The sequence below is a fragment of the uncultured Succinivibrio sp. genome, from assembly GCF_902756765.1.
Classification (GTDB): Bacteria; Pseudomonadota; Gammaproteobacteria; order Enterobacterales; family Succinivibrionaceae; genus Succinivibrio.
In genome coordinates this window covers 1-57,671 of the sequence record NZ_CACVSS010000003.1, presented here as the reverse complement: position 1 = coordinate 57,671, position 57,671 = coordinate 1, and the positions used below count along the sequence as shown (strand labels likewise).

The window sequence follows — 57,671 nt, the reverse complement described above, 5'->3', positions numbered from 1 at the left end:
AACAAAGCCAAAATGAGCTGTCATTAAAATTCCTTCAAGAAATTATTTCTTGTTTTTTTCAAGTATTTCCAAAACCAGACCTGCAGCTTGCTGTTCTGCTCTTCTGCGTGATGATCCTTTTCCAATCTGAGGAGGAACCCCCTCAACAGTAGCAGATACAACAAAAATCTGATCATTGTCTGTACCTAAAATTTCATCAACCTTGTAAACAGGTAATGACTTATGCTGTGACTGAAGTAATTCCTGTAGAGTAGATTTATGATCTTTCTGGTTTACATCAGGCTTGATTGTTTCAAGACGACTCTTGAACCAGGATAAGACAACCTGTCTTACTCTTGGAAAATTCTCATTGTCGTCAATAAACATTGCGCCAATAATAGATTCAACGGCATCTGCTATCAGTGAATCGCGTCTGAAGCCCCCCGTTTTCAGTTCTCCTGGGCCTAATCTCAAACAGTTTCCTATTCCGAACTCACGTGCAAGTTCAGCCAGAGTTGTTTCTCTAACCAAGGTTGATCTCATTCTGGTTAAGTCACCTTCAGGGCACTTTGGAAACTTATCATACAGTGCCTTGGCAATAACCATTCCCAGAATAGAATCTCCAAGATATTCAAGTCGTTCGTTATGCACAGCACCGTAACTTCTATGGGTTAAAGCCTGATCAAGAAGTTTAATATTTTGAAATGAATAACCTAACTTTAATTCTAGGTTCTGTAATTCAATAATATTCAGTTTGTCTGCCATTTTCTTTATTTCAAACCACCAATTCTGTCAAAACGAACTGCAGATGGGAGCCACTCAGGCATTGAGCTTGAGGAATCGTGTTTAAAATCAAAGGATAACCAGATTCCTAGGGTCTTTCCCTTTATATTCTCCATTGGGACAAATCCCCAGAAACGGCTGTCTTTGCTGTTATCACGGTTGTCTCCCATAACAAAGTAACAGTTGTCAGGAACTCTCCACATTCCAACAGGGGTATTTTCTTGTTTATAAAAATACTGAGACATCATTGGAGCATTGGTATTTACTCTCATTCTGTGGGAAATATCCCCTAACTGCTCCTCATATACCTCATATTTATCAGCAAGACCAATTCCGGAGATTTCCTCTTCAAGAGTCTCTATAAGCTTTGTTGAAACCTGTTCAGGGATAGCATCCTTGTCTGAGCCTGCCTTTAAAATATAGATATTCTTGTTCTGATAAATAACTATATCTCCAGGAAGACCAACTACGCGCTTGATAAAGTCTACATTTTTGTCTTCAGGATACTTGAAGACGATTACATCTCCTCTCTGCGGAGTTGATGTGTTAATCAGAATTGAATTTGTTAGAGGGTTTCTGATTCCGTAGCTCCACTTGCTTACAGCGATAAAATCACCGTCCTGAAGAGTAGGTAGCATTGAGCCAGAAGGGATTCTGAAAGGCTCAATAATGAACGATCTGAAAACAAATACAAACAGGATCACAAAGAAAAGAGAACCAGTCTGACCAATAATATCCTTTGGCTCTAGCATCTCCTTCTCGAGCTTTGAATTCAGATTACCGGCAGTCTCTTTTCTTGCCTTGTCCACACTTGCCAAACGCTTTGGTCTGGTAAACTTATAATCATAAAAATATGCAATACCAGTCACAATGGTTAAAACAAATAAAATCCATGAAAATAGATTTTCAAAAATAACGTTCATTAAAAATTCTCACCAGAGCAAAAAAAAGTGAGACCTCCAATTACATCAAGATAATAATTCAGTTGTAGACTTTTTATTCTTTACCAACCTTTAGAATTGCCAGGAAAGCATCCTGTGGAACTTCAACTCTACCAAGCTGTTTCATTCGCTTCTTTCCTGCTTTCTGTTTTTCAAGAAGCTTACGCTTACGGGTAATATCACCACCATAGCACTTTGCAAGAACATCCTTTCTGAGAGCCTTTACAGTACAGCGAGCAATAATCTGAGAGCCGATAGCAGCCTGAATTGCAATATCAAACATCTGACGAGGAATTACTTCCTTCATTTTCTCTACCACAGCTCTGCCTCGTGACTGAGCAACAGAACGGTGCAGGATAATAGCCAGAGCATCAACTCTTTCGCCTGCAATAAGAATATCCATTCTAACCAGATCATCACAATTGAAACGCTTGAATCCATAGTCCAAGGAAGCGTAACCTCTTGAGGCTGATTTTAAGCGGTCAAAGAAATCAAGGACTACTTCCGACATAGGAATCTCGTAGGTTAGAGCCACCTGATCTCCATGGTAAACTAGCCCCGTCTGAATACCTCTCTTTTCCTGACAGATCTTCATGATTGAACCGACATACTCTGATGGCATCAGCATTCTGCACTCGGCAATAGGCTCTCTGATTTCTGCAATATTGGAAATAGGAGGCAGAGATGCAGGAGAATCAATGTGAATAATCTCACCGTCAGTCTGCAGGATTTCATACACTACAGTTGGAGCTGTTGTAATCAGGTTCAGATTGTATTCACGCTCTAAACGCTCCTGAATGATCTCCATATGCAGCATACCGAGAAAACCACAGCGGAAACCAAAGCCTAGAGCTTTTGAATTTTCAGGTTCAAAAAACAGTGAAGCATCATTTAGAGACAGTTTATCCAGAGCATCTCTGAAAGCGTCATAATCCTCAGTATCAACAGGGAACATTCCTGCATATACCTGAGGCTTAACCTTCATAAATCCAGGTAAAGGTTCAACAGCACTATTCTTTACGTGGGTAATGGTATCACCTACAGGAGCGGCATGAACGGATTTAATATCACAAACAACCCAGCCAACTTCACCGCAGTTAAGGACATCAACCTTTACTCGCTTTGGAGTTGAAATACCAAGTCCTTCAACTTCCCAGGCGACGCCTTGAGACATCACCTTGATCTTATCGCCTCTGCGCAGTGTTCCGTTTTTAACACGGACCAGTGCAATCACACCTAGGTAGTCATCAAAATAAGAGTCAATAATCAGAGCCTGAAGAGGAGCATCTGGATCTCCGGCAGGAGCAGGGATCTGAGTTACAATTCTTTCTAATACGTCCTGAACACCGACACCGGTCTTTGCAGAACAGGTACATGCATCCTGAGCTTCAATACCAATCAGATCTTCAATCTCATCGATTGCTCTCTGAGGATCAGCCGATGGAAGGTCAATCTTATTTAAAACAGGAATAACTTCAAGATCGAGATTTACAGCCTGATAACAGTTGGCAAGAGTCTGAGCCTCAACGCCCTGACTGGCATCCACAACTAAAAGCGCACCTTCACAGGCAAACAGTGAACGTGAAACCTCGTATGAAAAGTCTACGTGGCCAGGTGTATCAATAAAGTTAAGCTCATAGTTTTTTCCATCTCTGGCCTTGTACTTCAGAGTAACAGCCTGAGCCTTAATGGTAATACCACGTTCGCGCTCAATGTCCATATTATCAAGGACCTGAGAGGTCATTTCTCTGTCAGTCAGACCACCGCACATCTGAATAAATCTGTCAGATAAGGTTGATTTACCATGATCAATGTGGGCAATAACTGAAAAATTTCTTACAAGGCTACGATCAAAAACTTCTGCCATACTCTTTCCATTTGAATTTTTTTTTCGGGCGCAAACTGAAGCAGTTAATCTATATATTAGTTAATAAAGAATACGCCCAAACATCATGTGCACAATTTATGAATCGCTCATTTTATCATTTTTGCACGGAATCACAAAATTGTTGGTTTTATCTGGATTCGGAGATTTTTGAAAGAATCAGAGAGCACAGATCTAAAGGAATTTCTCCAACTACAGCATACTCATTATGTTTACTGTTTTTTCTCATAACAGAAAGAGTTCCGTCTGTTGCAGAAACAATATTCAGAGAAGATTTACCGTTTTTATAGACCTTGAATTCTACAATTCCGTCAGAGAAAATCTGATAGGAAATCTTATCTCCTTCGGAAGAATCATCTTCCCCCTGCCTTTTTATGGAGAAATTAGCTGGAATTACAAGTTCAGGCCAAACAACTGGAGTAGAGCTTTCCTCAGCGGAGGACATTTTCTCAATTCTATCAAAGGTTTCATCAGGGAAAGACAGATTGAGAGCTGCGGTTGAATGAACAGCAGTAACAGTAAATTTTGCAACAATAGACTGATTAGGAGATATCACGGCAAGTTCGACCGGAAGGTTGGTATCAGCATCCTTTGAAACTATAAAGCCATATCGAATTTCATCCACAGGAGACAGTCTTAATACAGTAACTTTTCTTCCTGCTAAACGGGTTCTGCCAAGAATACTGCAGTCATACCCTCTAAGATTGGATTCATTAGAAAAAATCTTATCCCAGATCAGAGTCTGATGCCAAATCAAAGGTCCGACAAAACCGCGGTTCTGATTATAATCAAATCCCTTATTTTTTCTTATTGAATAACCAGAAACCTCATTATTCAAAGATTTCCAGGTAGTATAAGGAATACCGTTTTTGTTTAGATGAATAAGAGACAGAGGTTCCATTTCAGTCTGAGCTGACTGAATTACAGTTGCCTCTATGTTTGAGTTTACATAGGTATCCTTTAGGGAATTAAAATCGAGCTCACACTGCTCTCCCTCTGTAGCAGAGGCGGTATTCACAAATAAAAAAACCGCAGTACACAAAGCTCCTGCGGTTATTTGAATAAATCTTTTCATAAAAAACTAATTATTTGAAGCTGTATCCAGTACATATCCTTTAATGTAATTATTTATACGTTCAACTTCAAGTTTTTGTTGTTTCTTAAGCTCAATATTATTAGCTGTGGCACTTTCCTTCTCAGACTTCTCCTGATTAAGCTTTATCTCATTTGAGGCTTTACGGTTGGTCTGATAGCTTGCCAGATTTGCTGTTCCTATAGCACCGATAGTTGATGCTGCAGATACTTCATTTGAAACTGTGCCCTCTGCATTATAGGTCTGATATCCAATAATGGTAACAGCTGCAACTGAAGCTGCAATTGCCATCTGAGCAATACCGAAGGAAACCTTCTTAAATACATTCTTGAAGGAATGATAGGAAACACTTTCTACTTCGGTCTGATCAACAAGGTCAGGAGTAATCTTCTCATCCTTGATTCTATCCATTACAGATGAGGCAAAATCTGACTTCAGTGTATTGTCAGTCATCTCATTTCTGAGGGTTGCACCTATCAGAGACCAGTTCTGAAGATGCTCAACATCGTTCTCAGAAAGTTCTAGTTTTCCTTCTGGTAAATTCTCTCCGTCATACAAAGCAGACTTTAACTCTTCTTTGTCAACATTCTGAAAATTCATCATAGTTACTCCTAAAGTAAATCGTTACTTTCCAGCAAATTTAGACATCTTTTCCTCGATGAACTGTCTGGCTCTGAAGATTCTGGATCTTACAGTTCCTATCGGGATCTGCAGCAAATCTGCCATATCCTCATAGGACATGCCATCAACTTCCCTTAGCATAATTGCCTGCCTAAGCTCCTCAGGAAGTTCATTCATCGCACTTAATATCACCTGCTGTAATTCTTGCGATTCTATTATTTTATCTGGCGACTCTCTGCTTGTAAGAACACCTTGAGAATCAATTGACTGAAATTCTTCTGAATCAACATCTATATGATTCTTTCGTTTGCTGTTGGACTCCAGATAAGTCTTAGCAGCGTTCACTACAATTCTGTATAGCCAGGTGTAAAACGAACTTTCGCCACGGAAATTGTTAATTGCCTTATACGCCTTAATAAAGGCTTCCTGTGCAACATCACTCACATCAGCCGAATTTCCTACAAACTTGGAAATAATCTGGGCAACCTTGTGCTGGTATTTTATTACCAGAATGTTGTAGGCACTAACATCTCCTTGCTGCACCCGCTTAACAATAGCCTCATCGCTTGAGGCTTTTTGCAGATTTTCATCGGATGCCATGTTTTACCTTTACCTTTTTTGACCGAGAGTTTTTTTTAAAGTTCAAAAATTTTTTTACGGATTATCAAACTATGATTTTTATCACAAAAAAAATTAAATTCTTTTCATCTAACAAAGTTAATTTTGACATTGTAAGACAGCTAAAGCAAGTAAACACCTTTAAAACTAGAACATTATGACACATATCTATGTATTTCTATGGTGCATAGAGTTCTATCGGTACATGTAGAGTACAAAAACAACATCACACGTTGTAGAATCTTTAAGCTAGATCAAACATTCATTCATCATCGACGCTTACGCGCCTTAGGATAATTAACATGAACTATACAACAGACTGCCTTATTATCGGCAGTGGTGCAGCAGGACTTACCCTTGCATTAGGACTTGCTGAAAAGACCAAGGTGATTGTTCTTTCAAAGGAAACAGCTTGTGCTGGATCAACAAATTATGCTCAGGGTGGAATTGCCGGAGTCTATAACATAAAGGATGATGACGACAGTATTGCTGCTCATATAAAGGATACATGCATTGCCGGAGCATATCTCTGCGACGAGAAAACTGTTGAATTCGTAGCCAAGAATGCCCATGACGCAATTCAGTGGCTGATTGATTCAGGAGTTCCATTTGATCTGAAGGAAGAAAAGGCCGGTGACGACCAGTCTCCATACCACCTGCACAGAGAAGGCGGACATTCACACAGAAGAATATTCCACGCAGAGGATCATACCGGCAAATCCATTCAGGAAACTCTGACTGCTCTTGCAAGAAAACACCCTAATATCACTCTTCTGGAAAATCATAACGCTATTGATCTTGTAACCACCAGAAAACTGGGCCTTGCAGGAAATAGAGTTATCGGAGCATATGTTTTAAATAATGAAACCTCACATGTTGAGACCATCTGTGCAAAATTCATCGCACTGTGTACAGGAGGCGCTTCAAAAGTCTACCAATACACCTGTAATCCAGAAGTATCCTCTGGAGATGGAATCGCCATGGCCTACAGAGCAGGGTGCCGTGTAGCAAATATGGAATTCAACCAGTTCCATCCAACCACCCTATACTGTGATGCTGACAGAAACTTCCTCCTGACAGAAGCATTACGTGGAGAGGGGGCTCAGCTGAAAAGACCAGACGGAACCAGATTTATGCAGGATTATGACGAGAGATTAGAGCTAGCTCCAAGAGATATTGTGGCCAGAGCAATCGATCACGAAATGAAAAAACTTGGCGCTGACTGCATGTACCTGGATATCTCATTTAAGGAACCAGAGTTTGTTAAAAAGCATTTTCCAACAATCTATGAGCGTTGCTTAAAGGTTGGTATTGATATTACCAAGCAACCAATTCCAATTGTGCCAGCAGCTCACTTTACCTGTGGTGGAATCATGGTTGATAACAATGCACGAACTGATATTGAAAATCTGTATGCAGTCGGAGAATGTGCATACACAGGATTACATGGAGCAAACAGACTTGCCTCTAATTCTCTTCTAGAATGTGTAGTATACGGAAAAGCCGCCGCCACACATATTCTGAAACATCTGTCTGATGCTGAGTTAGCTCCAATCCCTGACTGGGATGAAAGTCAGGTAACAAACTCTGATGAGGAAGTTATCATCACCCACAACTGGCATGAACTAAGACTTACCATGTGGGATTATGTCGGCATTGTCAGAACAAACAAACGCCTGGAAAGAGCAATGCATAGAATTGAACTTTTGAAAAAGGAAGTTCATGAGTATTACTCAAACTTCAGAGTAACCAGAAATCTGCTGGAACTAAGAAATCTTCTGGATGTTGCCGAGATCATCGTAAAGTCAGCCATGATGAGAAGGGAATCTCGAGGTTTACATTACAATGTAGACTATCCAAATCAGGAAGAGCATTCGGGTCCTACTATTCTGAATCCTTAATATATATTTGTCGACCGGGAGCTTTACCGGTCGACTGTTTTCTCGTGATTACTCACAGAATTTCTCTCATATAATTTCCAATCTTTAATTACAACCAAACACAGACTCCCAGAACAAATACTACGAAAACAGGTAATTTCTATGTTTAAGCAATGTGATGAATGATATAATTTGCAGGAATATAAATATATACAGAAAACAAATTCAGCGACTCAAAATAAAGCTGATTTGTGCATAAACCAGAACTCGGATCTGTCTTCGTATGAATAAAATTCTAGCGCTACTCATCATTGTCTTATTCAGTATTTCAACGGCAATCGCTCAACCTCAGACTACATCTCAAACAAATTCTGTTTCAACAAGATTTGGTCAGATAAAACTTCCAACAACAAAGGAACTTACCGCTGCGATTACCAGTACAAAGGACAATTCAACACTTTCAGAAAAAGACAAAGAAAAACTTATCGCGACCTACACTAAGGCTATAGAAAAAAACGAAGAAATACCAGGCACAAAGGAAAAACTTGCCGGTCTAAACAAGTTGTTTTCTACTGCAAAAAAAAGAATCGTGGACTACTCAAGAAAGATTCACGAAGAAAAAAAGAAAACAGTAATAACTGACGAAGAACTTGAAAAACTGACCTATCAGGATATTACAGACAAACTGAAAACAGATACCGAGGCCTTAATCCAGGAAAACATATTACTAGAAAGGGCAACTCAATATCATAATGATGTACAGACTCTTCCCGAGAAATCTCAGAGTACCGTTACCTTCAATAATGAACAGACTAAAAATCTAATAGCTGAAATTGATAATAATCCAGATACAGATAATATGCTTAACCGAGCATATGCAATTATTATTTACGAAACCAATCTCGAAAATAATCTGTATAAAACCCAGTTGGCAAACATTTCTGTTCTACAGGACATCTCTACACTTGAACTGGAATATTCAACCTTAAAATACAACCGACTGAATGCCGAGATCAAAAAATTATCCAACAGATTAAAGGTTCTTGATTCCAATTCAGATAATAACGAATCCAAATTGGATAATGAAACCGTTAATAATAACCCTCTATTAAAAAAGGTTATCAAGGAAACAAATGAAGTAAAAAACTATCTGTCTCAGGCTAAAGAGTTGTTCTCCGAATACAAAGAAACCAACAAGGAGGTTCGAGAGGCAAACCTGAAAGTTACTCAGATAGAAAAAAATCTTGATAGCCAGATAAAGGAATTAAACAAGAGTCTCATTCTTTCAAGACTGTTAAACAAACAGCTGACATCTCTACCAAAAGTTAATATCAAATATGATGTTGACGAGAAAATTGCAAATATCAATATTTATCTGTATGAAATCAGAGAAAGACTGACTCAGATCAGCAGTGTCTTTGAAGATGTTGAAGAGGCTATCAAGAAATATCCAGAACTAGAGCCATATCGAGAAGATGTTATTACTATTTTCGGACAGAGAAAAACAGCTGTAAGTGATATTTACCAAGTCATTGCAGATTCTCTGAACGAAAATATCGAAATCAAGGTAAATTACGCAAGCTATAAGAAAATTTACGACAAAATCAGTGCCGATATTGGAGAACAGCTTTTCTGGGTTAAATCCAATCAGCCTCTTGGAAGTGAATTTTTAAAGCTGTTCGTGCCTACTGCATCCTACGAATGGGAATCATTAAAGCAGAAACTTACATCAAAAGAATTCCTTTCTGATACGACTAAGACCGCAACAACTCTTCTTCTGCCTTATTTTCTGTTATGCGGAATTATTCTGATATTCATAAAGAAGATAAAGGATAACAACAACAGGCTCGCAAGAAGGTTGGACAGTGCTACAGATTCGGTTTTTCTTACTCCGCTTGCTCTTTTGAATAACATGATTCTTATGGTCCCAGGCATGGGATGGATGATATGTCTTGGAGCAATCATCATCTGTATAGCACTAGGCGAGACTCACGCTCAGAGAGGAGTTATTACTGCAATGCTCATGCACATTTTTGTGTTTGTGTTTTTTATGCAGATCCTAAAACCAAATGCTCTGGTACAGAGACATTTCAGTGTTGAGCCCTACAAACTGACTCATTACAGAAACATTCTGAGCGGAGTATGGACCTTTGCTCTGCCACTTCTGATCTTTGCAAATGTCGCAGAAACCGACGCAGTAACAATTTATTCTGATTTAACCTCGTTTTCTGTAGTTCTTCTCTCCTGCATTGGTCTGTTTATAATTTCGTTCAGACTGCTGATAAACAATCTTAGAGATCTGAATTACACCTCTGCGGGTTACATTACATCATGTTTAATCGGTATCCTGATTACTTCTATTGCAGCTGTATCTGTTTCATCAGGATATCTGTATACAGTTGTAAAACTGACCAACAGAATCGCGTTTACTTTCTACATTGTGTTGTCATATTTTCTAGTAAGTCAGACTGTACATCGAATGATATATGTTCTAACAGTTAAGATCTACGAGAAAATCTATGAAAGAAAACAGGACCAGGATTCAGGTGGTACAGAACAGAAAGGCAACATGCTGATAAGTCTTGTTTCAGTAATGAATCTGAATGCTCCTGCTCTATGCGCCCGCATATATAAAATAGCAAGAATAATTCTGCTAGTTATAACAGCAATTCTGCTGTATATACAATGGAGTGACCTGTCTTCTGTACTTCGTTATCTGGATACAGTTCATATCTGGAGCAAGACAGCAATTGTAAACGGAGCTCCGGTAGTAACAGATTATCTATCAATTGCAAACATTCTGTTTGCTATCTTCCTGATTTTAATAACAAGTTTCCTCAACAGAACTCTGCCTGTTCTGTTTGAGAAAATTATTCTTATAAGAAAGGATGAAAGATTCAAGAGTACTAGTTATTCAGTAAAGGTTATTTCATCATACATTATTATTGGACTCGGACTTATATCTGCGGCAGGTGCGCTTGGAATCAAATGGGAGAACCTGCAGTGGCTTGTAGCTGCCTTGTCTGTTGGTCTTGGTTTTGGTCTGCAGGAAATATTCGCTAACTTCGTCTCCGGTATAATTCTTTTGTTTGAAAGACAGCTTCGTGTTGGCGATATAATCACCCTAAACGGACTTTCAGGAACAGTAAGCAAGATTCGTATACGTTCAACAACAGTAATGTCCTTTGAAAACAAGGAAGTAATGATACCAAACAGAGAATTCATCACATCTGCCCTTACAAACTGGTCACTGACAAGTTCTATAACAAAAATGGAGTTTAATGTAGGCGTAGCCTATGGGACAAATATTGAAAAGGCAAAAGGAATTCTGAGAAACATCATTAACAGATGCCGTTACATAGCCAAGGATCAGGCCTCTCTCATCTATGTAAAGGCCCTGGCTTCAAGTGAAGTAACCCTTGCATGTGATATCTATGTAACTAAGATTGGTGACAGAAAACTAGCTATAGATTACCTGTCTCAGGAGACATTAAATTCATTTGCCAACGCAGGTATTGAGATTCCATTCAATCAGATGGATGTGCATGTTAAGACACTTGAACAGCAGGAATTTATTGATCAGCTTAAACAGGGGTTATTTAACAGAAATGCAGAACAGCTTAATAGCAGCAGTTCAGATTTAAAAACAAAATAAAAATTGAACAAAACATAAAATTTTGCTGCAAAAAATAAAAAAAACATCATTTTTGCAGCAAAAATCGTAAAAAAGTAAAAAAACTAATAAATAGAATAATCGTCTGCACCAAGCCTTCCATAATTGCCTAACGATCTGGACTTTCTGTAGGCAAGAGGAGTCTGTCCAAATTTAATTTTGAACAGTTTAAAGAAATATCCGATATTATCAAAGCCGTGATCAAGAGCTATATCTGTTATAGATTTAGATGTAAGTACGATCTCCTGACAGGCTCTTCTCAATCTTAAATCGTTAATAAAATCCACAAAGCTCATGCCTGTACTCTTTTTAAAATAACGACAAAAATACTGTCTTGAGACTTTTAAATAATTTGCAGCATCATTCATTGATATTTTTTCTGAATAATGATCGTTGATAAAAGTTAGTAGGTCTTTAATTTTTTGCTGTTTATGCTCAAAATCTTCTGTTTTTGACAGAGAATCCGTTAAAAACAGTCCATTTTCATACATAATTGCTAGTAATTCCACCAGATGAGCTTTGATTCTCAAACGCATTGATCCACTCTGAGAAGAGGCATTATCAATAATAAAACGAAGCAGACTGTCAGCGCGCTCAAAGCATTCCATTTCCTTAGTTATCAGTGGAGGCATCTGTTTACCTCCTTCAGTTAGGAACTTAAGCAGCTGAGCTTCCACCTCGTCAAAATAGTTAAATTCAATAATTGAAGGATTAAATACCAGGGAAGACTGATCTGAGCCTCTTTTTATCACAAGATTATGAAGAACATTACCAGGAGAGATTGCAATACAGGGACCTTCAATCTTGTACTCTTTCATAGCGTAATTAAAGATGAAAGTTCCCTTCTCAAAACGGTTTATTTCTACCTCAGGATGCCAGTGCATGCCAATATTTATATTGAATTTCTTTCCTCTACAGAAATAACTTGCCAGAGGAAAGACATTTGATCCATGCTTGGTATTTTCTTTTAATTCTTTCTTCAGTGGAGGCATTTGCTCTTCTCGTTATCTTCCAGATATTTTATATCTAGAGAATATTAACCTTATTATTATATTTTGTATTTGATTGAAGACAGGAGAAATAATTCCTGTCAAAGCTGAATTGTACCTAAAAATAGCATATAAAAAATTCAATTATAATTACACAATATTAAACCATTTTTAATGATCCGAGTGCAGTTTTATCTAAGCAATACAGTTTCACTCAAAAAAAAGACCGAACAAAAACGCATATGTTTATAAAAAGCCCAACATTTCACTATGATTTAAAATGATAAAAATTTTTCACTAAGAAAAAACTGCACTTTCAGTGTATAATTTTGCGTTTAATGGAAAATACAAGTAGAAGAATCAAAGGAAAATTATGGTGTTTTCGCAAATAATATGTAATCGCGCTCAGGAAAATATGCGATTTTTTCTTTCCAGAATATTCGGCGGCATGCTTATATGTCTTACAGTCTTACTGACCGCCAGATTTATTTTAGTATTCAGTTTCGTAAAAGAGCAGTATTTTCAGCTTTCCTTAGCAGAGCAGTTTAATTTCTGGGTATTATCATTAAGATTCGACCTGAAAGTAACAACTATTGCATATGCTCTTCCTTTACTGATTGCATTTACAACCTTTGTTAACAAATCATTTGTTTTTTTCAAAGGCTTTATAAAATACTACAACACATTAATTTTCTATGTTGCTCTTGTATTCAGTATTATTAACTACTTTTATTTCAAGACCTATGACAAATCTATAGATACCTTTATTTTTGCCATCTCCAAAGAAGATCCTATGGCTGTAATCAAAACCGTAATCAATGATTACCCTGTAGGTTTTGGAGCAGTAGGACTTCTGATTTCATTTTTTATATACAAATATGTTGCAACCGCTATATTCAGAAAGCTTGAAGGCAAAGTTTACGTTCCTGACAGCAGAAAAAAGACTGTTTTAGGAATTATTGTTCTTACACTGGTATTTTTTGGATTTATTCGAGGCTCATTCGGAACATTCCCTTTAAGACAGTTGAATGCCCAGGTAACCGATAAACCTGGTATTAACTACTGTCTTCCAAATGGTCCTCTGGCCTTTTATTGGGCATATAAATGGGAAAAACTATCTACAAAAATACCAACAGTCAGACCTTCAGAAATACTAAATACCTATAAGGAATTAGGCATCGATATTGAAGGAAATACAGTTTCATCATTATTTACCCCTCTGAAGAAACACACCGCTAAAAACGAGTTTCTTGAGAAGAATCGTCCTGACATTGTTTTCAATGTAATGGAAAGTATGAGTACCCACATGATGACTTTCGATGATGAAAAAGAAAGAGATCTTATGGGAGAACTCCGTAAACATTTCAAGAGTGATTTTGTATTCAGAAACTTTGTTTCAGAGGGAGATGGAACCTCAGACAGTATGACCAGAATGCTGGTATCCTCTCCTGATTTAAATCTTTCAACTTCAATCTATTCGGGAAAGGATTACATCTGCAATATAGCAAAACTCTTTAATGATGCCGGATATGAAACCATTTTCATTACAGCGTCAACAGCATCATGGAGAAACTACGACAATTTCCTAAGACAACTTAAGTTCAGCAGAGTGATCGAAAGAACACAGGTTTTAAGAGATTTTCCTAATGCAACCTCTGGAGCCTGGGGTATAGATGACGAGTATCTGTTTAAGGAGACATATAAAATCCTGTCAGAGAAATCTGATAAACCACGCTTTATCATGACACTTTCAATTACAAACCATCCTCCTTTCAGGTTACCTTCTGATGTGGAGATTCAAAAGGTACCTCTGCCAAAAGAAATTCTGGCTCGATTCCCATATGAGGACACTGAAACCATATTTGCAACCTTTAGATATGCAAACGACCAGCTAGGTAGATTTATCGACAGAGTTAAATCAGATGAAAAGATGAAGGATAATACTTTCATTGCCGCAACAGGTGATCACAATATGAGAGGAATCGGTTATACAGATCATCCAACAGAGCTGGTATTTGGACACGAAGTTCCTTTCTATCTGTATATGCCAGAGAAGTTTGTTCAGAATACTGATGTAAACTTTGATAAAGAGCGTTTAGGTTCACAGAAGGATATAATCACCACTATAGCCTCTCATGCTTTATCTGATAAAGAATTCCATTCTTTTGGCTGTGATTTGCTTTCAGATGAAAAATGTAATTTTCCATTTGCCTTTAACAGCAGTGTTGCAGTTTCGTACGATAAAACACATGCCTGTGATATAAGTACAGTAGAAAAACCTGTATCCTACGATTTTACTCAGATGGAGAATTTACTTGTCAGTGCTTCACCTAGCAGCAAAAACTGCACTAGAGAAGCAGCCATGAAAAAACTTGAAACTCAGCTATACTACCTGCAGGCAAATAAAGCAGAAACTGATGATTATGAGAAAATGAAAATAGAATAACGTTCAAAAGAACCGGTTTTAAAGACTTTAATACCGTTATTTAAAAAATAACGGTATTTTTTTACTTTGAAAGAACCTCTTCTATACCACGGATCATAATGTGAATAATCATGGTATGAACTTCCTGGATTCTGTCTGCATATCCAAAATGAGGAACAATAATCGGAAGATCACAGAGATCTTTTAGCTTTCCGCCATCTTTACCTAGAAGGACAACTGATTTAAGCCCCTTTTCTTTGCAGACTCTGCAGGCTTCAATAATATTCTTTGAATTACCGGAGGTTGAGATACCAAGGAAAACATCCCCCTTAAACCCCATGCCCTCAAGGAATCTTGAAAAGATATAATCATAGCCATAATCATTGCCTACGCAGGATATATGACTTGGGTCACAGATTGCAATTGCAGGATATGCAGGACGATCATTACGATATCTTCCAGTCAATTCCTCAGCAAAATGCATTGCATCACACATACTGCCACCATTACCAGCAGATATGATTTTTCCTCTATTCTTAATAGAATCGGTCATCATATAAATAGCCTTTTCGATGACCTCTCTTGTATCTTTCTGCTCTATAAAATCGTTAAGGACTTTCTGTTCTTCGCGTAAATCATCAAGTACATCAAAAGATAGCATTACATCTCCTATTTCTTTCGTCCTAAAACTCTGTCAAGCCACGCTTCCTGAGCTTCATTATCTTTCTTTTTAGCTTCGGCTAAAACTTCTCGCTGCTGAGGAGTAAAAATCTTCTCAAGCATCATATTTTTCTGTTCGGATAATCTCTTTTTGAAATCGCCTTTTTTTTCATCCTCTCCTTTAACAAGCAATTCCATATCAAATTCATCTGACCAGTCACTTCCGGCAATAGAAGGCTGCCCCTCATCCCCCTTTCTGATCATATGAGACTGAGCCAGACTCAACATCTTCTCCATATGAACAACATGGCACTCTTCACTTAATGGCATAACAGGAATTTTAATCCCCTCTGGTCTTACCCATTTCTCATTAAAAACAACTTTCTCTTCAGAAAAATTTAGAGATTCCTGTCCGCCAGTCATAGCAAGATAGACTTCAGCCAGAATCTGAGCATCAAGTAATGCTCCGTGTAGAGTACGAGAGGATCTGTCTACATCGTAAAGTTTACACAGATTATCAAGGTTAACCTGATGTCCGGGACAAAGTTTCATAGCTAGAGAAACAGTATCCACCACATGAGCCATATCACTTGTCTTTTCATTCAGCCCCATTCTGAGCCATTCCTGATCCATAAAACCAACGTCGAACTTGGCATTATGAATCAGTAGCTCGGAACCTCTGATAAAATCTATAAGTTCATGAGCGACTTCTTCGAATTTTGGCTTGTCTTTGAGGAATTCATTTGAAATACCGTGCACCTTGAATGCTTCCTGATCAACAGGTCTCTCTGGATTTACATACAACTGAAGAGTTCTTCCTGTAACCTTTCGATCGATAATTTCAACGCAGCCGACTTCAATAATTCGGTGTTCTCCTGGAGTTCCATCATCAGATTTTCCTGTTGTTTCTGTATCAAGTGCAACTTGTCTTTTCAAAATAAGCTCTCCATTTACTATCGCTCCATTTTAGCAAAAATTGTTTTAAAGATAATGGCTATTCTATTTTCCTTTGCATTGTCAACCATAACAAAATTCACTTTAATTAAACTTTAAAAAATTTTATCGGAGAAATTACAGTTTCTTATCTTTAAAAGATAATAGAGTATATGCAGCAAAAGAGTTAAATAAGAATATTCCTATTAGTTAGACATAACTAACAAAATGCGCGTAAAAAAAGCTTAATTTATTGCCGTTTTTGTGACAAAGTCCAAAAAAATTCCAATCTAAGTATTAGCTAATTCTAATAAGGTACTATACATTTGCGGAGCTACTTATTTTAAATAGCTTCTTTTTTGGTTTTCAGCCAAAATGAATAAAAAATTATCTAAAACAGGTATTATTTTTATTCTAAAATTGCATTTTTACATATTATCATATTGATTTTTAACGATTATTTATTTATCGTTTTTTATGATATAATAAAAGTGTGAATTTAATGAGATATTGCTATTAAACAGTATCCATCAAAGGGAAGGTTTACCTTCTTTAATAAACAATAATGAGACTTATGAAAGAGGTATTAATCTTCACTGACGGTTCTTGTTTAGGTAACCCAGGACCAGGCGGTTATGGAGTTATTCTTAAATACAAAGAACATGTAAGAGAACTCGCCCAAGGCTTTATTCAGACGACTAATAATCGAATGGAACTAATGGCCGTAATAAAAGGGCTTTCATCTCTTAAAGAGCCATGCAAAGTAATAATAACAACAGATAGTCAATACGTAAAAAACGGAATGACTTCATGGCTTGCAGGCTGGAAAAGAAATAATTGGATTTCCAGTACAAAGGCACCTGTAAAGAACAAGGATCTTTGGCAACTGCTTGATAAGGAATGTTCAAGACACTCAATAACTTTTAAATGGGTGAAAGGACATGCCGGACATGCAGAAAATGAACGTTGCGATGAACTTGCTCGAGGTGCTGCCGCAGGAGATAACAAAATCCTTGATGAAGGTTTTTGCTCCTAATTATCAATATTAACAACCGGTCCTCTGGATCAAGTTAGGAAGGATGATTAGAAAAACATTATATTTGTGCTTTGGTATCGTTGTAGCTGCATTTGTTTCATTAAATGCATGTTCTTCAAACATGAATGCCAATGCTCAAGAAAATAAAGATGAGCAAAGCGAACTTGAATTAAAGAAACTACAAGAGCAGAAGTCTGTATGGGAATCAGACCTTGCCGATAAATCCCGTTTCACTTTAAATCTTAAGTTAAATGCTCAGGAACGATCACTGGCTAGAAGTCATGCCAAATCAGTAACTTCAAATTTACAAAAGAATAATTTCTACGTACATTATCTTTTAACCAAGTTAAAAGAAGCCAATATTCCTCTGGAAATGGCCGCTATTCCTTTAGTTGAGAGCGGACTAAATCCTCATGTACACAATAAGGGTGCACACGGAGCATGGCAGTACGTAAGATCAACCGGATACTCTCTGGGACTAAAAAGATCTCGCGGTTACGACGGAATCTATGATTTTTTCGCTTCAACTGATGCTGGAGTAAAGTACCTGAACAGACTGTATCATGATCTTGGAGACTGGCAGCTGGTTGTAGTTGCTTACAATCAGGGTGAGTACGGTGTAAAAAGAGCTATAGGAAACGCCCAGAAAAAGGGTATCGAAAATCCTACTGCAAATGACATCGTCATTTCCAGAACTGCCCGTACCTACCTGACAAGATTCAAGGCTTACTCAGATATTCTGAAAAATCCACAGGCTTACGGTGTAACCCTGCCAAATATTAAGAACAGAACAGCTTTCAGAAAAGTTGAGGTTGCAGGAAAGGTTAGCTCCCTACATGAAGCTGCCAGACTATCCGGAGCATCACTGGATGTTCTGAAAAAACTGAATTCCGGGTATACCTCCGATAAGATCGACCCAACTCGAGGGCTGTTAGTTCCAATTGAGCACGCAGATACATTTGAGAAGGCAATCTACGGTAAATCTGCAGAGAAATATCCAGAAGATATTCCTTTAAAGATTAAAAACTAAAAAATAAAGGCTAACGATTAGTAGTTAGCCTTTTTTGTATCTTTAACTAGACTTAAGCTTCATGCTGCATAAGCATTTCTAAAAACTCTTCCTCATAAATCACCTTAATGCCAAGTTCATTAGCCTTTACGAGTTTTGAGCCAGGATCTGCACCGCATATAACAGCACTGGTCTTTTTAGACACAGATCCCGAGACTTTTCCTCCCAAAGCTAACAGTCTGGCTTTTGCGGTATTTCTGTCCATCGACTCCAGAGTGCCTGTGATAACAAAGGTCTGACCGTTAAAAGGAAGCGAAGATACATCAATTTCTGCCTGCTGAGGAAGAGGAATAATCTCTATTCCAGCACTAAACAGATCTCCCTGGGTGACTAGCTGACTTATAATCGACAGATTATGTTTTTCAGAGAAGAAATCAACTATGTGTTTTGCGACTACAGGACCAATATCTGGCAATGTCAGAAGCTTCTCGTATGAGGCATTGATCAGCGAATCAATGTTCTCAAAATTAGAAGCCAGTGTTCTTGCAGTTGAAACTCCGACTTCTCTTATTCCTAGTGCATAGATAAATCTGTTAAAAGGAACTTTTTTAGAATTCTCTATTGCCTTAAGAAGCTTTCTTGCAATAACGTGCCCTAAAAGACGCTGTTTCTTTTCTTCTGATTCTGCCTCAAGGACTGTGTTTGCAAGGGCATCTTCAGAGAGCATATATATATCAGCAACTGAGGTAAGTGTTTTTGATGAAACAAGTTCCTCAACAATACGGTCTCCAAAGCCCTCAATATCCATCGCATCTCTTGAAACAAAATGCAGAATAGATTCTCTAAGCTGTGCAGAGCAGAAAAGGCCACCAGAACATCTGGCAACAGATTCACCTTCGATTTTTTCAATTAGACTTCCGCATTCAGGACAGAACCTAGGAAAAACAATCTCTCGTTCAGAACCGTCTCTTTTTTCTTTAACAGCTCCAGAAACCTGAGGTATAACATCTCCAGCACGACGAACAATTACATAATCACCAATTTTTATGCCCAGTCTAGAAATTTCATCTGCATTATGAAGAGTAGCACTTGATACGGTTGCGCCTCCAACATATACAGGTTCAAGCTTGGCAACAGGAGTAATAGCACCGGTTCTTCCTACCTGAAATTCAACATCCAGAAGTTTGGTCATCATTTCCTCTGGAGGGAATTTGTATGCAACCGCCCAGCGAGGTACCTTGGCGGTAAAACCAAGCGCCTCCTGAACGGTTAATGAATTAACCTTCAACACCACTCCGTCGATGTCGTAATTTAAGGAATCTCTTCGAGAGAGAATGTCGTTATAAAAATCTCTTAAACCTTCAATTCCATTCACACATCTGATATTTGGATTAACCGGAATACCAAATTTCTTTAATTCCAAGAGCCTGTGATACTGATCATTGGGTAATTGATAGCCTTCACACTCTCCAACGTAATAGGCATAAAAAGTTAAAGGTCTTTTGGCAGTAATCTTTGAGTCAAGCTGTCTTAATGAACCTGCTGCGGCATTACGTGGGTTGGCAAAAACTTTGCCTCCTGTCTCAAGAGCCATCTCATTCCATCTGTTAAAACCATCTCGAGGCATTATCACCTCTCCACGGACATCAAGATAGGATGGGATATTCTCTCCGTGTAGTCTTAGAGGAATAGCCTTAATAGTTCTTGCATTTGCGGTGACATCCTCACCGACACGACCATCGCCTCGAGTTGCAGCCTGAACAAGGATACCGTCTCTGTAAACAAGAGATATAGCCAAACCGTCAAGCTTAGGTTCTGCGCAGTAATCTACAGAAGCAATGCCTGTGGACTGAATCATACGCTGGTTAAAATCGGATAGCTCATTATCATCAAAGATATCCCCCATAGACATTAGGGGAACTCTGTGAGTTACAGGATTAAATGAAGTTAAAGCCTGACCGCCTACCCTCTGAGTAGGAGAGTCATCTGCTATAAGCTCAGGATTATTCTGCTCTAGTAATTCAAGTTCCCGATATAGCCTGTCATACTCAGCATCTGGAACCAGAGGCTCATCGTTAACATAGTAGGCTACAGAATACCGGTTTAAATCACTAACTAAGGCTCTGTAATGAGTTTTAATATCTGAATATTCCATTAACTAATCCTCTGACTTATCATAAGCTTTTAGAGTACGCTCAATGGAATCAAGCTTTTCCTCTGTCATTTCGACATTATCATTGTCATAAAGAACACCTCCAAGGTGTTCGATAAGGCAGTTAGCAGCAATTCTCATAGCCTTGAAGTAGATAAAGCATTTACCTTTGTTTGGCAGATGCATATAGATAGCAAGAGATCGGGTAGAAAAATCAGACATATCCTTAGGGAAGGAATATGGTTCCTCTAGGGAGCAGATTCTAAATACAACGTGATCTTTTAATGAAGGATTCTCATATACGCAGTAAATATCCTTCTCTCCTCTTATAAAACCGTAATTACCGAATAATTCTTCCAGATCAAGTCCTTTATATACACGACCGTCAGCTGCATACAGATTTAACTCATAGGTATTGCTGATCTGAGGCACTGGATTTTTTTTCTCAGAACTGCCGTCCTGAGGAATTTTCTTGGTGTCAGTCTTGTTAACAAAAGTCTCAACCTTCTGAGGAACAACATCAGAAGAAGAAACGTCAGTCTGAGGCATAACTATTCTTACCTTTCCGACAGCCGATGAATTTGCAATCTCCTGATCTTCTTTTGAGGTTTTTACTAGTTTACGGTTAATGCTACGACCGGAGAACCACAGACCATGAACAACGAAGGCTAAAATCGCAACCGCCCCTACAATCAGAATAATTGAACTTGAATCGTTGAAAGTCATTGGAACTCCTAAATTTTATCTCTTATATATCCCGATTATTTTACCCCATATATGACTTTAAGTCTTTTGAAAGAGATAGCTTAAAAAAAATAAAAGTGAAATTGAGAGGAAATTTCGATTAAAACGTTTTACGAAATGATAGTATTTAAACAGAACGATCATAGTAAGTGCTTAGTTTTTTTTAGAATCAGCCTTTTTTTCATGAAATAAAAAAATTCACAAAGAGGAATTATGCAAGGAACTAGTCAGGTAAAACTTGGAATAATGGATGCTGTAAGCTATCTTAAAAACGGGATCAGATTAGCACTATCCAAAGAATGTCGTCTTTACATTATTCTGCCTGTGCTGGTAAATTTAATTCTGTTGTCATCTCTTGGCTATTATCTTTTTTCAAATCTAAAGACTCTTGTCTTTAATATTTTCGAGGATATTCCTTCCTATCTTAACTTTCTGGCATACATTATTTCAGCAATCTTAAGCATTACCATTATTTTTGTCAGCTGCTATATTTTCTCCACTCTTGCTACCATAATTGCGTCTCCTTTCTACGGTCTGCTTGCAGATAAAGTTGAAATGATTCTCAATCAGAGTCATGGTGAGGATATGACTATACCTCAGCTTATTAAGGACATACCAAGAATCCTTTTAAGAGAGCTCAAAAAACAGATGTTTTTCCTGCCACTGGCGCTGGCATGTCTGATAATCTCATTTATTCCTGCCTTAAATCTTATAGCGCCAGTGCTCTGGTTTGCACTCACCGCTTGGATGGGCTGTCTGCAGTACTGTGACTATGCTTATGACAACCATAAGATCCCTTTTAATTCCATGCAGCGAGACCTGAAAAAAAATCCAGTTGCAACCCTAAGCTTTGGCACCGTGATTGCGCTGTCGCTTTCAGTACCTGTTCTCAATATTCTGATACCTCCTGCAGCTGTATGTGCAGGAACAAGATATTATCTGGAAATACAAAAAAACATCCTCCAGAACATACGTCATAACAACCAGGAGTAGATATGTATACACTATCAGGAGTATCTGCCGGAGCAGGAGTTGGAGCAGCTCCCTCCCTGACCATATCCAAAACAAAAAATACAAACTCGACTGAAGAAATTTTTGCTTATGACGTTGAAACCGAGATTGATCGTTTTAATAAAAAATCATCCCGTTTTTCACAGAAACTGCTTCAAATTGTAAATCCGGCAAAAGACTCAGTAAGAGATCTTATCGGCGCAACTGCTGGCTTTATAACATCTTCGGACAATAAACTTGAAATACTTGAACTTATCAAAAGAGGCTGCTCTGCTAGCATGGCAGCAAGAACAGTTCTGTTCGAGAATCTGGATAACTTTTTTAAAAAAGAAAATGATCTGAAAACAGATAAATCAGAAATACAGTCTCTGCTGAATGAATTTATTCATACTCTTGAACATTCCAAAGCTGATGAAATTGAACTCCCAGAATTAAAAGAGGATGTGGTTCTTATTGCAAAAACAATTTCCCCTGCTCAGCTACTTTCACTGGATACTAAATTTGTAAAGGGAGTGGTTTTGGAGGAAGGAAGAGACTCCAGTCATCTTGGAGTAGTTCTCAGAGAGCTGAATATTCCTGCTGTTTTTGGTGTTTTTGATGCAACCAACATCAAATCAGGAACATACGTGATTGTAGACAGCAACGCTGCTGTTGTAATCGTTGAGCCTCCAGAGGATATGACTCAGGGAATCCTGCGAAGACAGGAATCCCAGCTGTTTCAGATTAATGACGAATCCCTTCTGAATATAACACTTGGAGCCGCAGTTGGCGCAATAAGCCAGAATGATGATGTGGAAAAAATAACCGCACACGGACTTGGGCTTCTGCGCTCAGAATTTCTATTCCTAAGCTCCATGACAGAACCAACCGAAGAGGAGATGACACAGCGATTCAATCTGATTTTTTCAAAAGTAAAAAAGAATGCCCCTCTAACCTCAAGAACCTTTGATTTTGCCGATGATAAAAAACCTTTATTCACTGTAATTACAGATGACGAAGGTCCTTTAAAGGGTTATGGAGCTTGCGTAGGGACTGCTCTTTTAAAAAAAGAAATCAGAGCCATGCTAAGAGCTTCTGTTGGACAGGAGATTACTATTGTTTTTCCTCTAATCACAAAAATCAGCGAAAAGGACTATCTATTTAAACTGGCAAATGACTGTCAGGCTGAACTTGAGGCTCAAAAAATCCATCACGGAAAAATGTTAATCTCTTTCATGGTGGAAACACCTGCGGCTGTATTGCTAGCACCAGCCTTTGCAACAAACAGTGCAATGATGCTTTTGGGAACAAGCTCTCTTGCAGAATATGCCTCTGCGCCATGCCCTGCAGATTCAGCCTTTACCCCTGTTTTAGCAAAAATGATTGCCATGGCAGCAAAGGCTGCACACGAAGCGGGTGTTACTCTTGGAGTTGCTGGCAGATTCGCTTCAAGAACTGAGCTTTTACCTTTCTTTTACAAAATGGGGGTATCTTATCTTGTAACAGGTACTTATAATATTCAGAAAGTTAAAGGTGTAGTTGAAAGGCTGAATCTTGAGCATGACATTCAGCCTTGCTTTGACATTGAACTATACAATAAGATTATAACCTGTTACACAGGCTCAGAGTTAAGTGATATTCTGAATTCCTTCTCCTGTTAGGAGAGGCATGGGCTCTCTTTAGATTGAAAGCAGATCTTGTTAGAATACATTTTCAGCCAAATGCAGCAATCTGATTCATATAGGATTATATATGGGACTCTTTTCATTCTTTTCTAAAAACGACGATGCCATCGATGAAGCAAAAAACGAAGCAGATTTAGAGCTGCTTGCTCCGGTTTCAGGAAATCTTGTTCCTCTTGGTGAAGTGCCAGATCTAGTTATATCAGAAAAACTGATTGGAGATGGAGTTGCCATAATTCCAGATGATTCTCATATACTTGCACCTTGCTCAGGTATAGTCTCACGTCTGGTTGCATCCAACAATGCATTTGCAATCAGAACCGACAGCGGAATTGAAGTTTACGTCACTTTTGGAATCGGAACCTCTAATTTTACTGGAGAGGGGTTGAGCTCTAATGTTGGTATTGGCGACAGAGTAGAGACAGGAACCCCAATTATCAACATTGATATCAATCATGTATCAGAACAGCTAGAATCCACCATTACCTCAATGATTGTGGTTAATTCATCTGCCTCAATCGCCAGAGTGATCAGCGCCTCAGGAAAGGTTGTGGCAGGACAGACCCCATGCACCTGGGTTATTCTTGAGGATGACAATGCACAAAAAAAGGATGAAGAGAACTCTCAACATCCTTAATCACAAACAGATATCTGCATCCGAACGTTTCCAGATGCAGATTTCAGGTCAATTATCACGCAATTACATTTTTATACATTACTTAGGGTAGCTGACTCTGACATTTCATCAGCTCCACTTACATTAGTATCATTCTGAGAAACTGACTCGTTCTGAACAGGCTCAGGTCTTCTTCCATGGGGATCTGTTAGCCCATCATCATCTGACGCAGTCTGAACTTCTGCTCTAGGCTGAGTATTTATTGATGAAGAGGCTGATGAAGCTGCATCAGCTGCTACAGGAGCAGATTCACTATCCTCAGACAGGGTTGAGCTTTCATCCTGAACTGCTGTCTTTGGGTTATACCTGTCAGCAATTTCCTGATCAATCTTTGCCTGATTCTGCTCGCGCTGCTTCTTCAAAGTCATGTAATCGTAGGTATAGGATAAATCTGATGTTTTCTTATCAGTTTTTTCTGCATCCTGAGTACCAGACTCATTGAATTTCTTCAAAGCCTCAATTGCATCTTTGCTAATCTCAACATCTTCAGAACCAGTAGCTTTCTTAAGTTTCTCTTCAAAAGCTTTCTTAAACCTAGTCTCTGTACTTACTGAAGCACTGGCTTCAGTTAAGATCTGAGCATAGTTCTTAGAATCTGTATTCTGAGTTCCAGAAGAAGAAAAGCTGGAAATAGCATTCTGAATGCTGGTAAGTGCACTTGCATCTATACTCATACTTTCCTCCTAAAAATTAGTTTAAATTTCCCCTCTACACATGTTATCGGAATTCCTGCAGGTGAACTTTAGAAAAAAAATAAAAAAAAACCTCTAATTTTAATAACTAGAGGTTTTTTATAAAGATTTTGTTAATAATTAAATGTTAGCAACAATCTCTTCAACTGTCTTCTTAGCATCACCAAAGCACATTGCTGAGTTTTCCTTGAAGAACAGCGGGTTCTGAACACCGGCGTAACCAGGATTCATTGAACGCTTAAATACAACTACATTGCGAGCCTTCCAAACCTCAAGAACAGGCATACCTGCGATTGGGCTGGTTGGATCTTCAGCAGCTGCTGGATTTACAGTATCGTTAGCACCGATAACCAGTACAGTATCAGTATTCTCGAAATCATCATTGATTTCATCCATCTCGAATACGATATCATATGGAACCTTTGCCTCTGCTAACAGAACGTTCATATGACCAGGCAGACGACCTGCTACAGGGTGAATTGCAAAGCGAACATCAACACCGCGAGCCTTTAATTTCTCGGTTAGAGATGCTACTGCATTCTGAGCCTGAGCTACAGCCATACCATAACCAGGAGCAATGATTACAGAGCTTGAATTCTTGCAAAGCTCAGCAACATCTGCAGCCTTAAGCTCACGATACTCGCCCATCTGCTCATCATCCTTACTTACAACAACTTCGTTACCGAAGCCTCCTGCAATAACAGAGATGAATGAACGATTCATTGCCTTACACATGATGTAGGACAGAATAGCACCTGAAGAACCTACCAGAGCACCGGTAACAATCAGAAGATCGTTTGACAGCATGAAGCCTGATGCAGCTGCAGCCCATCCTGAGTATGAGTTCAGCATTGAAATAACAACAGGCATATCAGCACCACCGATTGCAGCAACCAGATGAACACCGAATACTAGAGCAATGATGGTCATTGCCAGTAGAGGCAGAACTGGAGCATACAGAGTAGAAACTTCAGCTCCGGCTACGAACCAGATTAACAGAAGGAATGATACAACCAGAGCACCTAGGTTCATAGCATTGCCAAAAGGTAAGGTTAAAGGAGCTGATTTAAAGATTCTCAGCTGATAAGTACCATTTAACTTACCATAAGCAACGATGGAACCGGTAAAGGTTACAGCACCGATGAAAATACCCAGGAAGATTTCAACAAGCTCAGTATTGAACATTGCCAGTGTCATCTGTGGGTGAGCTAAAGCTGATACAGCCTGCTCCTTACACTGAGCAACCTTCTCTAAAACTTCCTGTGTTGAGCCTTCAAAAGGAACTGCGCAGCTTGCAACAGTAGCAGGATCTGCACCTAACTTGATAAAGCTGTTAAAGCCTACAAGAACAGCAGCTAAACCTACAAAACTGTGCAGACAGGCGATCAGCTCTGGCATCTGAGTCATCTGAACTTTCTTAGCAACATACAGACCGATAACAGCACCGATCAGCATTGCAACGATAATTGCAGCAAAACCAAATGGACTTACGGTGGTGAAAGTTGCAATAAGAGCAATGGTCATACCAACCATACCAGACAAACAGCCCATTTTTGCAGTTTCCTGCTTTGATAGACCTGCAAGCGCTGTAATGAACAGTAGCGCTGCAAGAATGTAGGCCATATGAGTTAAACCTAACAACATACTAAATTATCTCCTTACCTACTATTGCTGTTTTCTGAACATTGCCAGCATACGACGTGTTACTGCGAAACCACCGAAAATATTGATGGATACGATTAACACACCAATGAAGGCAAATATGCCGATTAGAATTGAACTGTTACTGATCTGAACCATGGCACCAACAACCACAATACCAGAAATAGCATTAGTTACAGACATCAGAGGGGTATGTAGAGAATGAGAAACATTCCATACAACGTAGTAACCAACCACAACAGCCAGTACGAATACGGTGAAGTGAGGCAGGAACTCTGATGGAGCGTATGCGCCCATTAACATAAACAGCACAACCATGCCAACCAGACAACCGATCTTCAGAGCGGTGTTTGGTTTCTTTGGCTCTACCTTAGGAGCCTCAGCGGCCTTTGTAGCCTGAGGAGCAGCAGAAACGCTGATCTTTGGAGGTGGGAAGGTAACTTCTCCATCCTTGGTAACAGTCATATTGCGTAGAACAACATCTTCAAAATCTACGTCTATCAGTCCGTCCTTGTTCTTACATAGAAGTTTTGCAAGATTTACAAGGTTGGTTGAGTACAGCTGAGATGACTGAGCAGGCAGACGGGCAGCAAGATCGGTGTAACCAATCATCTTGACACCGTTTGGAGTAGTAACTACCTTGCCGGCTTCAGTGCCTTCGCAGTTACCGCCGGTTGCGGCAGCCAGATCAACAATTACAGAACCAGGCTTCATTGTGGCAATCATTTCCTTGCTGATTAGACGAGGAGCCTGTTTGCCAGGAATTGCAGCGGTAGTGATAATGATATCAACTTCCTTACACTGCTTTGCGAATAATTCCATTTCAGCCTTGATAAACTCATCAGACATTACCTTTGCGTAACCGTCACTTGAGCCACCGTCTTCATTCTTAAAATCGAGCTTTAGGAATTCGCCACCCATAGACTTAATCTGGTCGGCAACTTCAAGACGAGTATCAAATGCGCGAACAATAGCGCCTAATGAGTGAGCAGTACCGATTGCAGCAAGACCTGCTACACCAGCACCAATAACCATCACTTTTGCAGGAGGAACCTTACCAGCAGCAGTAACCTGTCCGGTAAAGAATCTGCCGAAGGCATGAGCGGCTTCAATAACTGCACGATAACCAGAAATGTTTGCAGTTGAAGATAAAGCATCTAAAGACTGAGCACGTGAAATACGTGGCACCATGTCCATTGCTAAAACAGTTACCTTTTTAGCATTCAGCTTATCAACAAGCTCCTTATTCTGGGCAGGACGAATAAAGCTTACTAAGGTCTGACCTTCATGCATCAGTTCAATTTCAGCATCGGTTGGAGCATTGAGCTTGAAAATAATATCAGCTCCCCATACCTGCTTTTTATTGACAACCTTTGCACCTGCCTGTTCATAGGCAGCATCGTCAAAACTTGAAAGCGCACCAGCTTCGCTTTGAACAGTAATTTCAAAGCCTAATTTTTTAAGTTTTGCAACAGTGTCAGGAGTTGCAGCAACTCGAGTTTCACCGCTTAAACTTTCTTTAGGAATACCTATAAGCATCGCATTTCCCTGTTTGATTAAAGACACTTTCGTGACAACATTGTATTTTAAAAGAAGACAATTAGTCCTACTTCCTTATGTATTATAGGTTCTATACCCTTCCTACAAAATGTAGCTTTTTTCAAAACTGTTTTATATTCGCTAATAATCTCCCTCGCTAGTCATTAAAGGCTTAAATTTCAATTAGTTAAAAATTATTAAATTAATTTCTTTATAAAAATCAATTGCTTCCATTTAGTGCATAACGTTTTGTATTATCGTGTTTTTTTATAAATTATAAAAAAACAGGCTGAATAATCTATTTAACACTAAAGATAGGACATCACTAAATACTTTTAGCAAAATAAGCAGAAGAAATAAACATGAACAATGTTAAAGTGCGAGCGTCTTATCAACATTTTCTTTAATATCACACAGATGCATGGTATAGGCATCTTCAGCAGGAGAATTTCCGACAGGATTGTAATAGGCGGGACGGGTTCCAACGATCTTGAAACCGAATTTCTTATACAGATTCTGAGCAACAATATTGCTTACCCTTACTTCAAGAAAACACTCCTGAACCTGATTGTTAAGAGCTACCATAAGGGTATCCCTTAAAAGAAGGCTTCCCAGTTTCTTTCCCTGAAAATCAGGATCAACCCCTATAGTAAGAAGATCTGTGGTAAATTTTGTGTTGTAAATGACAGAAAAACCGATTAAAGACTGTGAATTAAACAGGCCAATGATTAAATAACTGTCATCAAAGCACTCGATTAGCGACTGGGCATTCCAAGCATTTTTCTGAGTACGAAACTCGATTTTTTCCATACTCTTGACCAAAGAAAGATCCTCTCTGGTCAGAATTCTTGTGTAAAAAGGATTATTTGCCATTCAGTCGCGCTCCGAACTCTTTTAAAAGAGCTTCCCAGATATAGCGTTTTCCTCTCTGTAAAACAAGAACTGTACCAGCATCGATAAGTCTTGATGCATCAGCAAGAATAATGTCAGATGGAAGATAACGAACTTCATCGTTATACTCTTTAACATCCAAACCTTTGCTGATAAGAAAATCCACAAGAGAGTTGAGATAATCTACAGATGACTGCATATCCACAAAAACATCTGCTCTTTTTGCTCTTAGTCTGTATGGTAAAGACTGCCATCTTGCTCCTAAAGGCTGAACTGTATTGGGTGAGTTCAAAACAACGCCATCGACCAAAGGGCTTGTATTAGCAAGATTGACAAGATTAGCATTTACACTTTCAGGATAGGCCTGCTCAATGCGGCCTATCTGAGTATTTACCTGTACGTCTTTACCATTACCATCTGAAACAGGTGATTCCTGAGAAACAGTCGATGTTTCGAGCGAAGGTAAAACGGAATCAATTTTCAGTTCAGATAAAGAACTCTGCTCTGTAATTTCTGATTTTATCTCGTGAGGAACTTCCTGGACACACTCAGACTTAACTGCAACTTCTGAAGTTTTAACCTCTTCATTAGTATCCTGATGAGGACCATACTTTAATACAGTCCCCTCTTTAAGTTTCCATATAATCTGAGTGTTTTTTAATATCATTTTTTTTTATGTTGATGAGTTCAGCAATAGTCCAGGAGCAAAAGAACCTGCTACAAAATAAAACTTATTATAAAGGAATGACAAGCAAATAGAAAAGACCTAGAACACAAAGGTATTCTTTAACTGTCTTCGTTTTTCTATGGAAAATATGATTATTATGAAGGATGGCAGGGGCAGTAAGACTCGAACTCACAACCGTCGGTTTTGGAGACCGCTGTTCTACCATTAGAACTATGCCCCTGTAGATTTTGCCGTAGTATTATCTTTAAAACCAGTGTATTTGTAAAGAGTTATTTGTAAAATTGTTCATAAAATTAAACACCACATATATCATAAAGAATACGAATCCATAATTACAAACAACTCTATCTATATGTTTTTACAGATTTTTAGCTAAATATTTACTAAATTTCAAACCTTATTTTAAATAATATTTTTTTCATTAGTCATCCCAGTGGTGATGGTGGTGATGGGGATGGTGATGATGGTGATGATGAGGACGAGGTGGCTCATGATAAAAATGATGATGCTCCACTATGTGCTCATGTGGACGATGATGTCTAGGATAGAATGGGTAACCACTACTATAAGAGAGATTGCTTCCGTCCTTACTGTAGAAGAATCCAAAACTATCTCCTGCATAAGATACATTTGCAGATGATAAGCCAAATACTAAAGCAGAAACAGTCAGGATTTTACTTAATTTCATACAAAACAGCTCCTAATAAAACAAGTTTGTCTTGCTGAGTCACAGAGTATCGGAGCTCGCTTAGTAAGGACTTAGAAATATTGGATTTAAAACACGCAGATATTTTAAATATGACTAATTGTATAATATGTAAAAACTAAGTATATTGTCCCTAACGAGGATGAATATGGCAGAACAGAAACAAAGAGTAAGAAGAAAAGAATCAAGAGCCGACGAGATCTTAGCCTGCGCCGACAAGCTTTTTCTTGAAAATGGTTTTGAGGAAACAACTTTTTCAGATATTGCAAAAGAAGGAAAGATGGCAAGATCAACCATCTATCTTTATTTTAAGGACAAAAATGAAATCCTTAAGGCAATTCTGCACAAAAGTTTTGTCTCACATATGCCAATCATTCAGCACGCAAGTCTGTATGAAAGCAAAACTGTTGGAGAACTGTTCAACAATGCTGTTATAGGTATTGAAAAGTTCTTTGATGAACCTCGTTTTATCCATCGTTATCAGATGCTTTTCAACCTGGCAATAAAACATCCGTATATTGCCAAGATGATGAACGAGGAATCAATTCTTCCAACAAAAGAGCTTTGGAATCAACACTGTGCCAGACTGAATGTAAGCCAGAAAATGACAGATTACTTCTTTTCCTCCCTGTACAGTATTTTCCTGATGGCTTGTCTGTCTGGAAATATTTTTGGTGAAGAAAATCCGTTACTAGAATTTAAAGATTTTTCAAAAATCTACAGAGAGGGAATTCTTCAGCTGGAGATACTTCAGAAAAACAATACAAAAGGTGAATAGTTTAAAATACATATTGTATTGTCAGCACATTTTTAGTGCAAATTAAATTTAGATGCATCTTAAGTAAAAAGCGATTTTTCAGGCGGTTAGTAACCATCTAGATTTAAATTTCCGCAACTTCACAAAAAAAATGTCTTCTAGAGTATAATGTAGCTTTCAGGAACAGCGTAAACGCAAGCGCTCCTGAAAGCGAATGCGTCCCAGTTCTTGCTGGTTTTCTAACAGTAAAGGGACAAAACATGACAAATCCACTTTTCCAAAAAGATATAATCTCTATATCTGAATTCTCTAAAGACCATATCGAATTAATTCTTAAAACTGCGTTTGAGCTTAAGAAGAATCCACGCACTGATCTGTTAAAAGACAAACTTATCGGTGTAACTTTCTTTGAAGGCTCAACCAGGACCCGTCTTTCATTTGAAACTGCTATTCAGAGACTAGGCGGAAGAGTTATCGGATTCCCTGATGCGGCCAACACCTCATTAGGAAAGAAAGGCGAGACCTTCATGGACTCTATGAGAATCATCACCTCCTACACAGATGCCCTTGTAATAAGACATAACAAGGAAGGTGCCGCAAGATTAGCTGCAGATATATCACCTGTGCCTGTTATCAACGCAGGTGACGGTTCAAACCAGCATCCATCTCAGACCATGCTAGATCTGTTTACCATAATGGAAACTCAGGGCAGACTTGAGGATATTTCAATCGCCTTTGTCGGTGATCTGAAGTATGGGCGTACAGTACACTCTCTGGCAGAAGCCTTATCCTTATACAATGCAAGAATTTATCTGGTTTCTCCAGAATCACTGGCAATGCCTCAGTACATTCTTGATGATCTGACCAAGAGAGGTATTACTTTCTCAGTACACAGCAGTCTAGAAGAAGTAATGCCAAAGATTGATATTCTTTACATGACTCGTGTTCAGAAAGAAAGATTCGATGAAACAGAGTATCAACACTTAAAATCAAAATACATCCTTACCCCAGAAACACTTGCAGATGCAAAGGAAAACATGAAGATTCTTCACCCTCTGCCAAGAATTGATGAAATTGTTTCTTCTGTAGATGATACCCCTTACGCATATTACTTCAAACAGGCAGCTAACGGTGTATATGCCCGCGAAGCTATTCTTTCACTAGTTCTGAACAAGGAGATTTAAGATGTCAGAAGCTCATGTAGAAAACAACAAATCAAAACTCCTTGTTGAGGCTATTGCTAACGGAACTGTAATCGATCATATTGCCCCTGGACAGGCAATCAATATCATTCGTATGTTTAAATTCCTGGGGAAAGGCAATCAGCTTACTGTTGGATTCAACCTGCGCTCAGGTGATCTCGGCAAGAAAGATATCATTAAGATTGCTGATGTTGTATTTTCTCCAGCACAAACAGAACAGATTGCAGTTCTAGCTCCAAATGCAACCATCAATCAGATTGAGGACTACAAGGTAGTAGATAAATACAAATTAAGACTGCCAGCAGAAACTGTAGGTGTTTTCAAATGTCCAAACAGCAACTGCATCACCAACGAGGAAAAAGATGCAAATGCTCGTTTTAAGATTTCTACAGAAGGAAATCAGATCCAGATGAAATGCCGCTACTGCGAAAGAGTCTTTTCTAGAGAAGTTGTACTTGAGTTCAACGGACTAGGAGCATAATTTCAAACAACACAGACCTCCCCACACGCGGGAGGTTTTCATTCCGCTCGGCGAGTAAATATCTTTTAATGACTGATAATATTTAAAGATTCCAGCGGACAGTGTATCTCTGAATTCTTCTCAAGATACTCAAGAATCAAATCTGACGGTAAAGGTCTTGAAAAATAAAAGCCCTGTAGAAACTCAATTCCGCATTCCTTAAAATAATTTGCCTGTGCATCAGTTTCAACACCTTCAGCCACAATAGAGCAGCCTATCGAATGAACCAGGTTGATGATAGACAGAAGAACCGTCATAGATTTTCTATTTTTTTCATCAAATGCCTGCCAGATCAGAGATTTATCAATCTTGATTAAATCATAACTGATAGAGGCCATATTGTAGAAATTAGAATATCCAGTGCCAAAATCATCCATTGACAGCTTATATCCTAATTTTCTTAACTTAGATATATTAGACTGAGCAATTTTTCCAGAATGAACCGCAGCGGTTTCTGTGACTTCAAAAAATATAAACTTAGGAGAAAGATTATAGTTCTTAACAGCCTGATGCAGACGATAAGGTAATGATGGCTCTGAGAGCTGTATTCCCGACAGATTTACAGCAATTCCTTGAATAATATTTTTCTTATCCAGATTGTATTTTCTGATAAAACTGCAGACCTTGTTTATTACTCTGTCACCGAGCTGATAGATTAGACCTTTTTTCTCGGCAATAGGAATAAATACATCAGGAGAAACATACCCCTGAGATGATTCGGCCTTAAGTCTTATCAAAGCCTCAAGATATACGCATTTTCTAGAAACAGAATTGATAATTGGCTGGAAATACACATCAAAACCATCCTCATCAATGGCTTTCTGAAGTAGAGTTTCAATCTCCTCTCTATACTCTCTCCGATCTGCAGTTGCCTTGTCAATTACCTGAATGGAGTGATTATTACCATATTCATCTGCATTTCTACAAAATGAAAGCAAATCCATCAGATCTTCTGAATCAGACACGATATTAGGACATTCAACAGAACAGACTGAAAAAGAAGGTGTTACCATGTAATCTGACAGCAGCAGAGTTCTATCTGATAATTTGTAGTTACCATAAAGATGCTCAAGATCTTCTTTTGAGCTAATTATGAAACCGAAACTGTATTCAAGGGTTCTGAAAATATTGCGGCTTTTAAATTCAGGAATCGTCATAATTGCCTTTTCTATGCATTCTAAGCAGACTTTCTGACCATAAGTTGCTCTGATTGACTCAACATTCTGCAGAGAAAAATTAATCACCCAGAAATGGCGTCTGAGTTTAAAAAACTCCTGAATTGTATATTCAAATGAATATCTTGAAAAAGCCGATGGTATATCCTTATCCGTATGCTCCTTAGGGTTTTCAAAAATCAGATAGAAACACAGCACTGCCACACATGACGAAGCTGATGACAGGTGCATAAAAGGGAAGAAATACTGAACTGTCGCTGTTACAAGCCAGATAAAAAGAAATAAAACATATTCATAGTAGAAACGTTTTTCCTTCGAAGGATCTGACCTTAAAAGCATAAAAACAATAAGCAGGAAATAACAGGCAAAAGCCAGATAGCTGCTTTGAGAGATTATCCCATAAGAGTAGGCTTCATCTCCCTCTGAATGGTAACCTATATCTCCAAAAATAACCATAAGAAAAGATACACACAGAGGAAGAGTTCTCAGTACAAACTGCGCATTTGTATAGTTTTTAATTGATCTGGTTCTAAGATCAATATACATATAAATCAGCCAGATATTGATATTTACAGTAACAAAGAAAAGCTGGTGAACTATCTTGGTACTTAATATGGTGAAGTATTCCGGATGGTAATATGAAAACAGACATAGAGATTTAAACAGAATACTTAAAGCTGAAAAGAAAATCAGAACCTCAAACATTTTTGTAGTGTACAGCTTCAACCTTCTGTAACGATAAAACTCCATTACCACAATGAAGATGATAATAAAAGAAGCAATCTGTAAGCCGTAAGACATGTTTTTCACATCCTCAAAAAACTGTCGAGAAATTTTTCTGATTAAATTTGCTTTATTTCCCTTTAACCTTATCACTTTCGGTAAAAACAAGCCTAGAAATAGCTCACAAGACTGTATTTTTATGGAGAAGAGGCAAATAATAGTCTTATCAAAGTATCATCAGTACAAAAAATTGGAGATAAATGGACTTTGTAAATTACTATGAGTCGCCTCTTGGAAAGATAACACTTTCTAGTGACGGTACAAAACTGACAGGACTGTGTTTTTTTGATCAGAACAACTATGCAGGAACAATGGATAGTCCTCACTCAGAGAAAGAGTTGCCGGTATTCACGCTTGCAAAGAACTGGCTTGCTATTTATTTTGCAGGAAGGTGTCCTAACTTTAGTCCGGAAATAACTTTTAAAGGTACAGCCTTTCAGGAAAGAGTATGGAATGAATTACAAAAAATTCCATACGGACAAACCACAACCTATGGCGAAATAGCCAAAAGGCTCGCAGCAGAACAGGGACAGCGTCACATGTCCGCTCAGGCTGTAGGAAGAGCTGTCGGACATAATCCTATAGCGATAATCATTCCATGCCATAGGATCATAGGCTCAGGAGGTAAACTTACCGGATACTCCGGAGGACTTGAACGAAAAGAAAAACTTCTACTTCTGGAAAGAGTTGATTCTTTGCAAACTGGTACAATGTAGCCTTTTTGTTTTTAACTCCGTTCTTAATGGACTGAGTTTTGAGAATATTACATCTTCTCAAGAAGACAAATAGTCTCCACATGCGAAGAGAAAGGAAACATATCAAAGCTTTTTACTGCTTTAACCTTAAAGCCGTTTGCATACAAAGTCATCAAATCTCGAGACAGAGCTGTCAGAGAGCAGAAAATGTAAGCCAGTTTCAAAGGGGCTTTCAGCCTGCATAACTGAAGACAGGCTTTCTCTCCAATTCCTGCTCTTGCAGGATCACAGATAATTGCTCGAATATTTTTCTTTCTAAGCTGATCAGTAAGGCCTTTAGTAATATCAGCTACCTCAAAGAACACGTTCTCCACTCCATTGAGGCGGGCGTTGTTCTTTGCAGCACTAATTGATTCCTCCACTATTTCCAGGCCGTACACCTCTTTGAAGAAAGGACTAAGACACAGTGACATAGTACCTACGCCACAGCATAAATCCAGAGCAACTGACTCTTTATCCTCTCCACACCAGCTAACAGCTTCCTCATACAACTGACATGCAACCGGATAGTTAACCTGCAAAAAGGTATGAGGTCCAGCAGCAAATCTATATCCGCATAAAGGAAGTTCTACAGTCTCCTTTCCGTCCACAAGATAAGTGGTATCACCAAGAATTCGGTTGCCCCTGTCAGAATTAACGTTTATGTATATGGAATCAATTCCAAACTGTCTGGCCGTATTCAGATAAGAAAGTTTTAATGCATCAGAAGCCTTTGAAGACAGGATCAGAGTGCATAATTTTCCCTCAAGAGTATCTCTTAAATAAAGAGCTCTCAATTCTCCATTGCAGGATGCTTCATCATACACAGAGATGTTCTGTTCCGTCAGCTTTGCACATAACGCGGAAGCAAACTCGGAAAACCAGGCAGGTTCATATTTGGATGATCTTATTTCAATAACTTCATGAGAACGACTCTTAAAGAATCCATTAATAATTCTGCCGTTTTCAAGAGAAAAATGTCTTATGGATTTATATCTTGATGGCTTAGATATATCACAGGGATGAACATCTTCCACAAGCTCAGAAGATAAGCCTGCTTTCTTTACCGCAGAAATAATATCCTGTTTCTTTTTTCTCAATGTTGCCTCATAAGTCATGTGACCATAGGCATATAGGGAAGGATGCTCCAGTTCATTGAAATTTTCAGCTCTGTCCTTTGATTTGCTTATAAAGGATAAAATTCTTCCCGGTCTTCTTTTAGAGCCATTTGCAAAAGGCTCTCCGATCTCAACAAGAAGGACCTCTCCTTCAAGGGCGCCTTCTACATAAATTTCGCTATCTTCATAATAAGCAATGCCCTGTCCGAAGGAGTTAACTTCAGAAATCTTGATTTTAACAGGATTTTGATAATTCTTATAAACTATACTTTTCTTAGACATATACTGAACATTTTTTTTATTTTTAACAGAAACGATTTTAGCAAAAATGAGATAATATTCCTAAAATAACGTTTGGTGAGAACTTACTACAAGGACATAAAAATCATGAATTATAAATATTCTTTACCAGCAGTCGTAATTGCAGCATCTGTCCTAGCCATAAACGGCTGTACTAACCCAACCACTGAAGCGGGCTCTGTAAATACCTTTTATGACGGAACAATTACAGATATTGAACGTGTAGATATGAATAACAAACAGCAGGATTCCTCTACCAATGCGGTAATGGGAGCTGTTGCAGGAGCGATCGTCGGTAATATGCTCAACGGTCATACCACAGGAACACTTGTTGGAGCAGGAGCTGGTTTACTTGCAGGAAAAGGTTATTCAATGCTGGCAGATAGAACTGACGGTGTAAGAATGACAATTGAGACAGAAAATGGCCCAATGATTGTTGATATGCCATTCTCCTGTATGTACGGGGTCGGCAAGAAAGTTCGTCTTGTAACTGGAAGTACAAACGGTTCCGTGATGGTTGAAGAAAACGGTCATTACGTAACTGCAACAAAAGACAGTATGAGTAAGTGTCCAACTGTATTAGAGAAAAAGAAATCTGAATAGATTTAATGGAGTGGTGGCCCATTCCCGACTTGAACGGGAGACCAAACGATTATGAGTCGTCTGCTCTGACCAACTGAGCTAATGGGCCATATTTCGAAGAAGTATTTTACCTATTTTATATTTATCAGTCAAGGAATTAGCCTGCCATTGTTAAGATATGGCAGGCTTTTTTCTTTGTTTAACGCTTCTATTTCTGATTATTTCTGATTATTCTCTGGATTACCCCATATTCTTCAAGAGCATTCGGATTTCCCTGAGATAGCTGAATTTTCAGCATCTGAGCTCGTTCTTTCAATGGTTTTAAAAGAACATCTCCCAGCAGTACCGCAAAATAATCAATTCTGTCATTGAAAGGAAGCTCGGCTCCTGTTGTGGTAACAAGGTTCAGAGGAGCATCCATTAAGAAACGAACTGTTTTTTCGTATTCCGTTCCTCTGGTAAGTTCAATAAAGTTTGCAGGAGTGATTTCTGGATTTTCAGAAATCAGTTGCAGAATACCTTCAAGATGAGAGCTTCCGTTTACGTTCATTCGCTTGCACAGGGCAACAAAAGTATCTAGAGAAAACTCATGATATACCGAAGAAACAACAATCGGCTGCTGAACAATAAAAGCCATTAGCTTTCTCATTGGAGTTTTCAGTACTTCCCCTGCTTCTGCTTTTCTGTCGTTATTAAAGGATTCTGAGATTATTCTCTGCTCTGACTTATTTTCTTTTACAGAATCCTTATTGGCTTTAAGCATGTCATACAGCTGATTTTCTGAAATTCCCGATGGTGTTGACAAAAGTTTTATACACACCATCTGCACCGCAGACAAAGGGATCTGAGCAATAAGTTTTATAGAATTATTAATAAAAATTGATAATTCATTCGGATCCTGCAGGTTAAAAGACTGTGAATTATGCAGAACCAGAAACTCCGGATAACTCATTGCCTCATCAAGAAACTTTACAAAGGCGTCCAGCCCCTTTTCTCTTACGAGTGAATCGGGATCATGCTCCGGAGGTAGAAAAGCAAAACTGATCTCCTTTCCTTCCTGCATGATTGGAGTAATAATCTGCAGAGCATGCCATGCTGCATTTCTACCGGCACTATCACCGTCATAACAGAAAACAATTCTATCTGTATAACGGAACATCGTCTGAATCTGCTCTGGTGTTGTTGCTGTACCCAAAGACGCAACAGCATAGGAACAGCCAGCCTGACGAACTGAGATTACGTCCATGTAGCCTTCTACAACAACCAGGCGCTGAGGGCGGTTGTTATTAGCCAGAAGACTTTCATATAGACCGAAAAGTTCCTGTCGCTTTCTGTAAATCGCAGTTTCCTTGGTGTTCATGTACTTAGGCTTATCGTCTCCCATGGTTCTACCACCAAAGGAGATAATGCGTCCTCTTTTATCAAAGATAGGGATCATAACCCTGTTTCGATACATGGCATGAACACCGTACTGCCCCTGAACCAGTAAACCGAGATCAATCAGTTTCTTTTCATCCCCGGGATTTCTGCAGATTGCATCCTGAAGAAATCTTGGATTTGCAGGAGCAAAACCCAGACGGCATTTCTGAATAGTTTCATCAGAAAGACCTCTTTTGTTTTTAAAATAATTGTAGCCGACTTGTCCTTCTGCAGATTTCAGGCAGGATGAAAACAGAGAGGCGCATCTGTCCATCAGCTCGTAGTATTCTTTCAGCCGGTCATACTCGTCTTTTGAATGAGAGGATGACTTATCGTATTCAACCTCAATTCCCGCAAATTGAGCAACCTCTTCTACAGCTTCAACAAAGCCAAGATTCTTGTATTTCATTACAAAATCAATGACATTGCCATGTTCTTTACAACCAAAGCAGTAGAACATCTGTTTTGAGGGTGTCACACTGAAAGAAGGTGTTTTCTCATGGTGAAAAGGACAGCAGCAGGTGTAGTTTGAACCTGCTTTTTTTAACTGAACATAATTATTTATCAGCTTCTCAATAGCCACATTAGGCAACAGCTTTTCTGTAATAAAACTTTTTTTGATAAATGGCATTGTTGTGTCCTTTTCCTTTTTTTAGAAAAACATTTTACTTAAAAAAAATCGGTCATTCTTCCTAAGGTATCTATTTTTTTCCATTTAAGAAAAAAAATATTTAAAAAACAACAGAAAACAAATTCTTTAATAATCATTACTGCTAAAATCAACCATAATTAAACAGAGGTCTATCGATTTTTATAATTCCTTATAAAACAATTAATTATAATTTAGTATGAAAAAAAGTCTGTACAGTATCAAAGAGATAAACAGCCTTTTTGACAGGTTGTTTCCTCTAAACAGAAGTATTCTTGGTGAGGGATATAGAAAATCTCTAGAAATTCTTTGTGAATATATACCTTTTAATCTTCTATCTTACCCTACAGGAAAGCAGGTTCTAAACTGGAAAATACCAAAGGAATGGGTTATTCATGAAGCTTTCATAGAAGATCTGGATAATAACAGAATTATAGATTTTAAAGATAACAACCTGTATGTAGTCAATTATTCTCAGCCAATTGATGAAGTCATACCTCTAGATGAATTAAAGAAACACATTTTTGTTTCCCCTCATCTTGAAGATGCAGTACCTTATACAACCTCATATTACAAAGATAACTGGGGATTCTGCATGACGCAGAAACAGCTTCTCTCCATGAAAAATAAAAACTATCATGCCTGCATTAAAAGTGAGTTTACAGATGGCAGACTGGTCAACGGAGAGTGCCTGCTAGAAGGAGAATCAAAGAAGGAAATTCTTATCACAGCGTATCTGTGTCACCCCTCAATGGCAAACAATGAGCTGAGTGGACCGATTGTTCAGGCGATGCTTTATCAGAGAATAAAAAGCTGGAAACAGCGTCGTTTCTCCTACAGATTTCTTATCAATCCAGAAACAATTGGTTCCATTGCCTACATCTCTGATCATTATGAGAGCATAAAGGCCAATACCTTTGCAGGTCTTGTTCTAACCTGTCTTGGAGGATTGCAGGATACATTCCGTCTTAAAAAATCACGAAAAGAGGATTCTCCTTTTGATCTTCTTGTAGACAGGATCAATGATGGGACCTACTCAGACTTCTGGGAAGATAATACTCCTCAGGATAAACGACATATCAGAGTTGAACACTTTGATCCTTCCTGTGGATCAGATGAGAGACAGTACTGCTCTACCGGACTGAATCTGCCAATATCTCAGATAGCAAGAAAGGTTTACGGTTCCTACCCTGAGTACCATACATCTCTAGATAATAAAGCTCTTATGGGAATGGAATCGCTTGTAGATTCATGCAACAAGCTTGAAAGGCTGTTACTGCTTCATGAAAAGGAAAAGTATTACCAGAACAACTATCCAAACGGAGAAATTAAACTCGGAGATTATGCTTTATATCCTGGAGTAAATACAAACGGCTCTAGAAAAGATTCAAGTATGAACGATATTATAAATAATCCGGCCTTTATCAGAAGAGTCATGTTTTTGCTCAATTATAGCGACGGAACCAAACCGCTGTCATATATTGCCCGCAGACTTGGTTGTAGCTGTTCAGCTCTTCAGGGAGTTGCCGATATTCTTGAAGAAAAAGGTCTTATTCAGATCATTAAGTAACAAGATAAGGATTTTATTTGTGAAAAAAGTTGTACTGCTATGCGGCTCTCATCCAAGACATCTGTTTGTAGCAAAGGAACTGCTAAAACATAATCTTCTTGCAGGAATGGTTATGGAGATTAGAGAGAACTTCGAGCCGGTTCCTCCGTCCACACTCTCAGATCTGGACAGGCAAAACTTCATTCTACACTTCAATAAGCGCTCTGAATCCGAGAAGAAATTTTTCAGTCAGATAGATGCTGAGGATTTTAAAACAAAGATTCCATTTTTAGAGATTAAACTCGAAGAGCTGAATTCAGATAAAACCTATGACTTTATAAACAGCTTAAAAGCAGATCTTATGATTTCCTACGGAGTACATAAGCTTGATGATAAGATTCTGACTCTTCACAACGGCAATAATTTCAACATCCATGGAGGTCTATCTCCATGGTTTAAGGGAAACACCACCCTTTTCTGGCCTTTCTATATGCTAAGACCAAACTGGGCAGGCATTACCATTCATCGATTAACTCAAAAGCTCGATGGAGGAGAAATACTGCACCAGAGTCTACCAGAACTGAATACAGGAGATTCCATGCATGATGTGGCCAATAAAGCGGTTATTCAGGCTACATGTGATCTTATAAAAATCATTCAGTTGTACGACAGTGGAAAAGAGCTAATCTGTCATGAACAGAAAGGTAACGGAAAACTGTTTTTATCTGAAGATTGGACGCCTCAGACACTAAGAGTTATCTATAACCTCTTTAATGACAAGATTGTGGATATGTTTTTAAATGGAGAAATAACCAGTAATCCCCCAAAAATCATTGATTTTTTCAGCGAAAAATAGCCAATTACTGTGTTTTTTACTTATTTTTGCATAAAAATAGAAGTTTGCGTTTTCACCGATAGAGACTAAAATATACCAATATTTCGTTGAAAATCCTGTTTTCGTATCAGAACAGAGTACTTTGGGGAAAAAATGTCTGCATATGTGTTTGGCGACCTTCACGGCTGCTATGATGAATTTTCAAAGCTTCTGCATAAAATTGACTTTAATGCAGGTAAAGATGAACTTTTCCTGACAGGAGATCTTATCGGCAGAGGCCCTCAACCTGAAAAGACTCTTGATACTATCATTAATCTGAAACAGAAATTTCCAGATAAAATTCATTGTGTCCTTGGCAACCACGATCTGAATTTTCTTGCTATTGCTGCCGGTTTTCACGAAGCGAGAAAGAAGGATAATCTTGAAGGTTTACTTGGCTCAGACAGACTTGATGACTACCTTAATTTCTATTATTCAACACCTCTGCTTTTTATTGATCACAGCAAAAAAATCGCAGTAAGTCATGCCGGTGTTTATCCTATGTGGGATCTTGAAGAAGCCCAGAAACATTCAGATGTATTTGCAAAAGTATTAGGCGATCCTGTCTCAAGAAAACTGTTTTTAGCAAACATGTATGCAGATCATCCGGTATGTTACACAAAAGAGCTGGAAAGCAGTGATTTAAACTACTGGAGATTTATCGTAAACGCCTACACCAGAATGAGACTTTGCGATAAGAAAATGAATCTGGACTACGGCCATTCAGACTGCTCCTTAAAAGAAGCAGAAAAAGATCATCTTTACCCTTGGTTTAAGTACGGAAAACCATTCATGTACCGAAATAATGCCTATACTCTAACCTTTGGTCATTGGGCAGCATTGAACGCAGAATGCAACGAAAAGAATATTATTGCGCTTGATACAGGTTGTGTCTGGGGTAATAAACTTACCTGTCTGTGCATAGACAACGGTAAGAAAACCACAATTAAATCAGGAGTAAAAATCGAATTCAGTTCAATGAAGAAAACCAGTTAGGCTTTTTTCCAGGTTTCAAATACGTATTCAAAACCACAACTCTCAGAATAAAAGCTCTCGCTTGATTCAAGTTTGAAAGGATATGCAGAGAAATCAGGGAATCTGGTATCCCCTTCCACTGTTTTTCTGATTCTAGTTAAGTGAAGTACAGAGGCTAAAGGAAGAGCCTCTTCGTACATACGGGCCCCACCAATAACCATTAGAGTATTATCACCTGCAAATTCAATGGCCTCGTTAAGACTCTTAACAACAACCAACCCTTCAATTTTCTTATCAAAAGTTGAACTTACCATGATATTTAGGCGGTTAGGTAAAACACGACCGATTGACTCGAAGGTTCTTCTGCCCATCACTACAGGGTGACCTGTAGTGATTGCTTTAAAATGCTTGAGATCTTCAGATAAATGCCAAGGAATCTCCCCCTTGTTACCAATCACAAAGTTATCAGCCAGTGCAACAATTATCTGAATATCTGCCATTTTTATGCCTTATAAATGAATTCTGGACCATCTTCCTCATCATCAAAATCGTCGTCATCATCGAAACGATTTTCAGGAAGTTCAGGTTCAGTCCAAACAAAGTTATCAGCCTTAGGTTTCTCAGGTTCCTGTTGTTCTTTGAGTTTAACCTCATCTACAAGTTCCTGGAGTGCATAAAGAAGCTCTGGCACACCAGTCTTGTTTAATCCAGAAATAATAAAGGTTCTCTCTGGCTTAACCTCAACTGATTCAATAATACGGTCAAGAGTTTCTCTAGCTTCTTCCTCTGTTCCAAGATCAACCTTGTTTGCAACAAGCCAGCGAGGCTTATTGTACAGTTCATGAGCATACTGTTTGATCTCGTTTTCGATAATCATTACGTTATCAACAGGATCAGACTCATCAACCGGATGAACATCTACAAGATGAACAAGAACACGGCAGCGTTCCAGATGCTTTAGGAAGCGATGACCTAAACCTGCACCTTCTGAAGCACCTTCAATCAGACCAGGAATATCCTCAATAACAAAGGATCTGCCCTCTGAAGTCTTAACTACACCTAAAGAAGGAACAAGAGTTGTAAACGGATAATCCGCAACCTTTGGTTTAGCTGCTGATACAGAACGTACAAAGGTAGACTTACCTGCATTAGGAAGCCCAACCAGACCAACGTCAGATACAAGCAGCATTTCCAGTTTTAACTGTCTTCTTTCGCCTGGAGTACCGTTTGTCTTCTGTCTTGGAGCCTGATTGGTAGCAGATTTGAAATGTGTATTACCATAACCGTGACGGCCGCCGCGAGCTACACACAGACCTTCACCTTCCTTGCGAAGATCGCCAATAACCTCACCGGTTGCAACATCAGTTACTCGTGTTCCAACAGGAACCAGTAATACCTTATCTTCTCCCTTGGCACCGGTACAGTCGGAAGTACCGCCGTTCTTACCGCGCTCCGCCTTATAGAATTTGGTAAATCTGAAATCAACAAGGGTATTCAGATTAGTATCGGCACGTAAATAAACGTTACCGCCATCTCCGCCGTCGCCGCCATCTGGGCCACCACGAGGAATATATTTTTCTCTTCTGAAGCTGACTATACCATTACCACCATCACCAGCTTCTACTCGGATCACGGCTTCATCAACGAATTTCACCTGACTATCCTCCTGATTTCTCGGTGGCAACAGCAGCCACATCAAAAGAAAACATTTTGCACAGACTAAAAAGGCCCGCCGGAGCGAGCCTCTTTAATGTAACTCTTAAGAATTACTGCTGAGTCTCAACGATCTCAACAAACTTACGGCCCTTAGAACCACGAGTTACGAAGGTAACCTTACCATTTGCCTTAGCAAATAAAGTGTCATCCTTACCTAAACCAACGTTTGCACCTGCATGGAAATGAGTACCACGCTGACGAACGATGATGCTACCTGCGGTAACTACTTCACCAGCATAAGCCTTAACGCCTAGACGCTGACCTTGTGAGTCACGGCCGTTACGTGATGAACCACCAGCTTTCTTGTGTGCCATTTCAGTTTTCTCCTAATATTACTGATTAATACCAGTAATCTGTAAATCGGTAAACCACTGACGGTGACCTGTCACCTTCTGGTGGTGCTTACGACGACGGAATTTAACAATCTTAATCTTCTCGCCACCGTGTGCGCCCAATACCTTAGCGGTAACCTTAGCGCCATCAATGTAAGGAGCGCCAACTTTAATGTTGGTGCCATCTGATACTAATAGAACTTTATCTAGTTCGATATCGCTGCCAGCCTCAGCATCTAGAAGCTCAACGCTTAGCACGTCGCCCTCTGAAACCTTGTGCTGCTTGCCGCCGCAAAAAATAACTGCGTACATGCTCAAACTCCGAATAAATGCAGGAGTTCGTCTCCCGCAATCAAACAAAACTTTGCCCTCTAGGGCCATAATGGGTCAATATTTTACAGACAATAAGAATAAAAAGCAAGTCTATTTAACACAGACTCACAATTAATATTTCTGGCTTGAAGCTTCCATTAATACATAGAAAAAAATGATTTGTATTAACTGACCTATAAAAGCGGTACGAATTTTAATGCCAAATAAGATTAATTTCAAGAAATTTATTAATTGAAAATTAATATAATGATACAATACTGCTGATAACAGAGAGAATTTCATGGAAAACCAAGACATTATTATTCAGCAGGATTTAGATTCCGTTGAAGAAATTTTATCGTCTGTACTGACAGACTCAATTTATGAAGCCTCAATTAATGAGATGTGTCTAAGAGTCGTCAAATCCGGCGGGAAAAGAATCAGACCAATGTTATCACTTATGGCATGGCATGCTCTAGGTGATAAGGGTGAAAAAAAATCCATTCTGAATTTTGCCGCAGCTACAGAACTTCTGCATACAGCTACACTTGTTCATGACGACGTAATTGACAAGGCAACTGTAAGAAGAGGAAAAGCAACTTTAAATGAAACTGATGGAAATCACGCAGCTGTCCTAGCTGGTGACTACCTTTTCACCAGATGCTTTTTCTGTATCCATGACATTAATAATCAGAGAATCGGCAATATGCTGAATAATACTCTGGCCTCGCTAGTATCCGGTGAAATCAAGCAGCTTCACACTCAAGGTAATCTGAACATTTCTATCTCTGAATATGAGCAGACAATATACTGCAAGACCGGAGCACTCTTTGAGCTGGCAACCGCAGGTGCCGCCATTCTAAGTGACGAAAACGAATCTGTTATTGAGTCACTTCAGGAATATGGTAAACAGCTTGGAATCGCATTTCAGGTTGCTGACGATATTCTTGATTACACTTCCTCCTCAGATACTCTTGGTAAAAATATCGGAGAAGATCTTGAAGACGGAAGAATTACCCTTCCTCTGATACTGGCATTAAAGAACTGTTCTACGGAAGACAGACTGCTTCTAGAAGATGCCATCAGAAACGTTAATCTTGATTCTGTTCTTAGCTTTATAGACAAGACAGATTCCATCCAAAAATCAAAAGATTTTGCTCTTGATGCTGTCCAAAAGGCGAAAAAGGCTCTTACATCCTTACCTCAAACACAGTACAGAAAGAATCTTGAAGAGCTAGCCTTAAAGGCCGCGACAAGATCAAACTGATTTTTTGTACATTTGATAATCAAGCATTAAACTTTTACTTATAAGCAGAATCTTTTCTTATTCAGGAAAAAAATATGCAAGAAACATCCTTTTTATATACCTATGATCTTAATATGACCATGACTCTCGGATTGGCTGTTATCCTGCTCTTTATAGGTCATTACATAAAGAAAATCTTTCCCATCCTGACTAGATACTTTATTCCTTCTCCAGTTCTAGGAGGAATCGTATTCTCTATAGTTACACTCATTGGACATCAGACGCACACATTTTACTTTACTTATGATGAGCAGCTAAAGAATCTGCTGATGATTGCGTTCTTTACCACCATAGGTTTTACCGCAAGTTTCAGAATGCTTATTAATGGCGGCATTGGTGTTGCACTGTTTCTTTTTTGCTCCATTATTCTGATTGTAATTCAGAACGGTATTGGCGTTGGTATTGCACAGCTTTTCGGAGAATCTCCTTTACTTGGTATGGCAGCAGGCTCAATTCCTCTGACAGGAGGCCATGGTACATCAGCCGCATTCGGACCAGAACTGCAGAGATACGGACTGGATGCAGGTCTTACTGTATCAATTGCAGCTGCAACCTTCGGTCTTGTAGCAGGCTCAATAATTGGTGGTCCAGTTGGAGAAAGACTAATCGCAAAATATAACTGCAGAAACTCTGACCAGACCTCTTCTAATACAGATATGGTAGAAGGAAAGCTTTCCCCTGAAGAAAAGACCATGAATGAAAATCATCTTCTAACCGGATGCGCATATATTATCATTTCAATGGTTCTGGGCAGTTTCATTATCACTGGACTGAAAAATATCGGAGTTATACTTCCTGCTTACATTGGACCAATGATTATTGCGTCTATTATTCGTAACTATTTTGATCTTCAGGGAAAACACATTCCAATCAGAACCATTAATGTTATTGGCAGTCTTTCTCTACAGTACTTCCTGGCAATGGCTCTTATGACCATGAGATTATGGGAGCTTATCGATCTGGCTATTCCTCTGTTTACAATTCTAATTGTTCAGACTATTGCCATGGCCTTATTTGCCTACTTTGTGACTTTCAGAATTATGGGCAAGGATTACGATGCAGCTGTAATCTGTGTTGGACAGTGCGGATTTGGAATGGGAGCCACTCCAAATGCAATGGCAAACATGTCAACATTCACCGGAGGTAACGGACCTTCTCCAAAGGCCTTTTTCGTGGTTCCAATGGTTGGAGCCCTGTTTATCGACTTTGTAAACGCATTTATAATTACAATGTTCCTGCAGTTTTTCGGATAGAAAAACATAATCAGAAGCAAAAAACAGGGCATTTGCCCTGTTTTTTCATTCGAAATGAATCAAATCCTAATCAAAAGGCAAATCCTAATCAAAAGGATTGTCTAAATAGATAGTCTGATCTCGTTCAGGACCGGTTGATAAAATTGCAACCTTAGCCCCTGACAGCTCTTCCAATCTCTTGATATAGTGCTTTGCGTTCTCAGGAAGCTCATCCCACTTGGTTATGCCAAAAGTTGATTCCTTCCAGCCTGGCATTGACTCATAAACAGGAGTGATGCCCTCATACTCGTGAGCAGATAGTGGAGGCAACTGACTGATTGTGCCATCCTTTAACTTGTATGCAGTACAGATCTTAATCTCATCCATACCGTCGAGAACATCCATCTTCATCAGAGCTAAACCAGTTAAAGAATTAATGGTTACAGCTCTACGCATTGCAACTGCATCATACCAGCCGGTACGACGAGGTCTGCCAGTAACAGCACCAAACTCTGCACCGCGCTTACGAATGCCTTCACCGATTTCATCATTCAGCTCAGTTGGGTATGGACCGCCACCTACACGGGTGGTGTATACCTTAGCAATACCTAATACATAGTCAATATGCAGAGGACCTGCACCAGAACCAGTTACACAGCCACCGGCAACAGTATTTGATGAGGTAACATATGGATAAGTACCATAATCAATATCCAGGAAGGTACCCTGAGCACCTTCAAACAGAATCTTCTTGCTGTCACGACGGCCGTTTGCAAGGATCAGAGAAATATCATCAACCATTGCAAGTAATCTGTCTCGGATACCTTCAACATATTCAAGAACAGAATCATAGCTTACCTCTGGCTCATGATAGTAATTCTTCAGCTGGAAGTTTCTGTACTCAAGTAAAGTCTTAAGTCTTTCCTTGAAGTTTTCCATATCATACAGATCGCCAACTCTTACACCACGACGGGCAACCTTGTCCTCATAGCAAGGACCGATACCTCTGCCGGTAGTACCGATAGCACTCTTGCCTCTCAGCTTCTCAGCACCTTTATCAATGGCTGGGTGAACAGGCAGCAGCAGAGCTGAAGCTCCAGAAATCTTGATTCTTCCTTCAACGTTCTCAACTCCAGCCTTATTTAATTCTTCAATTTCTTCAAATAAAGCACCAGGATTTACTACAACACCTGAACCGATCAGGCACAGACATTCCTTGTGCAGAATTCCAGAAGGAACAAGTCTTACAACTACCTTTTTGTTTCCAACAACCAGAGTGTGTCCAGCGTTGTTACCACCCTGACTGCGAACAACAATATTAGCTTTTGATGTCAACAAATCAGCGATCTTACCTTTACCTTCATCGCCCCATTGTGTACCAAGCACAATAACATTATTAGGCATTTGTTTTTATCCTCGTTCCATGTAATTGTCAAAAAAAATACCTAAACCATTATACAAAAATGATTTAGGCATGTAATTAATTTGTGCCTTTTGCACCATTTGCGTCATTGAAGAACTTGAAGAACTCACTGTCTGGTTTCAGTACTAAGACATCCTTTCCTGACGACATCGATTTCTTATAGGCATCCATCGATCTCAGGAATTCGAACAGCTGAGGATTCTGTTTGTAGGCCTGGGCATATATTCTGGTTGCTTCAGCGTCGCCTTCACCTCGAAGAGTTCTGGCCTGACGTTCAGCCTCCGCAATTTTAACCACAACTTCTCTGTCAGCGTGAGCCTTAATGGCTTCGGCCTCTTTTCTACCCTGAGATCTGTGAAGTTTTGCTACAGCATCTCGTTCAGCGCGCATACGCTGGTAAATTGAGTTGGAAACCTCTGGAGGAAGATTAATCTGTTTGATTCTAACATCTACAATCTTGATTCCCAGAGCCTTTGCAGAAGCACCGATATCCTTTAAGGCATTCTGCATAACCTCGTCACGCTTTGACTGACTGGCAACAGCAACTACTTCAGAATCACTTGAATCAAAGACATTCTCTTCCTCTGTCGCCTGATTCTTTCCCGAATTCTGACCGGAAACAATCTGATGAATTGTAAGTCTACCAATCTGACTTCTCAGGGAGTTATTAATTCTTCTTCTTAACAGTTCCTCTGCCTGCATCTTGTTACCACCGGCAGTTGTCAGGTAATAGGTTGCAGCATCAAGGATCTGCCACTTAACGTAAGAATCAATGATAACGTCCTTCTTCTCGGAGGTAACAAATCTGTCAGCAGATGAGCTTATGGTCTGAATCTTTACATCCAGAGCCTTTACCTGATCGATGAAAGGAGCCTTTAAATGTAAGCCTGGATCAACAATCTGGAGTTTACCTTCAGAATCTCTTACAACCTTACCGAATCTGGTAACGATTCCCTTGGTGCCTTCTGTTACAACATAAAGACTGTTAAAGCCGATAAAAGCAAGAACAAATATGAGAATCAGAGAGATGTTTAAAGTATTCTTATTCATTATCTTCCCCTTCTTGATGAAGTTCCGTATGAGTTCTGAGAATTTCCTGTTAGAGGAGGATATGACTCAGTTACAGATAAAGTTTCCTTGTTATCTGACAGATCCTTTGAATTTACGCTGGCACTGTCTTCTTGAGCCTTTGGCTTCTGAGGAAGCTGCTGCATAGCATTCTGAGGAAGTGGAAGATACAGAACAGGAGAGGAACCTTTAGGAGTATCCAGCAGAATCTTCTGAGATTTACCCAGTACTTCCTGCATGGTTTCAAGATAAATTCTGGTCTTGGTAATATCAGGAGCTGCATTGTATTCAGGCAGAACCTTTTCGAATCTTGCAACCTCACCTTCAGCCTTCAATACTACCTGAGAACGATAACCTTCAGCTTCCTGTCTGATTCTCTGAACCTGACCTTCAGCCTTTGGCAGAACCTCATTGGCATAAGCTTCGGCTTCTCGCTTGTATCTCTGCTCATCTTCCTGTGCTGCAATAGCATCATCGAAGGCTTCCTTTACCTGCTCAGGAGCTCTGGCTGGCAGGAAGTTCACATCAACAATGGTAAGGCCGGTATTATATGGCTCAATTATTGAAGTCAGAAGTTCACGGGTAGCCTGTCTTACAAGCTCTCTTCCTGAGGTCAGAATATCATCCATCAGAGTGTGGCCGACAACATATCTTAAAGCACTGTCGGTAGCCTCTAAAAGAGTATTGTCAGGATTTACAACGGAATACAGATATTTTACAGGGTCGGAGATTCTGTACTGAACATCCATTTCCACGATGACTACGTTCTCATCTTCGGTAAGCATGGTGCCTGAAGACTGGATTGAACGAACCTGCTCAATATCAACGACATTAACTGAATCAATTCCAGAGAATTTCCATCTCAAACCGGAATCAACAACGTTATAAACCTTACCGAAACGAAGAACTACACCCTTTTCAGCTTCTCTAACTGTATAGAAGCCACTGAAAATGTAAAAACCAAGAATTACGGCAACGATCAGTCCAATCAGATTAAAGCTAGGCTTATCCTGTTTTGAACTGCCACCAGATCCGTTTTTTCTGTTGCCCAGAAAATTCTTTAGAAGATTAAGAATCTCCTGAACAGGATCATTGTTGCGTTTTACAGTACGCCCCCAAGGGTCGGTGTTTTTCTGCTTATCTTCATCAGAAGAATTGTTTGAGCCAGGAGCATTCCAGCCCATTAGATCTTTATTATTTTCCATAGTTTCTAATTCACTGAGTCAAAATCGAATTCGTTACTCTTTTTCCAAGGTTTGTCCAACGATGAACAGCACAATGAAAGTTCACCATTGGTTTTGCTATCTATAATAGAAGCTTCAACCGCAGTAATTCTTATATTGAGAACTGCAAAGCCCTCATCATCATATTTTTCTGAATCAACTGACTTGGCTGCATATAAAAGACTACGTAATCTTCCATTTTCAGCTCCTATCTTAACAGTAAATTCACATAAATTATCAGATAATAATTCGCTAACCGCTGATAATAAATTATCAATTCCCCATCCGGTCTTTGCACTAACATAGACACGGGTAGGTCGGCCTGTTTCATCTCTGATAATGGCATCTGCACAGTCTTTTACAAGATCAGCCTTATTATAAACAATCAGAGTATTGACCTCTGAAGCTCCTACCTGATCTAAAACCGCATTTACAGCATCAATATTTGATTCTTTTCTTTCATCGGAGGCATCCACGATATGCATTAAAAGATCAGCCTGAGCGGTTTCTTCTAGTGTACCTTTGAAAGCTGCCACCAAATCATGAGGAAGATGTCTGATGAATCCCACAGTGTCCGCCAGTACAGTTTTTCCGACTACCGGAAGATCAATAGTTCTCAGAGTAGGATCCAAAGTAGCGAACAGCTGGTTCGCAGCATAAACCTGAGCATTTGTCAGACGATTGAACAATGTTGATTTTCCAGCGTTTGTATAACCAACAAAAGAAACAACCGGAATAGCATTCTTCTTTCTGAGGCTTCGGTTCTGCTCACGTCTTGAAGCCACCACAGCAAGTGACTTTTTGATTGCAGCGATTCTTTCTCTCAGGGCACGTCTGTCAAGCTCAATCTGGGTTTCACCAGGACCACCTCTAAGACCAAAACCACCTTTCTGTCGTTCAAGGTGAGTCCACCCTCGAACCAGACGGGCCTGTTCATATTGAAGTTGGGCAAGTTCAACCTGCAATTTACCTTCATAGGTACGCGCTCTTTGCGCAAAGATAGTAAGAATAAGAGCGACTCTATCCATCACTCTTACTCCGAAGGCTTTTTCGAGATTTCTTTCCTGGGCAGGTGTTAGACTATTGTTGAAGATTACAGTCTGAACTTCTAGGGCATTTACAAGCGATGCCACCTCCTCAACCTTTCCTGAGCCGATAAAGGTGCTAGGATCCGGAGCATCTCTTTTGCAAGAAACACTCTCAACAACATCGCCTAATGCAGATTCTGCTAGAAGCTGTAACTCTTTTAGGTCTTCTTGTGATTGAATCTGAGTTAACTCAACATGCACTAATAGTGTCGAGCCTAACGACTCAAACTCTTGTTTGGGCATTATGAATCAGTCTCAAATTGAACAAAATGCTTATTCTGCAGCTTGATTTTCTTCTTCTTTCTCTTCGCCAGTTGAAATATTAACTGCGCGAGCTGGAACGATGGTAGAAATTGCATGCTTATAAACCATCTGGCTTACCTGATTCTTTAACAGAACCACGAACTGATCGAATGATTCGACCTGTCCCTGAAGCTTGATTCCATTTACAAGATAAATTGAAACGACAATATGTTCCTTACGTAATGCGTTTAAGAATGGATCTTGAAGTGATTGTACTTTAGCCATGTTTAATCCCTAGTTATATTTATTTTATCGGGCTATCTCGAAGATAGGGGTTCAGCTGTAACCGCTGATTTACCTTCTTCCCATATCAGTTTATTTTTCTGATGGCAAAAAGCCACCGCTGTCACTTTTGCAAGAGACACCTGTATTGTAACAATAAACTGATGTTTTTTTTACAGATGTTTTATTTTTTAGCAAATAAAAGTGTTTTTTTCAAGAATATGCTATGCGATTCACTAAAATTGATATGTTTGTCCTCCCACAATACTTGAATTTAAAATAGTTAGATCGTTTTATGGTCGACTATCCATGTCAACTTTTCTCAAGATAATTAGACATTTTTAACTTTTTATATCTTGATTTAAACAAAGCTTTATGAATTTACAAAAAGATCCTTATATTTCATTAAGTTAAGAAAAATAATATATTGATCTGATTAGTTATGAATTTTGGCTAAAAATTATTTTTAATAAATTATACAAAAATTGCCTTGTATGCTCTTGCAATAAAAAAAATTAATGGAATACTCGGATGTAAAGAATATTATTTTTTATCTTACCTATTAGGTAAGAGAAGAATTTAATAAAGGTGGAAATTGAAAGTGGATAATGTAAAACATCCAGGCTTTTACATAAATAAATTTTTGGTCGAACATAACTGGTCTCAAAAAGAACTGTCCGTTCGAACAAAAACCAGTGAAAAGCATATAAGCAATCTTCTTTCAGAGAAAAATTCTATTTCTGCTGCAATGGCCAGAAAATTACAATACGCTACAGGCATTAGTGCTACAGAATGGTTGAATTATCAAATAGAATTTGACACCGCAGAAATCAATAGAATTGAAAAAAATAATATAAGTAAGGCTGAATTAGAAATTCTTTCAAATCCTTATGTAAAACCAATATTGGAATACATGGAAGGATTGCAGTATGTAACATCTACAACAAACTCGGAAAAAATAATTGAACTAAGAGGTCTTATTGGAGTTTCTGATTTAACTTCTATAACAGACCTTCAATCTAAAACAGCATATAGAAAACAAAAAGTTCACTTGGATGTTTATGCTCTTCACATGTGGGAAGTTCTGTGTGATAAAACTATAGGAGAAACAGAATCTTCACCACTTAATCTTCAGCTTCTAAACAAGAAACTAAAAGATATAAAAAATATAATGTTTTCATCCGTATGTGATATAGAAAGACAGTTAAAAACAATACTATCTCAGTGCGGTGTTACTTTTGCTTTAATAAAGAATTTTACAGGTGTTCCTGTTCAAGGATTCATAAAGCAAGGAAAAAATAACAATATCAATCTTTGTATGACTTTAAGACAAAAGCGAGCAGACATTTTTTGGTTTACTCTTTTTCATGAGATCGGTCATATTCTTTTAAAGCATACAGAAAAACCTTTTTTAGACTTTAAAGATTCTATCGGAAAAAATGAAGAAGAAGCCGATACATTTGCATCTGATTTCTTGTTTGAGGCAGAAGCATATAGTAGTTTTATAAAAAAAGGACTTTTTGACTATTGTCATATAGAGCAGCTTGCAAAAAAACTACAAATTCAACCTTGGATGATTATAGGAAGGCTACAGCATGAGCAATGCATTCCTTTCTATAGTCCTTTGAATCAGATGATTGAAAAATACTCATGGATTGATGTGGAGGAACAGAATATGTAAAGAAAAAAGCACACAACAAATGAATGCCATGTGCCTTTTCCCAAGTGTTATGCTAACACTTAAACTCGCAATTTAATCTTAGCATACTCTTGGAAAAGTGCCAGTGCAAAAGTTATTTTTCGTCACTTTTTTTAGCAATAATGCTAGGAGGTTTCGTTATGACAACGAAATTAAACAAAAAGCGCAAAGGATATACAGATATCTTTGGTGCAGATCTTTTAAAAAATGCCATCTTTACCGGCGAATCTGACATTCCATTATGTAAAACATTCCATTCAAAATTACCTCAAACGCTTATTTCATACACAGACCTAAATCAGATAAAAGGAAAAGCAAAAGCTGATACTTTTGTACACTTCTTTAAGGACGATCAAAAGTTTGATGGAAAACGAAATGGAATAATGAATGATATTGATTCCATAAGCAAAACAATTCATAAAATTAAAGAGAAAGGCATAAAAGGAATAATAACACCGGATTTTTCAACCTATCAGGACTTTCCTTATCCTATCAAACTCATGAATACGTTTCGCATGAGAACCTTTGGTATAGTTGCGCAAGAACAAGGTTTAGAAGTAATTAACAATGTTAGATTTGGCACGTATGAAACATATGAGTATTGTTTTGATGGACTACCTAGAAACGATGTTCTTTGTATTAGTACAGTTGGATGTTTGATAAAGAAAAATGATAGGAAACGCTTAAAAGAAGGTCTTGTTGTTTTACTTAAGAAATTGAAACCAAAGATTCTGATTATTTATGGAAAAGCACCTTACGAGTTGTTTAAACCTCTATTTGATGCGGGAATAAAAATAATAACCTTTCCAAGTCAAGCTTCTCTAGTCTTTAATCTAAAGAAAAAGGAGAAGTCAGATGAGTAAAGGATATTCCTATGATTTTAAAGGGACAAGAGGGGACTTAATCGAAACAATAAGAAATCTTCCTTCAAAACCTAATAAAGCTTTTCTTGAGGAGTGGACAGATATAACCACTCCTGGAACAAAAGCCTATGACAAAAATAAGCTTTACATAAATAAACGCAACGGTTTAAAAATCCATTTTGATCATTCTGAACCAGGAGCAAATGGATTTAAAGGCAAGGATCATTATCATATAAGAAATCCAAATGGACATAATGCCAAGGATATGTACCTTGATAAAGATGGAAATCCTGTTGCAAAGGGTAGTCCTGCATCACATATTTTAATAAACAAGGATTAGTTATGAAAATAAAAGACTTTGTAAATAATTATCAATTACATGATAGTTCTTTGGTTAAGGTTGATTATGACCAATCATCCCAAAAAGTAACTTTAATTATTGACCTATGTTTTTATGAACAGTCTGATTATGTAGCAGGAGAACCAGAAACAGGACCTGTAAAAGTAACATTTAATAAGGTATCTATATTTCAATGGGAAGATAAAGAGATATATTTTGAAACAATTTTTGAACACAAACTCTTAAAAGACGGATCTGTAAGTTTTCTTCTTATAAAAGAAGATGATGGTGCAGGTTATGAATTGGTTGTTAAGGCCGAAGATGTATCCGTTGAAAAACTTTCAGATAACTATTATGAAGAAAATGATTTAGATGAACCAAAATTTGAATTTACTTCATAACATAGGAATAAATCAAATTGCACCTAAATTAGAATAAAAAATTGTAAAAGGCAAGAAAAAAAATTTCTTGCCCTTTACTATACTTCATAAATAAGGAAACACGATGTCAAAAGCAAAAGAATTATTTACAGCACTATGGGATGCAGCTGACAACATGAGACAGAAGATGTCAGCAGATGCCTATAAAGACTATCTATTAGGACTGGTATTCTATAAGAGTCTATCCGATAAATATCTATTAGCTGCATCTGATTTGATGGAGCTTGGAACTAATATTTCAATTGCAGCAGCTCAGGAAAATTACGAAAAAGCTGAGACTCAAGAAATCTTTCCTACATTGTGCGATGAGCTAAAAAAAACTTTTGGCTGCGTAATCAAACCTAAATACACATTCCAGGCATTCTTCAATCAAATTAATTCTTCTGATTTTCATCTTGAGAATCTAAGTCAGGCTTTTCGTGAAATAGAAACATCTCAGGGATCTACTTATGAAGGTCTATTTGATGATTTCGATGTCAACTCCAAAGATTTAGGAAAGACTCCTATCGAATGCAATATG

At 38.6% G+C, this 57,671-nt stretch carries 53 protein-coding genes and 2 tRNA genes (1 of these 55 running past the window's edge); 23 read left to right on the top strand and 32 right to left on the bottom strand.

The annotated features are described in order from the left end of the window. The 7 genes from era to rpoE all read right to left on the bottom strand — a co-directional run. Positions 1–24, bottom strand: the start of a protein-coding gene (gene era / locus QZU45_RS00910) for a GTPase Era (RefSeq protein ID WP_074840984.1). It extends 873 nt beyond the left edge of the window; the window shows 24 of its 897 coding nt (coding positions 1–24); it begins with the start codon at positions 22–24; the stop codon falls past the left edge of the window. An 18-nt stretch (positions 25–42) separates the two neighbouring features. Then, complete coding sequence (gene rnc / locus QZU45_RS00905) at positions 43–732, bottom strand: ribonuclease III (RefSeq protein WP_074841000.1); 690 nt, start codon at positions 730–732, stop codon at positions 43–45. A gap of 17 nt (positions 733–749) precedes the next feature. Further along, the gene (lepB, locus tag QZU45_RS00900) at positions 750–1,685 is read right to left on the bottom strand and encodes a signal peptidase I (protein ID WP_295350471.1); all 936 of its coding nucleotides are present in this window, start codon (positions 1,683–1,685) and stop codon (positions 750–752) included. Positions 1,686–1,758: 73 nt separating this feature from the next. Beyond that, positions 1,759–3,570, bottom strand: a complete 1,812-nt coding sequence (lepA, locus tag QZU45_RS00895) for a translation elongation factor 4 (protein WP_295350468.1) — start codon at positions 3,568–3,570, stop codon at positions 1,759–1,761. Between the two features lie 148 nt (positions 3,571–3,718). Further along, complete coding sequence (locus tag QZU45_RS00890) at positions 3,719–4,606, bottom strand: MucB/RseB C-terminal domain-containing protein (protein WP_295350465.1); 888 nt, start codon at positions 4,604–4,606, stop codon at positions 3,719–3,721. Between the two features lie 63 nt (positions 4,607–4,669). After that, entirely contained in the window at positions 4,670–5,284 is a 615-nt protein-coding gene (locus QZU45_RS00885; RefSeq protein ID WP_295350463.1) for an RseA family anti-sigma factor, read from the bottom strand. Between the two features lie 21 nt (positions 5,285–5,305). Further along, positions 5,306–5,902 (bottom strand): RNA polymerase sigma factor RpoE, encoded by a 597-nt coding sequence (gene rpoE / locus QZU45_RS00880; RefSeq protein ID WP_295350460.1) that lies wholly within the window; start codon positions 5,900–5,902, stop codon positions 5,306–5,308. Positions 5,903–6,222: 320 nt separating this feature from the next. Here rpoE and nadB point away from each other — a divergent pair, with 320 nt between their 5' ends. Both nadB and QZU45_RS00870 read left to right on the top strand, forming a co-directional pair. Further along, positions 6,223–7,821: an L-aspartate oxidase gene (nadB, locus tag QZU45_RS00875; RefSeq protein ID WP_295350457.1), complete on the top strand. Its 1,599-nt coding sequence runs from the start codon at positions 6,223–6,225 to the stop codon at positions 7,819–7,821. A gap of 262 nt (positions 7,822–8,083) precedes the next feature. Next, the gene (locus tag QZU45_RS00870; RefSeq protein ID WP_295350454.1) at positions 8,084–11,455 is read left to right on the top strand and encodes a mechanosensitive ion channel domain-containing protein; all 3,372 of its coding nucleotides are present in this window, start codon (positions 8,084–8,086) and stop codon (positions 11,453–11,455) included. An 83-nt stretch (positions 11,456–11,538) separates the two neighbouring features. Here QZU45_RS00870 and QZU45_RS00865 read toward each other — a convergent pair whose 3' ends face one another. Next, the gene (locus QZU45_RS00865) at positions 11,539–12,465 is read right to left on the bottom strand and encodes an AraC family transcriptional regulator (RefSeq protein WP_295350451.1); all 927 of its coding nucleotides are present in this window, start codon (positions 12,463–12,465) and stop codon (positions 11,539–11,541) included. A gap of 412 nt (positions 12,466–12,877) precedes the next feature. Here QZU45_RS00865 and QZU45_RS00860 point away from each other — a divergent pair, with 412 nt between their 5' ends. Next, a complete protein-coding gene (locus QZU45_RS00860) occupies positions 12,878–14,908 on the top strand; it encodes an LTA synthase family protein (protein WP_295350449.1) in 2,031 nt (676 codons plus the stop codon). A gap of 61 nt (positions 14,909–14,969) precedes the next feature. On the opposite strand, the gene lpcA is transcribed toward QZU45_RS00860, so the two are convergent. Further along, positions 14,970–15,548: a D-sedoheptulose 7-phosphate isomerase gene (gene lpcA / locus QZU45_RS00855; protein WP_295001396.1), complete on the bottom strand. Its 579-nt coding sequence runs from the start codon at positions 15,546–15,548 to the stop codon at positions 14,970–14,972. Positions 15,549–15,556: 8 nt separating this feature from the next. Next, on the bottom strand, positions 15,557–16,483 hold the full coding sequence (gene dnaQ / locus QZU45_RS00850) for a DNA polymerase III subunit epsilon (protein WP_295350446.1): 927 nt from the start codon (positions 16,481–16,483) through the stop codon (positions 15,557–15,559). A gap of 571 nt (positions 16,484–17,054) precedes the next feature. On the opposite strand from dnaQ, the gene rnhA reads away from it, so the two are divergent. After that, on the top strand, positions 17,055–17,516 hold the full coding sequence (rnhA, locus tag QZU45_RS00845; RefSeq protein WP_295350443.1) for a ribonuclease HI: 462 nt from the start codon (positions 17,055–17,057) through the stop codon (positions 17,514–17,516). 43 nt (positions 17,517–17,559) lie between these two features. Beyond that, on the top strand, positions 17,560–18,546 hold the full coding sequence (locus QZU45_RS00840; RefSeq protein WP_295350440.1) for a transglycosylase SLT domain-containing protein: 987 nt from the start codon (positions 17,560–17,562) through the stop codon (positions 18,544–18,546). Positions 18,547–18,598: 52 nt separating this feature from the next. On the opposite strand, the gene ligA is transcribed toward QZU45_RS00840, so the two are convergent. Together ligA and QZU45_RS00830 are read right to left on the bottom strand one after the other, a co-directional pair. After that, positions 18,599–20,680 carry an NAD-dependent DNA ligase LigA gene (gene ligA / locus QZU45_RS00835; protein WP_295350438.1) on the bottom strand — a complete coding sequence of 694 codons (2,082 nt, stop codon included), beginning with the start codon at positions 20,678–20,680 and terminating at the stop codon, positions 18,599–18,601. A 3-nt stretch (positions 20,681–20,683) separates the two neighbouring features. After that, a complete protein-coding gene (locus QZU45_RS00830) occupies positions 20,684–21,403 on the bottom strand; it encodes a cell division protein ZipA C-terminal FtsZ-binding domain-containing protein (RefSeq protein WP_295350433.1) in 720 nt (239 codons plus the stop codon). Positions 21,404–21,634: 231 nt separating this feature from the next. Between QZU45_RS00830 and cysZ the strand changes: the two genes are divergently transcribed. The 3 genes from cysZ (at position 21,635) to QZU45_RS00815 (ending at position 24,730) form a co-directional block, all read left to right on the top strand. Next, entirely contained in the window at positions 21,635–22,414 is a 780-nt protein-coding gene (gene cysZ / locus QZU45_RS00825; protein ID WP_295350431.1) for a sulfate transporter CysZ, read from the top strand. Between the two features lie 2 nt (positions 22,415–22,416). Continuing rightward, the gene (locus QZU45_RS00820; protein ID WP_295350427.1) at positions 22,417–24,072 is read left to right on the top strand and encodes a putative PEP-binding protein; all 1,656 of its coding nucleotides are present in this window, start codon (positions 22,417–22,419) and stop codon (positions 24,070–24,072) included. Positions 24,073–24,163: 91 nt separating this feature from the next. After that, positions 24,164–24,730, top strand: coding sequence for a glucose PTS transporter subunit IIA (locus QZU45_RS00815; protein WP_074841629.1), 567 nt, complete (start codon positions 24,164–24,166; stop codon positions 24,728–24,730). A gap of 71 nt (positions 24,731–24,801) precedes the next feature. Here the strand turns inward: QZU45_RS00815 and QZU45_RS00810 are convergent, their stop codons facing one another. The 7 genes from QZU45_RS00810 to QZU45_RS00780 all read right to left on the bottom strand — a co-directional run bounded on the left by QZU45_RS00810 (position 24,802) and on the right by QZU45_RS00780 (position 30,929). Beyond that, positions 24,802–25,443 (bottom strand): hypothetical protein, encoded by a 642-nt coding sequence (locus tag QZU45_RS00810; protein ID WP_295350425.1) that lies wholly within the window; start codon positions 25,441–25,443, stop codon positions 24,802–24,804. Positions 25,444–25,581: 138 nt separating this feature from the next. Further along, positions 25,582–27,105 (bottom strand): Re/Si-specific NAD(P)(+) transhydrogenase subunit beta, encoded by a 1,524-nt coding sequence (gene pntB / locus QZU45_RS00805; protein WP_295350423.1) that lies wholly within the window; start codon positions 27,103–27,105, stop codon positions 25,582–25,584. A gap of 21 nt (positions 27,106–27,126) precedes the next feature. Continuing rightward, complete coding sequence (locus tag QZU45_RS00800) at positions 27,127–28,662, bottom strand: Re/Si-specific NAD(P)(+) transhydrogenase subunit alpha (protein ID WP_295350421.1); 1,536 nt, start codon at positions 28,660–28,662, stop codon at positions 27,127–27,129. A gap of 372 nt (positions 28,663–29,034) precedes the next feature. Continuing rightward, positions 29,035–29,535 carry a ribosomal protein S18-alanine N-acetyltransferase gene (gene rimI / locus QZU45_RS00795; RefSeq protein ID WP_295350418.1) on the bottom strand — a complete coding sequence of 167 codons (501 nt, stop codon included), beginning with the start codon at positions 29,533–29,535 and terminating at the stop codon, positions 29,035–29,037. Beyond that, positions 29,525–30,220, bottom strand: a complete 696-nt coding sequence (locus tag QZU45_RS00790) for a hypothetical protein (RefSeq protein ID WP_295350415.1) — start codon at positions 30,218–30,220, stop codon at positions 29,525–29,527. Before QZU45_RS00790 ends, rimI begins: the two co-directional genes overlap by 11 nt. A 165-nt stretch (positions 30,221–30,385) precedes the next feature. After that, positions 30,386–30,461, bottom strand: a tRNA-Trp gene (locus QZU45_RS00785). A gap of 201 nt (positions 30,462–30,662) precedes the next feature. Further along, a complete protein-coding gene (locus QZU45_RS00780) occupies positions 30,663–30,929 on the bottom strand; it encodes a hypothetical protein (RefSeq protein WP_295350412.1) in 267 nt (88 codons plus the stop codon). 166 nt (positions 30,930–31,095) lie between these two features. Here QZU45_RS00780 and QZU45_RS00775 point away from each other — a divergent pair, with 166 nt between their 5' ends. The 3 genes from QZU45_RS00775 (at position 31,096) to pyrI (ending at position 33,387) form a co-directional block, all read left to right on the top strand. After that, a complete protein-coding gene (locus tag QZU45_RS00775; RefSeq protein WP_295350410.1) occupies positions 31,096–31,725 on the top strand; it encodes a TetR/AcrR family transcriptional regulator in 630 nt (209 codons plus the stop codon). Positions 31,726–31,964: 239 nt separating this feature from the next. Then, positions 31,965–32,888, top strand: a complete 924-nt coding sequence (gene pyrB / locus QZU45_RS00770; protein ID WP_295350407.1) for an aspartate carbamoyltransferase — start codon at positions 31,965–31,967, stop codon at positions 32,886–32,888. 1 nt (position 32,889) lies between these two features. Continuing rightward, entirely contained in the window at positions 32,890–33,387 is a 498-nt protein-coding gene (gene pyrI, locus QZU45_RS00765; RefSeq protein WP_295350404.1) for an aspartate carbamoyltransferase regulatory subunit, read from the top strand. A gap of 65 nt (positions 33,388–33,452) precedes the next feature. On the opposite strand, the gene QZU45_RS00760 is transcribed toward pyrI, so the two are convergent. Further along, the gene (locus QZU45_RS00760; RefSeq protein ID WP_295350401.1) at positions 33,453–35,402 is read right to left on the bottom strand and encodes an EAL domain-containing protein; all 1,950 of its coding nucleotides are present in this window, start codon (positions 35,400–35,402) and stop codon (positions 33,453–33,455) included. Positions 35,403–35,584: 182 nt separating this feature from the next. Here QZU45_RS00760 and QZU45_RS00755 point away from each other — a divergent pair, with 182 nt between their 5' ends. After that, entirely contained in the window at positions 35,585–36,100 is a 516-nt protein-coding gene (locus QZU45_RS00755) for a methylated-DNA--[protein]-cysteine S-methyltransferase (protein ID WP_295350398.1), read from the top strand. A 47-nt stretch (positions 36,101–36,147) separates the two neighbouring features. On the opposite strand, the gene rlmD is transcribed toward QZU45_RS00755, so the two are convergent. After that, the gene (gene rlmD, locus QZU45_RS00750; RefSeq protein WP_295350394.1) at positions 36,148–37,518 is read right to left on the bottom strand and encodes a 23S rRNA (uracil(1939)-C(5))-methyltransferase RlmD; all 1,371 of its coding nucleotides are present in this window, start codon (positions 37,516–37,518) and stop codon (positions 36,148–36,150) included. 105 nt (positions 37,519–37,623) lie between these two features. On the opposite strand from rlmD, the gene QZU45_RS00745 reads away from it, so the two are divergent. Continuing rightward, a complete protein-coding gene (locus QZU45_RS00745) occupies positions 37,624–38,139 on the top strand; it encodes a YMGG-like glycine zipper-containing protein (protein ID WP_295350390.1) in 516 nt (171 codons plus the stop codon). Between the two features lie 11 nt (positions 38,140–38,150). Here the strand turns inward: QZU45_RS00745 and QZU45_RS00740 are convergent. Both QZU45_RS00740 and dnaG read right to left on the bottom strand, forming a co-directional pair. Then, positions 38,151–38,227: transfer RNA gene (locus tag QZU45_RS00740), tRNA-Ile, on the bottom strand. Between the two features lie 99 nt (positions 38,228–38,326). After that, entirely contained in the window at positions 38,327–40,168 is a 1,842-nt protein-coding gene (gene dnaG / locus QZU45_RS00735) for a DNA primase (protein WP_295350387.1), read from the bottom strand. Positions 40,169–40,385: 217 nt separating this feature from the next. Here dnaG and QZU45_RS00730 point away from each other — a divergent pair, with 217 nt between their 5' ends. From QZU45_RS00730 to QZU45_RS00720, 3 genes are all read left to right on the top strand, one after another. Continuing rightward, positions 40,386–41,756 carry a DUF4910 domain-containing protein gene (locus QZU45_RS00730; RefSeq protein ID WP_295350385.1) on the top strand — a complete coding sequence of 457 codons (1,371 nt, stop codon included), beginning with the start codon at positions 40,386–40,388 and terminating at the stop codon, positions 41,754–41,756. 19 nt (positions 41,757–41,775) lie between these two features. Further along, positions 41,776–42,591 (top strand): formyltransferase family protein, encoded by an 816-nt coding sequence (locus QZU45_RS00725; protein WP_295350382.1) that lies wholly within the window; start codon positions 41,776–41,778, stop codon positions 42,589–42,591. Between the two features lie 132 nt (positions 42,592–42,723). Then, positions 42,724–43,605: a symmetrical bis(5'-nucleosyl)-tetraphosphatase gene (locus QZU45_RS00720; protein ID WP_295001292.1), complete on the top strand. Its 882-nt coding sequence runs from the start codon at positions 42,724–42,726 to the stop codon at positions 43,603–43,605. Here the strand turns inward: QZU45_RS00720 and QZU45_RS00715 are convergent. The 4 genes from QZU45_RS00715 to rplU all read right to left on the bottom strand — a co-directional run bounded on the left by QZU45_RS00715 (position 43,602) and on the right by rplU (position 45,944). Continuing rightward, a complete protein-coding gene (locus tag QZU45_RS00715) occupies positions 43,602–44,084 on the bottom strand; it encodes a dihydrofolate reductase (RefSeq protein WP_295350379.1) in 483 nt (160 codons plus the stop codon). The two genes, QZU45_RS00720 and QZU45_RS00715, sit on opposite strands and share 4 nt — an antisense overlap. A 2-nt stretch (positions 44,085–44,086) precedes the next feature. Beyond that, positions 44,087–45,238: an Obg family GTPase CgtA gene (gene cgtA, locus QZU45_RS00710; protein ID WP_074841304.1), complete on the bottom strand. Its 1,152-nt coding sequence runs from the start codon at positions 45,236–45,238 to the stop codon at positions 44,087–44,089. Positions 45,239–45,350: 112 nt separating this feature from the next. Continuing rightward, a complete protein-coding gene (gene rpmA, locus QZU45_RS00705; protein ID WP_031491644.1) occupies positions 45,351–45,614 on the bottom strand; it encodes a 50S ribosomal protein L27 in 264 nt (87 codons plus the stop codon). A gap of 18 nt (positions 45,615–45,632) precedes the next feature. Beyond that, positions 45,633–45,944, bottom strand: a complete 312-nt coding sequence (gene rplU, locus QZU45_RS00700; protein WP_031491645.1) for a 50S ribosomal protein L21 — start codon at positions 45,942–45,944, stop codon at positions 45,633–45,635. Between the two features lie 301 nt (positions 45,945–46,245). On the opposite strand from rplU, the gene QZU45_RS00695 reads away from it, so the two are divergent. Beyond that, positions 46,246–47,211 (top strand): polyprenyl synthetase family protein, encoded by a 966-nt coding sequence (locus QZU45_RS00695; RefSeq protein WP_295350376.1) that lies wholly within the window; start codon positions 46,246–46,248, stop codon positions 47,209–47,211. A 74-nt stretch (positions 47,212–47,285) separates the two neighbouring features. Beyond that, positions 47,286–48,503 carry a sodium/glutamate symporter gene (gltS, locus tag QZU45_RS00690; RefSeq protein WP_295350373.1) on the top strand — a complete coding sequence of 406 codons (1,218 nt, stop codon included), beginning with the start codon at positions 47,286–47,288 and terminating at the stop codon, positions 48,501–48,503. Between the two features lie 84 nt (positions 48,504–48,587). On the opposite strand, the gene QZU45_RS00685 is transcribed toward gltS, so the two are convergent. The 5 genes from QZU45_RS00685 to hfq form a co-directional block, all read right to left on the bottom strand. Next, positions 48,588–49,886, bottom strand: coding sequence for an adenylosuccinate synthase (locus QZU45_RS00685; RefSeq protein WP_295350370.1), 1,299 nt, complete (start codon positions 49,884–49,886; stop codon positions 48,588–48,590). A gap of 76 nt (positions 49,887–49,962) precedes the next feature. Further along, positions 49,963–50,955 carry a protease modulator HflC gene (hflC, locus tag QZU45_RS00680; protein ID WP_295350367.1) on the bottom strand — a complete coding sequence of 331 codons (993 nt, stop codon included), beginning with the start codon at positions 50,953–50,955 and terminating at the stop codon, positions 49,963–49,965. After that, positions 50,955–52,178 (bottom strand): FtsH protease activity modulator HflK, encoded by a 1,224-nt coding sequence (hflK, locus tag QZU45_RS00675; protein ID WP_295350365.1) that lies wholly within the window; start codon positions 52,176–52,178, stop codon positions 50,955–50,957. Before hflK ends, hflC begins: the two co-directional genes overlap by 1 nt. Positions 52,179–52,183: 5 nt before the next feature. After that, the gene (gene hflX / locus QZU45_RS00670; protein ID WP_295350362.1) at positions 52,184–53,527 is read right to left on the bottom strand and encodes a ribosome rescue GTPase HflX; all 1,344 of its coding nucleotides are present in this window, start codon (positions 53,525–53,527) and stop codon (positions 52,184–52,186) included. A 30-nt stretch (positions 53,528–53,557) separates the two neighbouring features. Continuing rightward, complete coding sequence (gene hfq / locus QZU45_RS00665) at positions 53,558–53,812, bottom strand: RNA chaperone Hfq (protein ID WP_295001306.1); 255 nt, start codon at positions 53,810–53,812, stop codon at positions 53,558–53,560. 598 nt (positions 53,813–54,410) lie between these two features. Here hfq and QZU45_RS00660 point away from each other — a divergent pair. The 5 genes from QZU45_RS00660 to QZU45_RS00640 form a co-directional block, all read left to right on the top strand. Next, positions 54,411–55,490, top strand: coding sequence for an ImmA/IrrE family metallo-endopeptidase (locus QZU45_RS00660; RefSeq protein WP_295350359.1), 1,080 nt, complete (start codon positions 54,411–54,413; stop codon positions 55,488–55,490). Between the two features lie 158 nt (positions 55,491–55,648). Then, on the top strand, positions 55,649–56,371 hold the full coding sequence (locus QZU45_RS00655; protein ID WP_295350356.1) for a DUF4417 domain-containing protein: 723 nt from the start codon (positions 55,649–55,651) through the stop codon (positions 56,369–56,371). Continuing rightward, positions 56,364–56,711, top strand: a complete 348-nt coding sequence (locus QZU45_RS00650) for a hypothetical protein (RefSeq protein ID WP_295350354.1) — start codon at positions 56,364–56,366, stop codon at positions 56,709–56,711. The genes QZU45_RS00655 and QZU45_RS00650 overlap by 8 nt, the downstream gene beginning before the upstream one ends. A 2-nt stretch (positions 56,712–56,713) precedes the next feature. Then, positions 56,714–57,112, top strand: a complete 399-nt coding sequence (locus tag QZU45_RS00645; protein ID WP_295350351.1) for a hypothetical protein — start codon at positions 56,714–56,716, stop codon at positions 57,110–57,112. A gap of 103 nt (positions 57,113–57,215) precedes the next feature. Next, on the top strand, positions 57,216–57,671 hold a 456-nt coding region (locus QZU45_RS00640; RefSeq protein ID WP_295350348.1), incomplete at its 3' end, for a type I restriction-modification system subunit M N-terminal domain-containing protein.

Excerpts from the sequence above, each read along its gene's own strand:
- lepB (WP_295350471.1), bottom strand. The coding sequence starts at position 1,685 with ATGAACGTTATTTTTGAAAATCTATTTTCATGGATTTTATTTGTTTTA.
- lepA (WP_295350468.1), bottom strand. The coding sequence starts at position 3,570 with ATGGCAGAAGTTTTTGATCGTAGCCTTGTAAGAAATTTTTCAGTTATT.
- QZU45_RS00885 (WP_295350463.1), bottom strand. The coding sequence starts at position 5,284 with ATGATGAATTTTCAGAATGTTGACAAAGAAGAGTTAAAGTCTGCTTTG.
- rpoE (WP_295350460.1), bottom strand. The coding sequence starts at position 5,902 with ATGGCATCCGATGAAAATCTGCAAAAAGCCTCAAGCGATGAGGCTATT.
- nadB (WP_295350457.1), top strand. The coding sequence starts at position 6,223 with ATGAACTATACAACAGACTGCCTTATTATCGGCAGTGGTGCAGCAGGA.
- QZU45_RS00870 (WP_295350454.1), top strand. The coding sequence starts at position 8,084 with ATGAATAAAATTCTAGCGCTACTCATCATTGTCTTATTCAGTATTTCA.
- QZU45_RS00865 (WP_295350451.1), bottom strand. The coding sequence starts at position 12,465 with ATGCCTCCACTGAAGAAAGAATTAAAAGAAAATACCAAGCATGGATCA.
- QZU45_RS00860 (WP_295350449.1), top strand. The coding sequence starts at position 12,878 with ATGCGATTTTTTCTTTCCAGAATATTCGGCGGCATGCTTATATGTCTT.
- lpcA (WP_295001396.1), bottom strand. The coding sequence starts at position 15,548 with ATGCTATCTTTTGATGTACTTGATGATTTACGCGAAGAACAGAAAGTC.
- rnhA (WP_295350443.1), top strand. The coding sequence starts at position 17,055 with ATGAAAGAGGTATTAATCTTCACTGACGGTTCTTGTTTAGGTAACCCA.
- QZU45_RS00840 (WP_295350440.1), top strand. The coding sequence starts at position 17,560 with ATGATTAGAAAAACATTATATTTGTGCTTTGGTATCGTTGTAGCTGCA.
- ligA (WP_295350438.1), bottom strand. The coding sequence starts at position 20,680 with ATGGAATATTCAGATATTAAAACTCATTACAGAGCCTTAGTTAGTGAT.
- QZU45_RS00830 (WP_295350433.1), bottom strand. The coding sequence starts at position 21,403 with ATGACTTTCAACGATTCAAGTTCAATTATTCTGATTGTAGGGGCGGTT.
- cysZ (WP_295350431.1), top strand. The coding sequence starts at position 21,635 with ATGCAAGGAACTAGTCAGGTAAAACTTGGAATAATGGATGCTGTAAGC.
- QZU45_RS00820 (WP_295350427.1), top strand. The coding sequence starts at position 22,417 with ATGTATACACTATCAGGAGTATCTGCCGGAGCAGGAGTTGGAGCAGCT.
- QZU45_RS00815 (WP_074841629.1), top strand. The coding sequence starts at position 24,164 with ATGGGACTCTTTTCATTCTTTTCTAAAAACGACGATGCCATCGATGAA.
- QZU45_RS00810 (WP_295350425.1), bottom strand. The coding sequence starts at position 25,443 with ATGAGTATAGATGCAAGTGCACTTACCAGCATTCAGAATGCTATTTCC.
- pntB (WP_295350423.1), bottom strand. The coding sequence starts at position 27,105 with ATGTTGTTAGGTTTAACTCATATGGCCTACATTCTTGCAGCGCTACTG.
- QZU45_RS00800 (WP_295350421.1), bottom strand. The coding sequence starts at position 28,662 with ATGCTTATAGGTATTCCTAAAGAAAGTTTAAGCGGTGAAACTCGAGTT.
- rimI (WP_295350418.1), bottom strand. The coding sequence starts at position 29,535 with ATGGCAAATAATCCTTTTTACACAAGAATTCTGACCAGAGAGGATCTT.
- QZU45_RS00790 (WP_295350415.1), bottom strand. The coding sequence starts at position 30,220 with ATGATATTAAAAAACACTCAGATTATATGGAAACTTAAAGAGGGGACT.
- QZU45_RS00780 (WP_295350412.1), bottom strand. The coding sequence starts at position 30,929 with ATGAAATTAAGTAAAATCCTGACTGTTTCTGCTTTAGTATTTGGCTTA.
- QZU45_RS00775 (WP_295350410.1), top strand. The coding sequence starts at position 31,096 with ATGGCAGAACAGAAACAAAGAGTAAGAAGAAAAGAATCAAGAGCCGAC.
- pyrB (WP_295350407.1), top strand. The coding sequence starts at position 31,965 with ATGACAAATCCACTTTTCCAAAAAGATATAATCTCTATATCTGAATTC.
- pyrI (WP_295350404.1), top strand. The coding sequence starts at position 32,890 with ATGTCAGAAGCTCATGTAGAAAACAACAAATCAAAACTCCTTGTTGAG.
- QZU45_RS00760 (WP_295350401.1), bottom strand. The coding sequence starts at position 35,402 with ATGTCTTACGGCTTACAGATTGCTTCTTTTATTATCATCTTCATTGTG.
- QZU45_RS00755 (WP_295350398.1), top strand. The coding sequence starts at position 35,585 with ATGGACTTTGTAAATTACTATGAGTCGCCTCTTGGAAAGATAACACTT.
- rlmD (WP_295350394.1), bottom strand. The coding sequence starts at position 37,518 with ATGTCTAAGAAAAGTATAGTTTATAAGAATTATCAAAATCCTGTTAAA.
- QZU45_RS00745 (WP_295350390.1), top strand. The coding sequence starts at position 37,624 with ATGAATTATAAATATTCTTTACCAGCAGTCGTAATTGCAGCATCTGTC.
- dnaG (WP_295350387.1), bottom strand. The coding sequence starts at position 40,168 with ATGCCATTTATCAAAAAAAGTTTTATTACAGAAAAGCTGTTGCCTAAT.
- QZU45_RS00730 (WP_295350385.1), top strand. The coding sequence starts at position 40,386 with ATGAAAAAAAGTCTGTACAGTATCAAAGAGATAAACAGCCTTTTTGAC.
- QZU45_RS00720 (WP_295001292.1), top strand. The coding sequence starts at position 42,724 with ATGTCTGCATATGTGTTTGGCGACCTTCACGGCTGCTATGATGAATTT.
- QZU45_RS00715 (WP_295350379.1), bottom strand. The coding sequence starts at position 44,084 with ATGGCAGATATTCAGATAATTGTTGCACTGGCTGATAACTTTGTGATT.
- rpmA (WP_031491644.1), bottom strand. The coding sequence starts at position 45,614 with ATGGCACACAAGAAAGCTGGTGGTTCATCACGTAACGGCCGTGACTCA.
- rplU (WP_031491645.1), bottom strand. The coding sequence starts at position 45,944 with ATGTACGCAGTTATTTTTTGCGGCGGCAAGCAGCACAAGGTTTCAGAG.
- QZU45_RS00695 (WP_295350376.1), top strand. The coding sequence starts at position 46,246 with ATGGAAAACCAAGACATTATTATTCAGCAGGATTTAGATTCCGTTGAA.
- gltS (WP_295350373.1), top strand. The coding sequence starts at position 47,286 with ATGCAAGAAACATCCTTTTTATATACCTATGATCTTAATATGACCATG.
- QZU45_RS00685 (WP_295350370.1), bottom strand. The coding sequence starts at position 49,886 with ATGCCTAATAATGTTATTGTGCTTGGTACACAATGGGGCGATGAAGGT.
- hflC (WP_295350367.1), bottom strand. The coding sequence starts at position 50,955 with ATGAATAAGAATACTTTAAACATCTCTCTGATTCTCATATTTGTTCTT.
- hflK (WP_295350365.1), bottom strand. The coding sequence starts at position 52,178 with ATGGAAAATAATAAAGATCTAATGGGCTGGAATGCTCCTGGCTCAAAC.
- hflX (WP_295350362.1), bottom strand. The coding sequence starts at position 53,527 with ATGCCCAAACAAGAGTTTGAGTCGTTAGGCTCGACACTATTAGTGCAT.
- hfq (WP_295001306.1), bottom strand. The coding sequence starts at position 53,812 with ATGGCTAAAGTACAATCACTTCAAGATCCATTCTTAAACGCATTACGT.
- QZU45_RS00655 (WP_295350356.1), top strand. The coding sequence starts at position 55,649 with ATGACAACGAAATTAAACAAAAAGCGCAAAGGATATACAGATATCTTT.
- QZU45_RS00650 (WP_295350354.1), top strand. The coding sequence starts at position 56,364 with ATGAGTAAAGGATATTCCTATGATTTTAAAGGGACAAGAGGGGACTTA.
- QZU45_RS00645 (WP_295350351.1), top strand. The coding sequence starts at position 56,714 with ATGAAAATAAAAGACTTTGTAAATAATTATCAATTACATGATAGTTCT.